Source organism: Microbacterium sp. BE35 (assembly GCF_031457705.1).
In the GTDB taxonomy this organism is placed as follows: domain Bacteria; phylum Actinomycetota; class Actinomycetes; order Actinomycetales; family Microbacteriaceae; genus Microbacterium; species Microbacterium trichothecenolyticum.
On sequence record NZ_JAVDXD010000002.1, the window covers coordinates 744247 to 801917 of the forward strand.

Annotated in this window: 45 protein-coding genes and 1 pseudogene (1 of these 46 running past the window's edge); 30 read left to right on the top strand and 16 right to left on the bottom strand. The window is 68.8% G+C overall.

Annotation, left to right across the window (positions count from 1 at the left end; genetic code table 11):
• Positions 1-267: 267 nt before the first annotated feature.
• Positions 268-1101: a purine-nucleoside phosphorylase gene (locus tag J2Y46_RS09460; protein ID WP_310241882.1), complete on the bottom strand. Its 834-nt coding sequence runs from the start codon at positions 1099-1101 to the stop codon at positions 268-270.
• A 102-nt stretch (positions 1102-1203) separates the two neighbouring features.
• Here J2Y46_RS09460 and J2Y46_RS09465 point away from each other — a divergent pair, with 102 nt between their 5' ends.
• Positions 1204-2661 carry an NAD(P)H-quinone dehydrogenase gene (locus J2Y46_RS09465; RefSeq protein WP_045300995.1) on the top strand — a complete coding sequence of 486 codons (1458 nt, stop codon included), beginning with the start codon at positions 1204-1206 and terminating at the stop codon, positions 2659-2661.
• Between the two features lie 364 nt (positions 2662-3025).
• Here J2Y46_RS09465 and J2Y46_RS09470 read toward each other — a convergent pair whose 3' ends face one another.
• From J2Y46_RS09470 to J2Y46_RS09480, 3 genes are all read right to left on the bottom strand, one after another.
• Positions 3026-3325 carry a hypothetical protein gene (locus tag J2Y46_RS09470; protein ID WP_045300997.1) on the bottom strand — a complete coding sequence of 100 codons (300 nt, stop codon included), beginning with the start codon at positions 3323-3325 and terminating at the stop codon, positions 3026-3028.
• A 177-nt stretch (positions 3326-3502) separates the two neighbouring features.
• Positions 3503-5269, bottom strand: coding sequence for a biotin carboxylase N-terminal domain-containing protein (locus J2Y46_RS09475; protein ID WP_045300999.1), 1767 nt, complete (start codon positions 5267-5269; stop codon positions 3503-3505).
• A gap of 154 nt (positions 5270-5423) precedes the next feature.
• Positions 5424-6107, bottom strand: a complete 684-nt coding sequence (locus J2Y46_RS09480; protein WP_045301001.1) for a nucleoside triphosphate pyrophosphatase — start codon at positions 6105-6107, stop codon at positions 5424-5426.
• Positions 6108-6254: 147 nt separating this feature from the next.
• On the opposite strand from J2Y46_RS09480, the gene J2Y46_RS09485 reads away from it, so the two are divergent.
• From J2Y46_RS09485 to J2Y46_RS09500, 4 genes are read left to right on the top strand one after another with little or no spacing between them, the layout of a single operon-like run.
• The gene (locus J2Y46_RS09485; protein ID WP_045301003.1) at positions 6255-7592 is read left to right on the top strand and encodes a class I SAM-dependent RNA methyltransferase; all 1338 of its coding nucleotides are present in this window, start codon (positions 6255-6257) and stop codon (positions 7590-7592) included.
• Between the two features lie 22 nt (positions 7593-7614).
• Positions 7615-8292: a response regulator transcription factor gene (locus tag J2Y46_RS09490; RefSeq protein WP_045301005.1), complete on the top strand. Its 678-nt coding sequence runs from the start codon at positions 7615-7617 to the stop codon at positions 8290-8292.
• Positions 8282-9532 (top strand): sensor histidine kinase, encoded by a 1251-nt coding sequence (locus J2Y46_RS09495; RefSeq protein ID WP_211255947.1) that lies wholly within the window; start codon positions 8282-8284, stop codon positions 9530-9532. Before J2Y46_RS09490 ends, J2Y46_RS09495 begins: the two co-directional genes overlap by 11 nt.
• Positions 9529-10647 (top strand): hypothetical protein, encoded by a 1119-nt coding sequence (locus J2Y46_RS09500; RefSeq protein ID WP_310241889.1) that lies wholly within the window; start codon positions 9529-9531, stop codon positions 10645-10647. Before J2Y46_RS09495 ends, J2Y46_RS09500 begins: the two co-directional genes overlap by 4 nt.
• Before the next feature lie 419 nt (positions 10648-11066).
• Here the strand turns inward: J2Y46_RS09500 and J2Y46_RS09505 are convergent, their stop codons facing one another.
• Together J2Y46_RS09505 and J2Y46_RS09510 are read right to left on the bottom strand one after the other, a co-directional pair.
• Positions 11067-11369, bottom strand: a complete 303-nt coding sequence (locus tag J2Y46_RS09505) for an acyl-CoA carboxylase subunit epsilon (RefSeq protein ID WP_310241891.1) — start codon at positions 11367-11369, stop codon at positions 11067-11069.
• The gene (locus J2Y46_RS09510) at positions 11366-12973 is read right to left on the bottom strand and encodes an acyl-CoA carboxylase subunit beta (protein WP_310241894.1); all 1608 of its coding nucleotides are present in this window, start codon (positions 12971-12973) and stop codon (positions 11366-11368) included. The genes J2Y46_RS09505 and J2Y46_RS09510 overlap by 4 nt, the downstream gene beginning before the upstream one ends.
• A 119-nt stretch (positions 12974-13092) precedes the next feature.
• Here J2Y46_RS09510 and J2Y46_RS09515 point away from each other — a divergent pair, with 119 nt between their 5' ends.
• The 7 genes from J2Y46_RS09515 to J2Y46_RS09545 all read left to right on the top strand — a co-directional run bounded on the left by J2Y46_RS09515 (position 13093) and on the right by J2Y46_RS09545 (position 21157).
• Positions 13093-13908, top strand: coding sequence for a biotin--[acetyl-CoA-carboxylase] ligase (locus J2Y46_RS09515; RefSeq protein WP_310241896.1), 816 nt, complete (start codon positions 13093-13095; stop codon positions 13906-13908).
• A gap of 54 nt (positions 13909-13962) precedes the next feature.
• Positions 13963-14547 carry a PH domain-containing protein gene (locus J2Y46_RS09520; RefSeq protein ID WP_045301012.1) on the top strand — a complete coding sequence of 195 codons (585 nt, stop codon included), beginning with the start codon at positions 13963-13965 and terminating at the stop codon, positions 14545-14547.
• Positions 14548-14613: 66 nt separating this feature from the next.
• Entirely contained in the window at positions 14614-15750 is a 1137-nt protein-coding gene (locus tag J2Y46_RS09525; RefSeq protein ID WP_045301013.1) for a 5-(carboxyamino)imidazole ribonucleotide synthase, read from the top strand.
• Positions 15751-15876: 126 nt separating this feature from the next.
• Positions 15877-16344 carry a 5-(carboxyamino)imidazole ribonucleotide mutase gene (gene purE, locus J2Y46_RS09530; RefSeq protein WP_310242344.1) on the top strand — a complete coding sequence of 156 codons (468 nt, stop codon included), beginning with the start codon at positions 15877-15879 and terminating at the stop codon, positions 16342-16344.
• Entirely contained in the window at positions 16341-17822 is a 1482-nt protein-coding gene (locus J2Y46_RS09535) for an LCP family protein (protein ID WP_310241899.1), read from the top strand. The genes purE and J2Y46_RS09535 overlap by 4 nt, the downstream gene beginning before the upstream one ends.
• 2 nt (positions 17823-17824) lie before the next feature.
• Positions 17825-18955: a glycosyltransferase gene (locus J2Y46_RS09540; protein ID WP_310241900.1), complete on the top strand. Its 1131-nt coding sequence runs from the start codon at positions 17825-17827 to the stop codon at positions 18953-18955.
• 183 nt (positions 18956-19138) lie between these two features.
• Complete coding sequence (locus tag J2Y46_RS09545) at positions 19139-21157, top strand: S-layer homology domain-containing protein (protein WP_310241902.1); 2019 nt, start codon at positions 19139-19141, stop codon at positions 21155-21157.
• Between the two features lie 659 nt (positions 21158-21816).
• Here the strand turns inward: J2Y46_RS09545 and J2Y46_RS09555 are convergent.
• The 4 genes and pseudogenes from J2Y46_RS09555 to J2Y46_RS09570 form a co-directional block, all read right to left on the bottom strand.
• A pseudogene (locus J2Y46_RS09555) lies at positions 21817-22557 on the bottom strand (ABC transporter ATP-binding protein); the annotation flags it as partial.
• Positions 22541-23407, bottom strand: a complete 867-nt coding sequence (locus J2Y46_RS09560; protein ID WP_310241904.1) for an ABC transporter permease — start codon at positions 23405-23407, stop codon at positions 22541-22543. The pseudogene J2Y46_RS09555 and the gene J2Y46_RS09560, both read right to left, overlap by 17 nt.
• A gap of 108 nt (positions 23408-23515) precedes the next feature.
• Complete coding sequence (locus J2Y46_RS09565) at positions 23516-25519, bottom strand: glycosyltransferase (RefSeq protein ID WP_310241906.1); 2004 nt, start codon at positions 25517-25519, stop codon at positions 23516-23518.
• A 140-nt stretch (positions 25520-25659) separates the two neighbouring features.
• On the bottom strand, positions 25660-27615 hold the full coding sequence (locus tag J2Y46_RS09570) for a DUF6541 family protein (RefSeq protein ID WP_310241908.1): 1956 nt from the start codon (positions 27613-27615) through the stop codon (positions 25660-25662).
• Between the two features lie 263 nt (positions 27616-27878).
• On the opposite strand from J2Y46_RS09570, the gene J2Y46_RS09575 reads away from it, so the two are divergent.
• The 6 genes from J2Y46_RS09575 to J2Y46_RS09600 are packed head-to-tail and all read left to right on the top strand — an operon-like array spanning position 27879 to position 34521.
• Positions 27879-30008 (top strand): acyltransferase family protein, encoded by a 2130-nt coding sequence (locus J2Y46_RS09575; protein WP_310241910.1) that lies wholly within the window; start codon positions 27879-27881, stop codon positions 30006-30008.
• Between the two features lie 28 nt (positions 30009-30036).
• Positions 30037-31173 carry a UDP-galactopyranose mutase gene (glf, locus tag J2Y46_RS09580; RefSeq protein ID WP_310241912.1) on the top strand — a complete coding sequence of 379 codons (1137 nt, stop codon included), beginning with the start codon at positions 30037-30039 and terminating at the stop codon, positions 31171-31173.
• A gap of 53 nt (positions 31174-31226) precedes the next feature.
• Positions 31227-31961 carry a glycosyltransferase family 2 protein gene (locus J2Y46_RS09585; protein WP_310241914.1) on the top strand — a complete coding sequence of 245 codons (735 nt, stop codon included), beginning with the start codon at positions 31227-31229 and terminating at the stop codon, positions 31959-31961.
• Positions 31958-32344 (top strand): DUF2304 domain-containing protein, encoded by a 387-nt coding sequence (locus tag J2Y46_RS09590; protein WP_310241916.1) that lies wholly within the window; start codon positions 31958-31960, stop codon positions 32342-32344. The genes J2Y46_RS09585 and J2Y46_RS09590 overlap by 4 nt, the downstream gene beginning before the upstream one ends.
• Positions 32345-32350: 6 nt before the next feature.
• Complete coding sequence (locus J2Y46_RS09595) at positions 32351-33445, top strand: glycosyltransferase family A protein (RefSeq protein WP_310241919.1); 1095 nt, start codon at positions 32351-32353, stop codon at positions 33443-33445.
• The gene (locus tag J2Y46_RS09600; protein WP_310241921.1) at positions 33442-34521 is read left to right on the top strand and encodes a UDP-N-acetylglucosamine 2-epimerase; all 1080 of its coding nucleotides are present in this window, start codon (positions 33442-33444) and stop codon (positions 34519-34521) included. The genes J2Y46_RS09595 and J2Y46_RS09600 overlap by 4 nt, the downstream gene beginning before the upstream one ends.
• Positions 34522-34552: 31 nt before the next feature.
• Here the strand turns inward: J2Y46_RS09600 and J2Y46_RS09605 are convergent, their stop codons facing one another.
• The gene (locus J2Y46_RS09605; RefSeq protein ID WP_310241923.1) at positions 34553-35428 is read right to left on the bottom strand and encodes an alpha-1,2-fucosyltransferase; all 876 of its coding nucleotides are present in this window, start codon (positions 35426-35428) and stop codon (positions 34553-34555) included.
• Positions 35412-36716 (bottom strand): oligosaccharide flippase family protein, encoded by a 1305-nt coding sequence (locus tag J2Y46_RS09610; protein ID WP_310241925.1) that lies wholly within the window; start codon positions 36714-36716, stop codon positions 35412-35414. The genes J2Y46_RS09605 and J2Y46_RS09610 overlap by 17 nt, the downstream gene beginning before the upstream one ends.
• Before the next feature lie 197 nt (positions 36717-36913).
• Between J2Y46_RS09610 and J2Y46_RS09615 the strand changes: the two genes are divergently transcribed.
• The 6 genes from J2Y46_RS09615 to J2Y46_RS09640 all read left to right on the top strand — a co-directional run bounded on the left by J2Y46_RS09615 (position 36914) and on the right by J2Y46_RS09640 (position 42982).
• On the top strand, positions 36914-37837 hold the full coding sequence (locus J2Y46_RS09615) for an NAD-dependent epimerase/dehydratase family protein (RefSeq protein ID WP_310241927.1): 924 nt from the start codon (positions 36914-36916) through the stop codon (positions 37835-37837).
• A gap of 24 nt (positions 37838-37861) precedes the next feature.
• Entirely contained in the window at positions 37862-39034 is a 1173-nt protein-coding gene (locus tag J2Y46_RS09620) for a DegT/DnrJ/EryC1/StrS family aminotransferase (protein ID WP_310241929.1), read from the top strand.
• Between the two features lie 29 nt (positions 39035-39063).
• Positions 39064-40095, top strand: a complete 1032-nt coding sequence (gene gmd / locus J2Y46_RS09625) for a GDP-mannose 4,6-dehydratase (protein ID WP_310241931.1) — start codon at positions 39064-39066, stop codon at positions 40093-40095.
• 132 nt (positions 40096-40227) lie between these two features.
• Positions 40228-41034, top strand: a complete 807-nt coding sequence (locus tag J2Y46_RS09630) for an ABC transporter permease (protein WP_310241934.1) — start codon at positions 40228-40230, stop codon at positions 41032-41034.
• A complete protein-coding gene (locus tag J2Y46_RS09635; RefSeq protein ID WP_310241936.1) occupies positions 41034-41780 on the top strand; it encodes an ABC transporter ATP-binding protein in 747 nt (248 codons plus the stop codon). Before J2Y46_RS09630 ends, J2Y46_RS09635 begins: the two co-directional genes overlap by 1 nt.
• 68 nt (positions 41781-41848) lie before the next feature.
• The gene (locus J2Y46_RS09640) at positions 41849-42982 is read left to right on the top strand and encodes a polysaccharide pyruvyl transferase family protein (protein ID WP_310241937.1); all 1134 of its coding nucleotides are present in this window, start codon (positions 41849-41851) and stop codon (positions 42980-42982) included.
• 3 nt (positions 42983-42985) lie between these two features.
• Here J2Y46_RS09640 and J2Y46_RS09645 read toward each other — a convergent pair whose 3' ends face one another.
• Both J2Y46_RS09645 and J2Y46_RS09650 read right to left on the bottom strand, forming a co-directional pair.
• Positions 42986-47959 carry a fibronectin type III domain-containing protein gene (locus tag J2Y46_RS09645; RefSeq protein ID WP_310241938.1) on the bottom strand — a complete coding sequence of 1658 codons (4974 nt, stop codon included), beginning with the start codon at positions 47957-47959 and terminating at the stop codon, positions 42986-42988.
• A gap of 159 nt (positions 47960-48118) precedes the next feature.
• Entirely contained in the window at positions 48119-49105 is a 987-nt protein-coding gene (locus J2Y46_RS09650; protein WP_310241941.1) for a glycosyltransferase family 2 protein, read from the bottom strand.
• 125 nt (positions 49106-49230) lie between these two features.
• On the opposite strand from J2Y46_RS09650, the gene rfbA reads away from it, so the two are divergent.
• Genes rfbA through J2Y46_RS09665 form a run of 3 tightly spaced genes read left to right on the top strand, consistent with a single transcriptional unit; the run spans position 49231 to position 52504 of the window.
• Entirely contained in the window at positions 49231-50100 is an 870-nt protein-coding gene (rfbA, locus tag J2Y46_RS09655; protein WP_310241943.1) for a glucose-1-phosphate thymidylyltransferase RfbA, read from the top strand.
• Entirely contained in the window at positions 50100-51098 is a 999-nt protein-coding gene (rfbB, locus tag J2Y46_RS09660) for a dTDP-glucose 4,6-dehydratase (RefSeq protein WP_310241944.1), read from the top strand. Before rfbA ends, rfbB begins: the two co-directional genes overlap by 1 nt.
• Positions 51098-52504, top strand: coding sequence for a bifunctional dTDP-4-dehydrorhamnose 3,5-epimerase family protein/NAD(P)-dependent oxidoreductase (locus J2Y46_RS09665; RefSeq protein ID WP_310241946.1), 1407 nt, complete (start codon positions 51098-51100; stop codon positions 52502-52504). Before rfbB ends, J2Y46_RS09665 begins: the two co-directional genes overlap by 1 nt.
• Positions 52505-52539: 35 nt before the next feature.
• Here J2Y46_RS09665 and J2Y46_RS09670 read toward each other — a convergent pair whose 3' ends face one another.
• Positions 52540-53886 (bottom strand): O-antigen ligase family protein, encoded by a 1347-nt coding sequence (locus tag J2Y46_RS09670; RefSeq protein WP_310241948.1) that lies wholly within the window; start codon positions 53884-53886, stop codon positions 52540-52542.
• Positions 53883-55349, bottom strand: coding sequence for an O-antigen ligase family protein (locus J2Y46_RS09675; RefSeq protein WP_310241950.1), 1467 nt, complete (start codon positions 55347-55349; stop codon positions 53883-53885). Before J2Y46_RS09675 ends, J2Y46_RS09670 begins: the two co-directional genes overlap by 4 nt.
• A gap of 82 nt (positions 55350-55431) precedes the next feature.
• Between J2Y46_RS09675 and manA the strand changes: the two genes are divergently transcribed.
• The 3 genes from manA to J2Y46_RS09690 all read left to right on the top strand — a co-directional run.
• Positions 55432-56580: a mannose-6-phosphate isomerase, class I gene (gene manA, locus J2Y46_RS09680; RefSeq protein ID WP_310241952.1), complete on the top strand. Its 1149-nt coding sequence runs from the start codon at positions 55432-55434 to the stop codon at positions 56578-56580.
• Positions 56581-56775: 195 nt separating this feature from the next.
• Positions 56776-57102 carry a WhiB family transcriptional regulator gene (locus J2Y46_RS09685; protein WP_084695695.1) on the top strand — a complete coding sequence of 109 codons (327 nt, stop codon included), beginning with the start codon at positions 56776-56778 and terminating at the stop codon, positions 57100-57102.
• A gap of 86 nt (positions 57103-57188) precedes the next feature.
• Positions 57189-57671, top strand: partial view of a glycosyltransferase gene (locus tag J2Y46_RS09690; protein WP_310241957.1) — the start only. It continues 2394 nt past the right edge of the window; the window shows 483 of its 2877 coding nt (coding positions 1-483); it begins with the start codon at positions 57189-57191; the stop codon falls past the right edge of the window.

Below are 57671 nucleotides of genomic sequence, written 5' to 3' on the forward strand. Positions count from 1 at the left end.
CACGGTTCATGCGGTTGCTGCCGGCGCCGAGGGCGCCGCGCAGTCCTGCGGTCCCGAAGGCGAGGCGGGCCGAGAAGCGGTCCTCGAGGTCCTCGATCGCGGCGGGGTTGCCCGATTCGGCGGCCTCGATCAGCGCGCGCAGCTCGGCGCGCGTCTCGCCGTCGGGGTCCTGTGCGAGCCACGCGTGTGCGCGCGCGAGGACGTCGGCCGCAGCATCCGCCCCCGTCGACACCTCGTCGGGAGCCGGCTCCTGCACCGCACCCCCGTTCACAGCGCCCCGATCACGCGCGCCAGCAGCGACGAGATGACGGGCTCGGCGTTGCGGCCGGCCTCGAGCACCTCCTCGTGACTGAGCGGGTGCTTCTGGATGCCCGCGGCCATGTTGGTGATGAGCGAGAAGCCGAGGATCTCCATGCCGGCCTGACGCGCGGCGATCGCCTCGAGCGCGGTGGACATGCCGACGATGTGCCCGCCGAACGACTTGACCATCTGCACTTCGGCCGGCGTCTCGTACTGCGGTCCGCGGAACTGCGTGTAGACGCCCTCGTCGAGGCTCGCGTCGATGGAGCGGGCGAGGTCGCGCAGTCGCAGCGAGTAGAGGTCGGTGAGGTCGATGAAGGTCGCGCCCTCGAGCGGCGTGTCGCCTGTCATGTTGATGTGGTCGCTGATGAGCACCGGGCGTCCCGGGTGCCAGGTGTGCTTGATGCCGCCGGCGCCGTTCGTGAGCACCATCGTGCGCGCACCGGCCGCGGCTGCGGTGCGCACGCTGTGCACCACCCGGCGCACGCCGTGCCCCTCGTAGTAGTGGGTGCGGGCGCCGATCACGAGCACGCGGCGGCCCTTCGGCGTGACGACGCTGCGAAGGGTTCCGACATGGCCGGTGAGAGCCGGGGCGCTGAAGCCGGTCACCGCGGTGGCGGGGAACGTCGAGGTCGTCTCTCCGAGGAGCTCCGCGGCCTTTCCCCAGCCGCTGCCGAGCGTGAGCGCGATGTCGTGACGCTCGACGCCGGTGATGCGGGCGATGTCCTCCGCGGCGGCGGCGGCGGCCGCGAACGGGTCGGCCGTGGGGTCGTCGAGAGGATTGCCGGTGGTGTCTGACATGGGACCACTTTAGGAACGGACGGCGACGAGGGCCAGCGAAGCCGCATCCGGGCGCATCCGGGAGTGTCGCGGTGTCGTCCGCGAGGCGCGCGGCAGGGGAGAATGGAATTCATGTCGATCAGCTTCGAGACCACCCAGACCGTCGCCATCCTCGGCGGCGGACCCGGAGGCTACGAAGCGGCGCTGGCCGCCGCCCAGCTCGGAGCCGAGGTGACGGTGGTCGAGCGCGCCGGCATCGGCGGCTCGGCGGTCATCACCGACGTCGTCCCGTCGAAGTCGCTCATCGCGACCGCCGACGCGGCTGTCGCGATCGCGGGCGCCGGCGACCTCGGTGTGCAGCTGTTCGCCAAGGGCAAGGACGGCAAGCCGCTCAAGCCCGAGATCGCGATCAACCTCTCCGCCGTCAACAAGCGCCTGCTGACCCTCGCCCGCCAGCAGTCCGACGACATGCGCGCCTCGCTCGCAGAGGCGGGCGTCCGCATCATCTCGGGCCACGGTCGCCTGGAGGGCGACAACGCCGTCGTCGTGTCGACCGGCCCCGGCGGCACGGACTTCGACCGCATCGAGGCCGACACCCTCGTCGTCTCGGTGGGGGCGTCTCCCCGCGAGCTCGCCAGCGCGAAGCCCGACGGCGAGCGCATCCTCACGTGGACCCAGCTCTACAACATGACCGCGCTTCCCGAGCACCTCATCGTGGTCGGCTCCGGCGTCACCGGCGCCGAGTTCGCCGGTGCCTACATGAACCTCGGCGCGAAGGTCACCCTGGTGTCGAGCCGCGACCAGGTGCTTCCCGGCGAGGACAAGGATGCCGCCGCCGTGCTCGAGCGCGTCTTCAAGCGCGGTGGCATGAAGCTGCTGTCGAAGTCGCGGGCCGACAAGGTCGAGAACACCGGCGACGGCGTGGTGGTGACGCTCTCGGACGGCCGCACCGTCGAGGGCAGCCACTGCCTCATGGCGGTCGGCTCGATCCCGAACACGAAGGGCATCGGTCTCGAGCAGGCCGGCGTCCAGATGACCGAGTCCGGCCACATCCAGGTCAACCGCGTCGCGCGCACCTCGGTGCCGAACATCTACGCCGCGGGCGACTGCACCACGTTCGTGCCGCTCGCCTCCGTCGCTTCCATGCAGGGCCGCACCGCGGTGTTCCACGCGCTCGGCGATGTCGTCATCCCGCTCGAGCGCCGACGCATCACGTCGAACATCTTCACCGCGCCCGAGATCGCCACCGTCGGCTGGCAGGAGAACGACATCGAGGACGGCCACATCAACGGCGTCGTCCACAAGCTGCCCCTGGCGGCCAACCCGCGCGCCAAGATGATGGGGATCAAGGACGGCTTCGTCAAGATCATCGCCCGCGAGGGCAGCGGCACGGTCATCGGCGGCGTCATCGTCGGCCCGCGCGCCTCCGAGCTGATCTACCCGATCGCCATCGCCGTCGAGCGCCGCCTGACGGTCGACCAGGTCTCCCGCGTCTTCGCGGTCTACCCGTCGCTGTCGGGCAGCATCACGGATGCCGCGCGCGCGATGCACGTCGTCGACCACAACGTCTACGGCGGCTGACGCCCTCGTTCGGATCGAGTGCTCTCACCGAGCGCACACGATGTTCGCGCGCATGTCGTGTGCGCTCGGCGAGATCACGTGATGTGAACGGGATGCCGCGGCCTGCAGCATCCATCATCCGGCGTCGGCGGCGCGTGGAGGGGCCGTGGACCGCGATCCCGGCGTCATCCGAGGCCGGTGTTGCTGCGCCAAGGTTCGCGGAGGCCGCGCCGAGGCATTCCTCACTCGCTCTTCCTTCCGTTCAACAGGTCAACCGGGACTCAGCACGACCTGCGAGGCGCTTCCTCTCCTGCGGAAGCCCGGTTGACCTGTGGAGGGCGGGGGCGACGGATGCCTCGGCGCCAGCGTGCCGGACAAACCCGGGTCAGCCGAGACCGGTGTTGCCGCGCCAGAGGTCCGCGGCGCGGTTCGCGGCGGCGTCGACCAGCGCCCGCAGCTGCGGACGGTCGGGCATCGCGAAGGAGACGTAGGCACCGCGTCCGCCCGCGACCGGGCGGCCGTAGGCCTTCACCGCGACCGAGAGGTCAGGCAGCAGGCGGACGGTCAGCGTCTGCAGTTCGAACTCCTCGCCGCGGCGGAAGTCCCGCCAACGCAGCTGCGGCGGGATCACGACGTTGATCGCGAGTGCCGACACCTCCGGAGCATCGCCGTCTGGAGCATTCATCCCGCCATCCTGACACCCTCGCCGCCGCCGCGGGCCGAGGCATCCGTTCGCCCGTTCCGTGATGCCGAGACACGGGTCGATCACGGCGACACGCCGGTGATGGATGCTGCGCGCGGGGTGTCGCGCGACGGACCCGTGTTTCGGCGCGCCCGACGACGCGAGACGACGGAACCGGGATCAGGAGATGGTGAGGAGCTGGTGCCCGGCCGACACGGTCGTGCCGGGGTCGGCGTTGATGGCGCCGATGACGCCGTCCTTGTGGGCCTGGATGGGCTGCTCCATCTTCATCGCCTCGAGGACGATGACGAGGTCGCCCTTGACGACCTGCTGACCCTCCTCGACGGCGACCTTCACGACGGTGGCCTGCATCGGCGACTTCACCGCGTCGCCTGAAGCGCCGGCGACGACCGAGGGGGCGTGCGAGCGGCGCGACGGCGGCACGGCCGCCGGGCGTCCGGCGACACCGACGGGCGCCACGACACGGTCGGGAAGGCTCACCTCGAGGCGCCTGCCGGCGACCTCGACGACGACCGTGTGGCGCGCCTCAGCGGGGGTCGGCTCGCTGAGCTCGCCGTCCCACGGGGCGATGTCGTTGACGAACTCGGTCTCGATCCACCGCGTGAAGACGCCGAAGCGGCCGTCCTCCGCGATGAACGCGGGGTCGCGGACGACGGCGCGGTGAAACGGCAGCACGGTCGGCAGGCCCGAGACCTCGAACTCGTCGAGCGCGCGGCGCGAGCGCTCCAGCGCCTCGGCGCGGTCGCGGCCGGTGACGATGATCTTCGCGAGCAGGGAGTCGAACGCACCCGACACGCTGTCGCCGGCGGTGACGCCGGAGTCGAGACGGATGCCGGGGCCGCCGAACGTCTTGAACACGTGGATCGGTCCGGGCTGGGGGAGGAAGCCGCGGCCGGGATCCTCGCCGTTGATGCGGAACTCGATCGAGTGGCCCTCGGGCTTCGGGTCGTCGTAGCCGAGCTCCTCGCCCTCCGCGAGGCGGAACTGCTCGCGCACGAGGTCGATGCCGGTGACCTCCTCGGAGACCGGGTGCTCGACCTGCAGGCGCGTGTTCACCTCGAGGAACGAGATCGTGCCGTCGGCGCCGATCAGGAACTCGCACGTGCCTGCGCCGACGTAGCCGACCTCCTTGAGGATGGCCTTCGACGACTCGTACAGAGTCTTGTTCTGCTCCTCGCTGAGGAACGGCGCGGGAGCCTCCTCGACGAGCTTCTGGTGCCGGCGCTGCAGCGAGCAGTCGCGCGTCGAGATGACGACGACGTTGCCGGCCGCATCGGCGAGGCACTGCGTCTCGACGTGACGCGGCTTGTCGAGGTACTTCTCGACGAAGCACTCGCCGCGGCCGAAGGCGGTGATCGCCTCACGGGTCGCCGACTCGAACAGCTCGGGCACCTCGTCGATCGTGCGGGCGACCTTGAGGCCGCGTCCGCCGCCGCCGTACGCGGCCTTGATCGCGATGGGCAGACCCACCTCTTCGGCGAACGCGACGACCTCGTCGGCGCCGGCCACGGGGCCGGGGGTGCCGGGGGCGAGCGGCGCGCCCACCTTCTCGGCGACCGCGCGGGCGGTGACCTTGTCGCCGAGGGCCTCGATCGCCTCGGGCGACGGGCCGATCCATACCAGTCCCGCCGCGATGACCGCACGGGCGAATTCGGCGTTCTCGGCGAGGAAGCCGTAGCCGGGGTGCACCGCATCGGCGCCGGAGCGGCGGGCGACGGAGAGGATCTTGTCGATCGACAGGTACGTCTCGGCGCTCGTGGCCCCCTCGAGCGCATATGCCTCGTCGGCGAGGCGGGCGTGCATGGCGTCACGGTCCTGATCGGCGTAGACGGCGACCGACGCCTTCCCGGCGTCGCGGGCGGCGCGGATGACGCGAACGGCGATCTCGCCGCGGTTGGCAATGAGAACCTTGGCGATCTGAGGCATGGATGCCAGCCTACCGACGGCATCCCGAGGGCTTTTGAGCGGTTCATACAAGAACCGACGAGAAACGTGGGATTCCTACTACAATGGTCACGCCCTCACTTCGCCCGTGCTCCACAACGACGAGGGGCGCCGAGGCGCCGTCCGGCCGCGCGCTCTAGGGCGCTTCGCCCTCCACGAGCCCCAGCGACGGGTCGGAGCTGTTCCACAGCGACGTCCACTCCACGTCCAGCTCGCGCACGAGCCGCCGCAGGGTCGACACCGACATGCCGACGACCGTCGACGGATCGCCCTCGACGCGCTCGATGAACGCACCGCCGAGGCTGTCGACCGTGAACGCGCCCGCCACGTGCAGGGGCTCGCCGGTCGCCACGTACGCGTCGATCTCGGCATCCGTCACATCCGCGACGAAGGAGACGGATGCCTCGGCCGTCCCGTGCACCTCGCGCGGGGGTTCGCCCGGCTCGATGCGCACCACGGCGTGGCCCGAGTGCAGCACTCCGGTGCGCCCGCGCATCGCACGCCAGCGCGCGGCGGCGTTCTCGGGCGTGTAGGGCTTGCCGAGCACCTCGCCGTCGAGCTCGAACATCGAGTCGCCGCCGATCACGATGCCGTCGAACTCCGGGATGTCGTCGCGCAGCCGCGCCGCGACGTCCGCCGCCTTGCGCCGCGCGAGCAGCAGGACGTGCTCGTCGGGCGCGAGCGTGCGGGCTTCGGCGGCCTCGACCGCCGCGATGACGGCCTCTTCGTCGACGTCCGGCGCGACGGTGAGCGGACGGATGCCGAATTGTCCGAGCAGCATGAGCCGGGCGGGCGAGGTCGAGGCGAGGCAGACGCGCATGGTCCCACCGTACGCGGCCGGCCCGTGCGCAATTCAGGATGGATGCCGTAACCCCCGGCCGCGCGCCGCGGATTCCCGCGGATGCGCACGCGGGCGGGGATCAACCATCCTGAGTCCTGGACCGCGGAGCGGCCTTAAGCTCGTCGGGTGAGTGAAACCGGCGACCTCCTCGATCTCGACATCACGGGCGTCGCCCATGGCGGCGTCTTCGTCGCCCGGCACGAAGGTCGCGTCGTGTTCGTGCCCGACACCATCCCGGGGGAGCGCGTGCGCGTGCGGCTCACCGACACGGCCAAGAAGTCGTTCTGGCGCGGCGAGACGCTCGAGGTGCTCGAGGCGTCGCCGCACCGGCAGCTTCACGTCTGGCGCCAAGCCGACGTCGACGTCCCGCCGGAGCAGCGGCCCGGCGGCGCCGACTTCGGCCACATCGCGCTCGAGCACCAGCGCGCTCTCAAGCTCGAGGTGCTGCTCGACGCGCTACACCGGTTCGGCGGCATCGCCGAGCCGGTCGCCACGATGAGCGGCGTCGCGGCGATCCCCTCACCGGACGGCGCCGAGGCCGACGGCGAGTCGGTCGACGGCACCGGGTGGCGCACGCGGGTGAGCCTGCACGTCGACGCGGACGGCAACGTCGGCCAGTACGCCGCCCGCAGTCACCGCGTAGTCCCGCTCGAGGACCTGCCCCTCGCCACGCCGTCGGTCGAGCGCGCCGCGCTCGCTCTCGCCGGCAGCGAGCCCGGACGCATCGATCTCGTCCAGCCCGCCGATGGTCGCGTTCGCGTCCTTCCACGGCCGGAGCGGAAGCCGCACGCCGCGGTCCGCCGCGGCCGCGGTGCCCGACAGGCCACCCCCGGCTCCCGCAAGGCGCCCTCTCCCGAAGTCGTCCTCGAGAGCGTCGGCGGCCGCGACTTCCGCGTCGATGCCGGCGGCTTCTGGCAGGTGCACCGCCTCGCGGCGCACACCCTCACCACGACCGTCGCCGCTGCGCTCGGCGCGCTGCCCGCCGCCGTCGACCCCGACGCCTGGCACCTGGACCTCTACGGCGGCGTCGGCCTCTTCGCCGCGACGCTCGGCGACCTGGGCGGGTCCTCGACCCGTGTGACGAGCATCGAATCCGATGCGCGCGCGACCGAACACGCGGGGGAGAACCTCGTCGAGTGGGTCGGCGCTCGCGCCGAGACCGGGCGCGTCGACCGGTGGCTCGCGCGGCTCGCGGCCGAGGCATCCGTCCCAGAACGCGAGCGGCTGTCGCGAGGCGTCGTGCTGCTCGACCCGCCCCGCTCGGGAGCCGGCCGCGATGTCGTCGACCACCTGACCTCCCTCGCCCCCTCCACGGTCGTCTACGTCGCGTGCGACCCGGTCGCCCTCGCGCGCGACATCGCGACCTTCCGCGCCGGCGGGTACGAGGTCGCAAGTGTCGATGGCCTGGATCTTTTTCCGAATTCGCATCACGTCGAAGCCGTGGCGGTGCTCACGCGCGGGTGACGCTCGTCGCTAGGCTGGCGGAATGACGCGGGTGGCCCTCATCGACGATCACGAATCGGTCCGGCTCGGACTCGAGGCCGCGTGCGCCCGCGCCGAGATGATGAGCGTCGCGTTCTCGGGCAGCACCGTCACGGAGTACGTCGACTGGCGCGCGCTCTCGCGGCAGGCTCCCGCCGACGTCGTCGTGCTCGATCTGACGCTCGGCGACGGCACCACCGTCACCGAGAACGTGCGGCGACTCGTGCTCGACGGTTCGAGCGTCATCATCCACAGCGTCGCCGACCGGCCGGCGGCCGTGCGAGAGGCGCTCTCCGCCGGTGCCGCCGGCGTCGTGAGCAAATCCTCGCCCATCGGCGACGTGATCGCGGCGGTGCGCACGGTCGCGCGCGGCGAGCCGCTCAACAACGTCGAGTGGGCCAGCGCCGTCGAGGGCGATCGCGCCTTCGCCGACGCGCAGCTGTCGGCGCGCGAGCGCGACGTGCTGCGACTGTACGCCGCGGGGCTGCCGCTCAAGGTCGTCGCCGATCGCCTCGGGGTCGCGTACTCGACGGCGAAGGAGAACATCACGCGCATCCGCGTCAAGTACGTCGAGGTCGGCCGGCCGGCACCGACGAAGATCGATCTGCTGCACCGCGCCGTCGAGGACGGGATCCTCGTCGAGCCTGCGGCGGACCCGGGAGACGCCACGCGTGGCCGCTGACGCACAGACCGGCGTGCTCGACACGGCGTGGGGGCAGATCGCGCACTCGCCGCAGTCGACCGCCGGGATCGGGTCGTTCACGCGGTCCCGCGTCGAGCGGATCATCTCCCTTGTCGCCGGCGGGTTCGGCTCGCTGATCCTCGGACTCCAGTCGTTCCTGAGCGCGCTGGGTCCCGCCCCGGAACGCCCGGGCTGGCACCTGCCGCTCATGGTCGTCGTGTTCGGCGCGCTCGGCGTGATGGTGCTCGCGTGCGTGGTCGGCCGCGGTGTGCGCCCGGCGGCGGGCGTGTTCGCGATCGTGTACGTCCTCGTCCTTCTCACCTGGCCGATCGCCACGGCCGGTGTCGAACCTCCGACATCGGACGAGCCGTGGATCTGGTACCTGCTCAACCTCGCGACGCTGGCGGCCGTGCTCGCTTTCCCGTTCCCGCTGCAGATCGCGTTCACGATCGCCCTGCCCCTGCTGTTCGGCGTCGTCCGGATGATCCAGGTCGGCTTCGAGCCCGTGTACTGGCCCGTCGTGATCCTCGATGTGAGCTTCGCGCTCATCCTGGGCGGCATCATCCTGACGCTGGGGTGGCTGTTCCGTTCGGTGGCGGTGAATGTGGACAAGACCCGCGCGCAGGCCGTCTCCTCGTACGCGAAGGCGGCCGCCGCAGACGCCGCTGAGCAGGAGCGCGTCGCGGTGGCGGCGCTCATGCATGACAGCGTGCTGGCCGCGCTGATCGCCGCGGAGCGGGCGACGACGCCCCGGGAGCGCACGCTCGCGGCGACCATGGCGCGCGAGGCCCTCACCAGGCTCGCCAACACCGAGCAGGACGAGCACGAGGGGCCCGACGAGCCGTGGGCGCCGGCGGTGCTGTCCGCGGAGATCGCCCAGGCCGCTCGCGAGCTGGGGGTCGACGTCGATGTGCAGACGGAGATCGACCCGGACGCCGCGTCCATCCCCGGACGCGTGGCTCGCGCCATCACGCTCGCGGCGACGCAGGCCATCGCCAACGCGATCCAGCACGCCGGCGGCGCTGGGCTGGGCGTCGTGCTGCGTGCTGCGTCGGGGACGGTCCGCGCCGAGGTCCACGACGCGGGCGAGGGCTTCGACCTGGATGCGGTACCCGATGACCGCCTGGGCATCCGCGCGTCGATCATCGCGCGAGTAGCCGCGGTGGGCGGCCGCGCCGAGCTGGAGTCCGGACCCCACGGCACCGTCGTGCGGCTCACCTGGCGGGAGCCGTCGTCATGATCAGCGTCAAGAACGTCCTCACTGTGCTCGGCGTCGCCTTCACCGCCTACTTCGCTGCACGAGGTCTGCTGTGGACCGGGCGGCCCATCCCGCAGCCGCTCATCATCGTCATCTCCGTCGGGATCTACCTCGCGGTGACCTGGCTGTGCATCTTCTGGCAGCCGGCGTCGCAGCGCTCGAGTCCGGTCCCTCGCGCCGCCGATTCGGCCGACAACGAGTCGCTCGAGAGTCTCGAGGCGCAGGCGGCGCCGCACGCCGCCGGGGAAGGCATCCGCGGCCCGCTGCCGTTGCCGGTGACGGCCCAGGTCCTCGCACTGGCCTGCGCGGTGATCGTGCCGAACGCCATCCCGATCGCGGTGGGCGAGACGGCTCGCACTGCCTCCTTCGCGACGTGGTACCTCGGGGGGATCGGCGCACTCATGACCATCGTCATGGTGCGGCGGCGTCCCTGGACGGCGTGGGCGGGGATCGTCCTGCTCACGATCGCGTCGTTCCTCTGGATGGGCCCGCTCAATGCGCTCGCCCTCGGGCTCGTCGGCTCGATCGTCTGGGTGACGTGCGCCCAGCTGCTGGTGTTCTCGATGGACCGTGCCGCGCGCGACACCTCGCGGCTCACGCGGCTGCAGCGCGCCGCAACCGGGTGGCAGACCTCGCAGGTGGTCCGCCAGCGCGAGCGGCGCGTTCAGGTGCAGCGGGCGCTTGCCGTGGCGGGCCCCGTGCTCACGCGCACGGTCGCCCATGCGGGTGTGCTCACCGAGGACGATCGCCTCGAGGCGCGTATCGCCGAGGGCCGCCTGCGCGACGAGATGCGCGGTCCGCGGCTGCTCGACGACGAGGTGCGTGCGGAGCTCGAGCGGGCACGCCGCCGCGGCGCCAACGTCACCGTCCTCGACGAGGGCGGACTCGACGACGTCGACGACGAGACCCTCGGCATCATCCGCGCGCAGCTCGCCGAGACCCTGCGCTCGGCGAGCTCGGACCGCCTCTACATCCGCACATCGCCGGACGAGCGCGTCGCGGTCACCGTCGTCGGCCGCTCGCCGTCGGTGGGCGGACCCAGCGACGAGGACTCCGTCGACCTGTGGCGCGAGATCCCGCACCCGGGCAGGGCCTGACCCTCACGTCTCGACAGGCGCGGTCCCCACGGCTCCTCCGCTCGGCGCAGGCGGGCCGGGCGGAGCCTCCGGCCGCCCCCGGCGGCCCGGCGGGCACGCCGAGTCGGCGTCGCTTCCGTGGCAGACTCGCTCCCCGCCGGAAAGGGGGAGGGGATTCCTGGCGGAGAGCGGGAAATGAAGGAGGCGAGGGGCGGCGAAGCCGCCCGCCCCTCGCCTGCGCGGATGGTTACCCGAAAACCATCCGCATGGCCGGATCCGGGGCATCCGCTAAGCGGTGTCGGATCGACCGAACGCAGAAGCGTTCCAGCGAGTCAAGTATCTCGGGGTTGCAAGGGGTGTGTCTGTAGGTATTTCGGGGGACAACACTGCGCATTGGGATGTCGTCGCGCTGCGTCGTCTCCGCGCGGTCGAAACCGCGGTCAGCCGAAACGGCCCCAGCCGAGGTCGCGATCGAGCGGCTGCCGCAGCGCGCGCTGCGAGAGCTGCCAGCCGGTGCGGCTCGCGCGGTCGTCGGCGACGGCCTCAGCGGCTTCACCGGTGTATGCCTCGCTCACGACGGCGATGAGCGCGGCGAGTTCCACCTCCGTCGGCGCGCCACGGCGAACCTCGATGGTCGGGCCCTGGGGTGCGGCCGGGCCCACGCGGCCGGAGGCTCCCCCCGGCGCGCCAGCGCCGAGCGGAGAAGACGAGGAGACGGTCGCCCCGCCGTCTGCGATGCTCACAGCGGTATGTTCCCGTGCTTCTTGGGCGGCAGGCTCGCGCGCTTGCCGCGGAGGGCGCGCAGGGCCTTCGCGATCGAGACGCGCGTCGCAGCCGGCTCGATGATGCCGTCGAGCTCGCCGCGCTCGGCGGCGAGGAACGGCGACGCCACGTTGTAGGTGTACTCGTTCGCGAGGCGCGTGCGCACGGCGGCGACATCCTCGCCGTTCTCCTCGGCCTTCTTGATCTCGCCGCGGTACAGGATGTTGACCGCGCCCTGGCCTCCCATGACGGCGATCTCGGCCGTCGGCCAGGCGAGGTTGATGTCGGCCCCGAGCTGCTTGGAGCCCATCACGATGTAGGCGCCGCCGTAGGCCTTGCGCAGGATCACCGTCACGAGCGGCACGGTCGCCTCGGCGTAGGCGTAGAGCAGCTTGGCACCGCGGCGGATGACGCCGGTCCACTCCTGGTCGGTGCCGGGGAGGTACCCGGGCACGTCGACGAGCGTGACGATCGGAATCGAGAACGCGTCGCAGAACCGCACGAAGCGGCTCGCCTTCTCGCCGGCCTCGATGTTGAGCGTGCCCGCCATCTGCGACGGCTGGTTGGCGATGATGCCGACCGAGCGGCCCTCGATGCGACCGAAGCCGATGACGATGTTCGGGGCGAACAGGGGCTGCACCTCGAGGAAGTCCTCGGCGTCGACGATGCCGCGGATCACCTGGTGGATGTCGTACGGCTGGTTCGGCGAGTCGGGGATGACCGCGTTCAGCGCGCGGTCGGCATCCGTCGTCTCGAATTCGAAGCCCGTCTCGTAGACCGGCAGCTCCGCCATGTTGTTGTCGGGCAGGAAGCTCAGCATCGAGCGTACGTAGTCGATCGCGTCGTCCTCGTCCTCGGCGAGGTAGTGCGCGACGCCCGAGCGGGTGTTGTGCGTGTGCGCGCCGCCGAGCTCCTCCATGCCGACGTCCTCGCCGGTGACGGTCTTGATGACGTCGGGGCCGGTGACGAACATCTGGCTGGTCTTGTCGACCATGACGACGAAGTCGGTGAGGGCAGGGGAGTAGACCGCGCCACCCGCGGCCGGGCCCATGATGATCGAGATCTGGGGGATGACGCCCGATGCGCGGGTGTTGAGGCGGAAGATCTCGCCGTACTTGCCGAGGGCGACCACGCCCTCCTGGATGCGCGCGCCGCCCGAGTCCAGGATTCCCACGATGGGGATGCCGCTGCGCAGGGCGAACTCCATGACCTTGATGATCTTCTCGCCGGCGACCTCGCCCAGCGAACCGCCGAAGGTCGAGAAGTCCTGCGAGTACACCGCGACGGTGCGGCCATGGATCGTGCCGACGCCGGTGACGACCGAGTCGCCGTAGGGGCGCGAGCGGTCCATGCCGAAGGCGGTGGTGCGGTGGCGCACGTACTCGTCGAGCTCGACGAAGCTGCCGGTGTCGAGGAGCATCTCGATGCGCTCCCGCGCCGTGCCCTTGCCCTTCGCGTGCTGCTTCTCCTTCGCGACCTCCTCGGGATCGAGGACAGCCTCCTGGAAGCGTGCGCGGAGGTCGGCGATCTTGCCGGCGGTCGTCGACAGGTCGGGCTGATCTGGCGCTTGAGTCACGGATTCCACCCTATCGGCGGGCTCGGTCGATCTGTTGGAGGGTTCGCACAAGGGGTTGCGGCATCCGCTGTTCGTCCTCAGAAGGAACCGGCGGGCGCGAGTCCGGCGAGGGGCGTAGCGTGAGGCACATGACGTTCTCGTCCGAGGGGTTCCCGCTCACCGCCGCCCGCAGTCCCCGCGTCCAGGTCGTCGAGACCACGGACTCGACCAATGCCGACGTCATCCGGCACGTCATCGACGCGCCGGATGAATGGCCGCACCTGTCGCTGCTGCTCACGAACGATCAGCGCGCCGGTCGCGGACGCCTCGACCGCACATGGGTCACGCCGCCCGGATCGGCGCTCGCGGTGTCGGTGGCGGTCGACGCCTCGGCCCTTCCGGTCGCGGCCGGCGGGTGGATCCCGCTCATCGCGGGCGCGGCGATGACACGCGCGATCGCGGCCCAACTGGTCGGCTCGGTGCACAGCGCCACGCTCAAGTGGCCGAACGACGTGCTCCTCGACGGATCGAAGATCTGCGGCATCCTCGCGGAGGTGGTGCCGGAGCATCCCGACGTCGTCGTGATCGGCTCCGGCGTGAACACGCGCATGGCGGCGGTCGACCTCCCCGTCGCGACGGCGACCTCCTTCGCCGCCGCCGGACTGGTGTGCGACGACGACCGCCTGCTCGCCGACTACCTCGGCGCGCTCGACGAGCAGCTGAAGGCTCTCGGCGCGGCCGGCGGCGACGCCGCTGCATCGGGCGTGCTCGGCGAAGTCGAGTCGCTCTGCAGCACGCTCGGAAGCGACGTCGCGGTGTCGCTGCCGAACGGCGAGACGCTGTGGGGCCGTGCGCAGCGGATCGATCCCGACGGGCGCCTGGTCGTCGTGCAGGATGCCGAGTTCGAGAGCGTCGTCTCGGCCGGAGACGTGGTGCACGTGCGGAGCCGCCCCGTCGCCGAATGACGGAAAACGGCGGGTGCGCACCGGACTGTCAGTCCCGCACCGCACAATGGGGACATGACGCAGCCGACGAGCTACGGCGGCAGGCCACTGACGCCCGCCCCCGGTGCGCCGACACCGGAGCTGCTCGTCGCGCGCTTCCGCGCGCACGCCCGGCGGCTCGCCTGGTCGGCTCTCGTGCTGATCGCCGTGGCCGCCGTGTGCGGCTACTTCTACGGCAACCTGCCCGCTCCTTTCGAGAACTGGATGCTGCTCGCCGGCGCCGCGCTCGTGGTGCTGCTGCTCGTGGTGCTGCCGTATCTGGCGTGGGCGGGCCACGTGTACACGATCACCACGCGGCGCGTGATGGAGCGTCGCGGGGTCTTCGCTGTCAAGCGCCGTGAACTGGCGCACGTCCGCGGCTACACCCTCAAGGTGCACCGCGGCCTGCTGCAACGCGTGTGGGGTGCGGGCACGATCACCCTCACCAACGGCGTCGACGAGCCGCTGCGGCTCGCGAACATCCCGAGCGCCGAGCTCGTGCACGAGGCGCTCGTCGACCAGGTCGAGGTCAACCAGATCCTCGCGCACCGCGACGCCCAGCCGCTTCCGCCCGGGCCGCAGCCCACCGTCCCCCCGAGGCCTCCGCTGCCGCAGGTCTGACCTCGGCGCGTTTTCGTCGTCTCGCGGGTGCGGGATGATGGAGGGAGGCCTACGAGAGGGAATGGCATGGCGCTGCGAGTCGGAGTCGTCGGGGGTGGGCAGCTGGCCCGCATGATGATCGCGCCGGCGGTCGAGCTCGGGGTGGAGATCCGGGTGCTCGCCGAAGACGAGGGGATGTCGGCATCCCTCGCCGCCACGGCCGTGGGCGACTACCGCGACGCCGACACCGTGCTCGCCTTCGCCCGCGATGTCGATGTCGTCACCTTCGACCACGAGCACGTGCCCCAGGACGTGCTGGCGACCCTCGTCGGCGAGGGGATCGCGGTGCATCCGGGGCCTGATGCCCTGAAGTTCGCGCAGGACAAGCTCGTCATGCGCGCGCGCCTGGAGGAGCTCGGGATGCCGCAGCCCGACTGGGCGGCCGTCACGAACGCCGACGAGCTACAGGCCTTCATTGACGACCACGGCGGCCGCGCCGTCGTCAAGACACCGCGCGGCGGCTACGACGGCAAGGGTGTGCGCGTCGTGTCGGCAGGGACCGAGGCCGACGACTGGTTCGCCACCCTCGCCGAGGACGCGCGTGGCGGTGCGCTTCTCGTCGAGGAGCTCGTCGACTTCACGCGCGAACTCGCGCAGCAGGTCGCTCGCCGGCCGTCGGGCGCGGTCCGCGCCTACCCGGTCGTCGAGACCGTGCAGCGCGACGGCGTGTGCGCCGAGGTGATCGCCCCCGCCCCGCACTCCAGCGACCGCCTGCAGCAGGTGGCCGCCGGGATCGGCGTCTCGATCGCCGAGGGCCTGGGCGTGACCGGGATGCTGGCCGTCGAACTCTTCGAGACGACCGACGAGCGTCTCCTCGTGAACGAGCTCGCCATGCGCCCGCACAACAGCGGCCACTGGAGCCAGGACGGTGCCGTCACGAGCCAGTTCGAACAGCACCTGCGCGCCGTGCTCGACCTGCCGCTCGGCGACACCGATCCGGTCGCCGGGTGGGCGGTGATGGTCAACATCCTGGGCGGGCCGGCCGAGGAATCGCTCGACGCGCGGTTCGCCGCGGCGATGGACGAGCACCCCCAGGCGAAGGTCCACACGTACGGCAAAGCGCCGCGCCCCGGTCGCAAGGTCGGGCACGTCAACGTCGTCGGCGACGAGCTCGATGACGTGGCGTACCAGGCTCGGGCCGCAGCATCCTTCTTCCTGGGCTGATGTCCACCGGTCGTTGAGCTTGTCGAAGGGCCCGCGCCGTTGCGGGGAGTTTCCAGCCTCGCCCCCTAGCCTTGACGAGTGACTGCGCCCCTTCATTCCTCCGAGGCGCCGCTCGTCGGCGTCGTCATGGGCTCCGACTCCGACTGGCGGGTCATGAGCGACGCCTCTCAGGCGCTCACCGACTTCGGCATCCCGCACGAGGTCGAGGTCGTCTCGGCGCACCGCACGGTCGACAAGCTCGTCCGCTACGGGCGTGAGGCGCGGGCGCGCGGACTGCGCGTCATCATCGCCGGCGCCGGAGGCGCTGCGCACCTCCCCGGCATGCTGGCATCTCTCACCGCCCTCCCGGTGGTCGGGGTTCCCGTGCAGCTGGCGACCCTGGACGGGATGGACTCGCTGCTGAGCATCGTGCAGATGCCGGCCGGCATCCCGGTCGCCACCGTCTCCATCAACGGCGCGAAGAACGCGGGGATCCTCGCCGCGCGTATCCTCGGCAGCGCCGACACTGACATCGCCGATCGCGTCGAGGCCTACGCCCGCGATCTGGAAGCACAGGTCGAGCAGAAGAACCGGCGGCTCAAGGACTCGCTGTGAGCGTCATGAGCGCGCCTCGCACCACATCCCGTCCGGTTCGCTCGGGCGTCGTCGAGGAGCGCCCGATGCGGAATCCGGATGCCTCGTCCCGTGCGGTGATGACGCGCCGCGGGTGGTGGCTGGTCGGGCTCAACTTCCTGATCCCGGGTTCCGCGCAAGTGCTCGCGGGCAACCGCAAGCTCGGCCGATTCGGCATCGCCGCGACGCTGGTGATGTGGGTGCTGCTCGTCATCGCGCTCCTGTTCGGCCTGCTGGCGCCGACGGCGGGCCTGAGCATCGTGACGAGCGCGTGGCTTCCCGACTGGCTCGGGCTGCTGCGCCCGCTGCCGCTGCTGATCGCGCAGGGAATGCTCCTCGCCTACGCGGTGCTGTGGATCGTGCTCACGATCGATACGCTGCGCCTGGTGCGGCTGGTCAAGACCGGCGGCATCGCGCGGTTCGCCATCGCACTGGTGGGCGTCGGGCTTCTCGTGGTCGCGAGCGGAACCGCCGTCTATGCCTCGAACGCCGTCGGCGCCGTGCGCAGCACGATCAGCTCGATCTTCGGGGCGAGTGGTCCGACGGTGCCGCCCGACGACGGCTACTACAACATCCTCCTGCTCGGCGCCGACAGCGGCGAGGGCCGCGACTCGATGAGGTTCGACAGCATCTCGGTGGTCTCCGTGAACGCCGCGACCGGTGCGACCACGATCACCGGCATCCCCCGTGACATGCCCAACTTCCCGTTCGCCGAGGGCCCGATGCAGGACGAGTACCCCAACGGCTTCGAAGGGCACGGCGACCCCACGTGCGGCTGGGGGAGCGGGATCAACCAGCTGACGAATGCCGTCGAGCAGTGTCGCGAAGACCGCGGGGCCGGGCTGTATCCGGATGCTGAGGCCCAGGGCTCGACGCCGGCCATCGAGGCCACGAAGGACGCGGCCGAGGGCATCCTCGGGATCAAGATCCCGTACTTCGTCTTCGTCGACATGCACGGCTTCGCGTCCTTGGTCGACGCGCTCGGCGGGGTCGACATCAACGTCGTCGAGCGGCTGCCGAAGGGCGGCCCGCCCGAGGGCGTCGATCCACACGACGTCGACGCATGGGCGACCGGCTGGATCGAGGCCGGCCAGCAGCACATGGACGGCGACACCGCGCAGTGGTACGCCCGTTCGCGTTACACGACCAGCGACTTCGACCGCATGAGGCGCCAGCGCGAGCTGCAGGAGGCGATCCTCGCCCAGTTCACGCCGCAGGTCGTGCTGACGCGTTTCCAGGACGTCGCGGCCGCCGGCGCCGACATCGTGGAGACGGACCTTCCCCAATCGCTGATCCCGGCGCTGGTCGACCTCGCGGTCAAGGCGAAGGAGGAGCCGGTGCAGACGCTCGAGCTGACGCCCGCCGGTGGCATCGACGAGTTCAGCCCCGACTGGGCGTACATCGCACAGCTGGTGCAGACGACCCTGCATCCGCCGACCCCGACGCCATCGGGGGAGTGACCGTGGTCGCAACTCTCCGCGTCGTGCTGGACCAGCTCGTCGCGCCCTCCGAGCCGGAACTCGCCGAGGCGTCGCGCGAACTCGCGCGGGCGCTCGTGCTCGGTGCGCCGTCGGGCTGCGAGGTCGAAGCCATCGCCCCGGCGGGCGGTTCGGATGGAGCTCTGGATGCCGTGCCGGGACTCGCGGGGGTGCGACGTACGGCGCTGCCTCGACGCGAGCTCGCCGCCGCGCTGCAGCTCGGGGTCGGCACCGGCATCGGCGGGGGCATGATCCATTCGCCGTCGCTGTTCGCGCCGCTCGTGCGCCACGATCGGGTGCACAACCACGATCAGGCCGTCGTCACGGTCTGGGACCTTCGGCCGTGGGAGTCGCCCTCGGAGCTGCCCCGAGCGGTGGTGGCCTGGCACAAGGCGATGCTGAAGCGCGCGGTGAAGCATGCGGACGCCCTGGTGGTGCCGACGCACTCGCTGGCAGCGCGACTGCTGGAGATCGCGCCGGGGCTGCGGGACCGGGTGCGCGTGATCGCCGGGGCGGCTCCGCTCGGGTTCGCCGTGCCGACGGATGAAGTCGGACGCCGTCGGGAGCTGGGCGTGCCGGAAGGCTATGTGCTGCTCGCGGGTGGTCCGCTGGGCTCGGAGGGAATGGATGCCGGACTCGCTGCGGTCGCAGCAGCCGGTCTCGATCTTCCTGTCGTCGTCATCGACGTCGAGGAGGGCCACGAGCCGGCGGTGGCGGACCTCGCGTCTGCGGCGGGGCTTCCGGAGCGGGCGCTGCACGTGCGGGGGGTTCTGGACACCTCCGACCGGGCCGCGGTGTTCGGCGCGGCGGTCGCGTTCGTGGCGCCCTCGCGCAGAGCGGCGTTCCCGTGGCGCGTGGTCGATGCCCTGACCCTCGGCGTGCCCGTGATCGCGGCTTCGTCAGCGGTGCACGACGAGGTCGTGTTCGACGGGGGAGTGCTTGTGCCCGCGCCCGGTGGCGAGGAGCTTGCGGAAGGGCTCGGTGCAGCGTTGGCGTCGGGACTGGGGTCAACCGCCGCCGCCGAGCGTCTCGGTGTGCTCGCGGGGGATCGCGGTCGCGCCTTCTCCTGGCGCGAGGCCGCCGACAAGGTGTGGATGCTTCACGCAGAACTGTGACACGCGTCTGGACGTGGCTGGCATCGGGCTTGGAGTCGGCTGGGAACCACGTGTCGCGGCGTGCCCATTCGGCGGGATGTTGTACCCATTCGTCACATCCGCCACACTGGTCCCATGGCGGGGGCTGAGAAGAGGCGTGCATTTGCATCCGCGCGCGGGGGACTGATAGGGATCCTGACGAGCATGGCGCTCATCATCGGCATCCTCGCGGGCGGCTCGGAGCCGGCTGTGGCCGAGGACATGACGCACACCATCGGGTCCCCGACAGGCGGGGCGGTCGAGTCGGGGATCGTCAAGACCGCCGATCTTTCGCACTTCCAGCCCGGAAACGTCGTCAGTGACGCGGTGTTCTTCAACAAGAACTCGATGAGCGAAGCCCAGATCCAGCAGTTTCTGGAGCAGAAGGTTCCGCGATGCGAGGCCGGGTACGTCTGTCTGAAGGACTGGTACGACACATCGCGCGCCACGTCCGCCGACGCCATGTGCGGCGCGTACTCGGGCGGCGCACGAGAGCGGGCCTCGACGATCATCTTCAAGGTCGCCCAGGCTTGTGGCATCAATCCTCAGGTGATCCTCGTCACTCTTCAGAAGGAGCAGGGGCTTGTAACCCACGTGTGGCCCAGTGACTGGCGTTACACGATCGCGATGGGGCAGGGATGCCCCGACACCGCCGCGTGCGACACGAGGTACTACGGGTTCTTCAACCAGGTCTACGGCGCCGCGTGGCAGCTCAAGCGGTACGCGAACCCGCCAGGGACGAGCCAATACTTCACGTGGTACGCGCCCGGCAGGACCTGGAACATCCTGTTCAACCCAAACCGGGGTTGCGGCTCATCACCGGTATTCGTGCAGAACCAGGCGACCGCCAATCTCTACTACTACACTCCTTACCAGCCGAACGCCGCGGCGCTGCGAGCCGGCTATGCCGAGGGCGACGGGTGCTCGAGCTACGGGAATCGCAACTTCTTCAACTACTTCACCGACTGGTTCGGGTCGACGCAGTACATTGCTACCGACACACCGTTCGTGGACGTCGCGACGTCGCCCTCGTCGCCGGTCTACAACGTGTTCGCGTCCGACATCGTGTGGCTGGCGGACACGAAAATCACGAACGGGTGGACTTTGTGGAACGGGGAACGTGAGTATCGCCCCGCTGAGTCGGTGTCCCGTGACGTGATGGCGGCCTTCCTCTACCGGCTCGCCGGCCAGCCGGCATTCACGCCTCCCGTCGCGTCGCCCTTCACCGACGTCCCCACCGACTACCTCTTTTACAGGGAGATCGCCTGGATGGCCTCGAAAGGCATCAGCGCCGGCTGGGAGGTAGGCGATCACTGGGAGTACCGCCCGGGGGAGGCGGTGACGCGCGAGGTGCTCGCGGCGTTCCTCTACCGCCTCGCGGACGAGCCATCGTTCGTCGCCCCGGCGACATCGCCCTTCGTCGACCTGTCCACGGATCACGTGTTCTACAAGCAGGTCGCCTGGCTTGCGTCGACGAAGATCAGCGTCGGCTGGCCCATCGACGCCACCCGGAGCGAGTTCCGCCCCTCGGCGCCGGTCACGCGGGACGTGATGGCGGCGTTCCTTCACCGCATGCACGGATATCTGAACGCCTTCGTCGACGTCTCGCCGATCGGCACGTCCTCGGACTACAGCGTCTTCGCGACGGACATCGCCTGGCTCGCCTCGACGGGGATCACGAATGGCTGGGCGCGCGCCGACGGCGCCCGGGAGTACCGGCCGGGTGCCGCGGTGACGCGTGATGTCATGGCAGCCTTCCTCTACCGGCTCGCCGGACAGCCTGCGTTCTCCGCACCTGCGATGTCGCCGTTCGTGGATGTCACACCCGATCACCCGTTCTACAAAGAGATCGCGTGGCTTGCATCGACGAAGATCAGCGTCGGCTGGGCGGTGGGCTCCACGTGGGAGTACAGACCCGGCGAAGCGGTGACCCGGGAGGTGATGGCGAGCTTCCTCTACCGATTCGCCGGATCGCCCGAGTTCACGCCCGCGACCACGTCGCCGTTCGTCGATGTCCCGCTGGACCACGTCTTCTACAAGGAGATCGGCTGGATGGCCGCCACGGGCATCAGCGTCGGCTGGCCGGCGGCGGGAGGCGCCAGCGAGTTCCGCCCGTCGGCGGCCGTGACGAGGGACGTCATGGCCGCGTTCCTCCACCGCCTGCACGCCCGCCTTCACCCGTAGGACCCACGACGCCGAGCGGGACCCGTCGCGTGCCAGCCAGCCGCCCGTGGGTGGACGCGAGTTCAGCGGCGTCAGTCCGACGCGTCGATGATCGAGCGGAAACGCGTCAGCATCACCACGAGCGCTTCGCGCGTGAGCGGAACCCGCGGACGGTACTCGGGGAGCCCATCGGACGTCTCCCACCCGCGTGCGATGCCCGATGCAGACATCCACCGGATCGCTGCAGCATCGCCATCGGAGTCATCGACGTCCGTGAACAGAGAGGTGGACGGCGCCTGAGGGCGTCCCGCGAGCGCATAGAGCACCGACGCGGTCTCGGCGCGGGTCGCGGGTGCGGCGATCGAGGCTTCGGTGATCGCCGCTGCGTCGTCCGTCGTGCCCGCGTAGGTCGCCACGCGGAGCCACTTCGCGGCCGCCAGCTCGTTCGAATCCTGCGCCGAATCCGTCGGTTGCGCTGTCGGGACGGGGCCGCGGCCGGAGGTGAACATCTGCAATGCCAGCGCGAGCGTCCCGCGCGTGACAGGGGCATCGGAACGGAACTCCCCGCGCCCGCTCGCGTCCGGGTACACGGGCAACACCCCAGCATCGCTGAGTTCGAGGATCTCGTCGAAGGATGCGTGATCGCGCGGGATGTCGACGAACGGCGACTGCGAGAGATCCCGCAGTGCCCGCACCGCCTCCAGCGACGGACCGTCGAAGACGACCTGCCCGTTCTTGAGCACGATCCCGCGCTCGCACAGGCGGGAGACCATGTTCAGGTCGTGGGAGACGACGACGAGGGTCTTGCCCTTCGCGTGGAGCTCGCGGATGCGTGCCAGGCACTTGCGCTGGAACGGCTCGTCTCCCACGGAGAGGATCTCGTCGATCAGGAGGATGTCGACCTCGGTGTGGATCGCCACCGCGAAGGCGAGCCGCAGGAACATCCCCGACGAGTAGTGCTTGACCTCGGTGTCGATGAACTGCTCGATCTCGCTGAAGGCGACGATGTCGTCGAAACGCTCCTCGGTCTCCTTCCGGCTCATTCCGAGGATCGCGGCATTGAGATAGATGTTCTCCCGCCCCGACAGGTCGGGGTGAAAGCCCGCTCCGACCTCGATCAGACCGGCGACGCGACCGCGCGTGAGCACTTCGCCGGAGTCCGGGCGCAAGACCCCGGAGATCATCTTCAGCGTCGTCGACTTCCCCGATCCGTTGAATCCGAGTAGGGCGACCGCCTCCCCCTGCCCGATCTCGAACGACACCCCGTCGAGCGCGGAGAAGCGCGAGGCCAGCGGTCGGCGGCGCACGGCCGCGACGAACGTCTCCTTGATGGAGTGGGTGTGCCGAAGGGTGAAGTCCTTCCGTACGTCGTTGACGATGATCCGCGGGAGATCGATCTCCCGCTCAGAGGTCCTGGGCAAAACGACCCTCCAGTCGGCGGAACGTGAGCTGGCCGAGCGCGAGGAGCACGGCGGACACCCCCAGTGCGATCGCGCTGAACTCCCAGAGCCCCGGGAGCGGTTCGGCGCCCGTGGGACTGAGAGGGAACCAGAGACCGTAGTGGAACAGCTCGACGGCGGGGGTGAGGGGGTTGAGCCGGTACAGCGTGAACAGCCAGTCGGGAACCTGACTGGCCACCATCTGCCACTGATACATCACCGGCGAGGCCCAGATGGACATCATCGCGATGATCTCGACGAAGCTCTGCGCGTCGCGAAACGTCACGTTGATCGCGCCGAACAGCAGTGCCAACCCGGTCGCGAGGATGGCCACGATCGCGATCGCCAGAATGAGCGCCGCGATCTGCAGCGCGGACGGCGCCCAGCCGAAGAAGAGGGCTATGACGATGATGACCACGATCTGCGGGACGGTGTTCACGGCGGCGACGAGCACGCTCGCGATGGGGAACATCTCGCGCGGCAGGTAGATCTTCTTGATCAGCGGGGCGTTGTCGACAAGCGAGCGGGTCCCGTTCGAGAACGCCTCATTGAAAAAGGTGACGATGGTGATGCCGGCGAGCAAGTAGATCGGGTAGAACTCGATGCTCTTGTTGAGCTGGAGGAAGACGCCGAGCGCGACGTAGAAGACGACGAACTGGACGAGGGGCTTCACGTACGACCAGGCCCATCCGAGCACCGATCCGCGGTAGCGGATGCCGACCTCCTTCCTCACGATCAGGGAGAGGAGGTACCGGCGACGGAATACGTCGAGGAGTCCGCGGTTCGTGCCGGGACGGTCGAACGTCGTCCCTGCTGCAGCGGCGTTGGCCATGGCGATAGGGTCCTTCGAGGGCGCGGCGCGGGCGCGCCGCGACGATTGTACAGAGGGGACCTGCAGCGCGGCGTCGTCCGCCGCGCTCCAGCCGAAGCGCACCGACCGTTAAGGACGAGGCTGCTCGCCGATCCCGAACGTGTGCTCCCACGCCTCCGGCGACGTGACATCCGCGAGCGCGCCCTGGTACTCCTTCGCGAGGTCGTCCCAGCGACGCACGAGTTCGAGGTGCAGCTGCCGGCTGCGGCGGAGAAGACGTCGGAACTCGCCGCGATCGCGGCGATACACCGACGCGCCCGTCCCGTCCGCCGTCGACACCAGCGCGGCATCCAGCCCGGCGAAGCGCCACCAGCGGACCTCGTCCGAGGCGACGCGGTCCTCGGGGAGATCCCAGTCGCTGGACGGCTTCACGTAGTTGCGGGCCGCCGAAGTGCCGGCGCGCAACAGCCACTTGGGCGCCGAGGCCGGTGCCGAAGGAGTGCGACCCTTGCGCGTCGGCTTACGTCGGGCGACGGCCGGGTAGGACGCGACGTCGCGTAGCACCTGCCCGTCGGGGTAGCTCGAGTGCAACCCCCGCATCTCGGCCGCCCGCTGCTCGAGCGTCTCGTGGAGGTGAGCGGGCCCGCTGAGCAGATCCTCCAGCGCCTGGACCCGCATGGCCACGGGCGAGTACTGCATGGTCAGGAGGTGCTTGACGTCCGCGAGGAAGCTCTCGCGAGGGAGCGCGCCGCCCTGACGATACGGCGAGTAGAGCAGTCCTACGAGCCAACGGTTGCGCTGGTGGTAGTAGGCCTGCCAGTCCAGCCGGTCGTCCTTCTCCGTCCAGGGCATGTGCCAGACGGCTGCGCCGGGCAGCGACACCGTGGGGATGCCCTGCTTCGACGCCCGAAGACCGTACTCCGCGTCATCCCACTTGATGAAGACCGGGAGCGAGAGACCGATGCGCTCGATCGCTGCCCGGGGGATCAGACACATCCACCAACCGTTGTACGCGACGTCTATCCGCCGGTGCAGCGTCGCGTCGGAGCGGAGCGCCTTGACGTTGAAGTCGAACGACTCGAGCGACTCGGCGACCGGGTGCCACATGGCACGGTAGAGGTTGACGCTCTCGCCGAAGCTGTGCAGCACCGACCGCTCGTAAAGGTTGAGCATATGACCGCCGACGATGGTGTCGGTACGGCAGAAGTCGGCGAAGGCGACGGCGCGGACGATGCCCTCGGTCTCGACCACGACATCGTCGTCGAGCAGCATGACGTAGTCCGCGGACGTCGCGCGCGTACCTTCGTACATTCCTCGGGCGAACCCGCCGGAGCCGCCGAGGTTCGGCTGGCGCAGCAAAGTGAACTTGTCACCCAGCGCGGCGGCCGCCTCACCGAATCCATCGGCCTCGCTCACGAGCTTCGAGCCCTGGTCGACGATCATGAGCCGGTCGAGCACCTCGAGCAGGTCGGGCGACTTGGCGAACAGTTCCATCTGCGTGACGCAGTCGTCGGGACGGTTGTAGGTGGTGATGGACACGGCGGCCGTGCCCTTGCGGCGTGCGTGGCGCTCGTCGACGCTCCACGCGGCCGACACGATCTTGGCCGACGCGCCACCGGTCTCCAGGTCGAACCACAGCCAGCCTCCGTCGCCGAAATCCTTCAGCGAGACGTCGAACTCGACGACACCGGTGACGTCCGGTTCGGTGGCGACGCGGCGGAACGACCCGCGGACCGTCGAGCGGAACACGTTGACGCCGGCCTCGCCCTCGATCTCCACCGTGAGCCGTACCGAGTCGACATCGGTCCACTGCCGCCAGTACGCGGCAGGGAAGGCATTGAAGTAGGTCGCGAACGACACCGTCGAGCGGGCTGCGACCGTGACGGAGTGGCGCTCGATGCGCGACAGCGACTTCCGCGCGGTCGCGAGCATCGTCGGCCCGAGCGTCTGCGGCTCCTTGCTCTTCCCGCCGACGCGCTCCCGCTCCTCGCGAGAGGGTGCATGAGACGCCTGCGGGTTCGACACCGCGGTCCGGGTGTCGGCGTACAGCGGCAGTGCCATCGGGTCGGCGTCGCCCGGGAACGTCAGACGGTGGACGATTCGGCGACCTTCGGACGCGGGGCTTTCAGACATGCACAACCTTCTGTGTTCGGAGACGGCGCTCTACCGCCGAGTCGGTCAGGGGAGTCGCGTCGACATCCTATCGACGCGACCTTGGGAGTCTCCTCCGGGCCTGCGGTCGCGAACGCGCGTGCGCCTTCGCAGCCGCCGGATCACTCGCCGTCGCAGCCGACCACCCGATAGAGCCGCGCCTCGCCGATCTGCTTCACGAGCTCGACCGACTCGGAGGAGTCGAGGTCCTCGAACCCCGGGTACTGGTAGTTCTCGCCGTTGATCTGCTGCGTGCCGAAGTCCAGGACGTAGTTCACTCCTGTGCGCTGCAGAGCGCCGCATACGGGGCTGCCCGGCGATGCATCATTGGTCTCGTTGTCGATGAGGGCGATGTCGTCGTTCATGGCGATGATAACGGACGGATGCAGCACCTCGATCCCTGCGATGGCGTAGGCCATCGCGGTGCCCGTTCCCGGATTCCCGGCGATCACCGCGTCGGAGGGAACCAGCTCGGGAAGCTCACGGAGCAGGGCGAACTCATCGGGCGTCAGCAGGGGCGACGATTCCGACGGGATGTAGACGTACCGCGCGCGCTCTATCGCGTTGGGGATGGAGATCAGCTGAGTCGCGGCGACGAGGCTGACGCAGCCCACCGCCACGAGCGCGGCGTACGCGGGCGTCCCCGACGTCGTGACCCGACGCGGCCCCCGGCGCACGAACCACCTCCACGCGGCCTCGACACCGAACGCCGCGATGGGCACGGCCATCAACGGGATCAAGGCGGCCAGACGGGGCGAGTTGTCGTACCACGCGGCCGCGATCGCGCGTCGCAGCCACAGCCACTGCATCGACGTCGTGATGATGAACATCACCATCAGGACCGCGAGGTAGCCGACGGCGATCCGCGAGCCGACGGTGCCGCGCCGCCAGGCGACGACGACACCCAGCAGCATCGCCGCGGCGAGGATCACGGGGACCTGAGCCCGCTCCATCGACAGCGTGAGCACCTCGCCCAGCGCCTGCCCCGGGGTCTGGGACGGCGGCCAGAGGTTGAGGTCGATCGCGGGGCGCAGCGCGCGCCACAGCGCGAATCCCGCCACGCCCGCCACGCCGAGCGCGACAGCGGCGATCGCGATGCGACGCCGGCCCGGGCGTCGTCGCGCCAACAGGACGAAGGCGACGATCGCCGCGATGCCCGCGAGCAGCAGCCACGCGATGAACGCGCTCGGGTGGACCAGCAGCAGGCCGGGAACGGCCGCCGCGAGCACCACCAGCCACGGGACGAACGTGGAGCCGGGAGTGCGCTCCGTCAGCCCGAACATGGCGAGCGTGCCGGCGATGATTGCCGGCAGCGTGCACACCGCGAGGAAGTACGGGAACAGCACGCCGTAGTCGATCATCAGGATGGGGAAGGCCGGGGCGGCTGCGGAGAGGATGCCCAGTGCGACGACGTACGTGCGGGTTCGACCGAAGATCTGGGTGCCCAGCAGCATCAGCGACGCGGGCCAGACCAGCGCCCCCGCCGCGATCATGACGGCGTTGGACGCGACGGCGAGCGAGGCGCCGGTCGAACCGGCGACCAGCGCGACCACGCCATGCCACAGCGCCGGATAGAAGGTGATCCGGTCCGACACGCCCTGGGTCAGCTGCGACACACTGAGCGGGGAGGCGTTCTGGGTGTCGAGGATGTAGCGGGCGGCGTTGAGGTGGAAGATGTTGTCGAACGTCTGCGAGATATTGCGCGGATCGCCCACGATCAGCACGAATTGTGCGGCGATGAGGCTCCCGCCGAGGACCAGCCCGACGGCGAGTGCGCCGCCCGCGCGGGGGCGGGTCGTCGGGCGGAGCCCGATCCACTTCCTGAGAGAGAGACGCAGCGCGAGCGCGATCAGGCACGCGACCGCAGCCACTGCCAGCAGCGCCCAGACGGACCAGGGGAGGCCCACAAGCGGGGCGATCAAGGAAGCGCCGGCGATCACGGGCACCGCGACCGGTCCGGCGAATGCCCATGCGTGCAGGCCCCGGAATCCGAGGATCCGGACGACGGCGTAGCCGGGGACGACGATGATCGCCCCAGCGACGAGGATCGCGCCGAGCGCGCCCAGCCATTCGCTCATCGCGTGTGACCCGCCGTCGCGACGACAGGGGACGTCTGTCGATCTCCGGTGACACGGTGGATCGACGTAAGCGCTGCGCTCATGTAGGGAGGTCCTCTGGGGCGGGGGAAGATCGGTGGAATGCTATCAGCCGGGTCCTGCGGGCATCCCGAGTGCGGTGCGGGGGCGCAGTTGTCAGGCGAGGCTCACGTATGCTGGTGGGCGGCATCCGTCCTTGATCTCCTCGGACGCCGTCCTCCCGCCCTGCCGCACACCTCCACGCCATGACCGCTCTCACTCCCCTTGCCGCCGAGCAGCGTCGGCAACCCCAGCGGTCGCAGCGGTTCCGTCCCGACATCCAGGCGCTGCGAGCACTCGCGATCGTCCTCGTCGTGGTCGACCACCTATGGCCGACGCGGCTGCCGGGTGGCTACGTCGGAGTCGACGTCTTCTTCGTGATCTCGGGCTTCCTCATCACGGCCCACTTGTTCTCAGAAGTGGCGGCGACCGGCCGCATCCGCCTCGGTCAGTTCTATGCCCGCCGCATCCGGCGGCTGCTGCCGGCGGCGCTCCTCGTGCTGGCGGTGTCGGGACTGCTCGTCGCCGTCTTCCTGCCGTCCGCGCAGTGGCAGCGCAACGCCGCGGAGGTGGCTGCCAGCGCAGGCTATGTGGAGAACTGGCTGCTCGCAGCCCTGTCGGTGAACTACTCGGCGGTCAACGACGCCGCGAGCGTGGCACAGCACTACTGGTCGCTCTCTGTGGAGGAGCAGTTCTACCTTGTCTGGCCCATCGTGCTGCTCGCGGGTCTGTGGGTCGTCGGGCGCGGCTCGTGGCCCACACCGAGCCGGCGCCGCGCCGCGTTCGGGGTGCTCTCGGTAATCGCCGTGCTCTCGCTCGCGGCCAGCGTGGCCTACACCGTGTCATCGCCCTCGCAGGCGTACTTCGCCACCTTCACCCGGGCGTGGGAGTTCGCGTTCGGCGGTCTGATCGCACTGAGCGCACATCGTTTCGCGCCGGGACGTGTGCTCGGTGCGATGCTCGCTGCGGTCGGCTTCGCAGCGATCCTCGCGGCGGCCGTGTGGTTCGGTCCGCAGACACCGTTTCCGGGATGGACCGCACTGCTGCCGGTGCTCGGCACTGTGGCGATCATCGTGGCGGGAACCCGGGGCGAGAAGGCCTGGCACACGCGCGTCAGCTCGAGCGCGCCGGTGCAGTGGGTCGGCGACGTCTCGTACTCGCTGTACCTGTGGCACTGGCCGCTGATCGTGGTCGCCCCGTTCGTCCTCGGCGGGGAGCTGGCGGCACCATCCAAGCTCGGCGTGCTGGCTGTCGCGCTGGTGCTGGCAGGCCTCACCAAGCGGTACGTCGAAGATCCCGGCCGACGGGCGCGGTGGTGGAGCGGGTCCGTGCGGCGGTCATTGCTAGGCATGGGCGCCGGGATGCTGGTCGTCTTCGTGATCGCGGCGGGGCTGTTCGCCGGCACCGCCGCGAGGGATTCCGCGGAGTCGCGGGACGCTCCGCTGCCGGCGGGATCCTGCGTCGGTCCGGCGGCGATCCGCGACGTGGACGGGTGCCCCGACGCGTTCGGGCCGGCGGTGTCGACGGAGATGACCACGAAGAACTCGCCCTTCTTCTCCGCTCCCGAGTGCGTGGAGACGTCCGAGCTCGTGTTCGGGGGGCGAAAGACCACTCGAAGCTGCGACTTCTCGGCCGGTCGATCGGACGCTGCGGATGTGTGGCTCGTCGGCGACTCGCACGCCGAGCACTGGCAGGGCGCCGTCTTCGAGATAGCAGCGGAGCATGGCTGGAGGCTGACGATCAGCCTGTTCGGCGGCTGTCCCGCCGCGGACGTCGCGTTCGTCGGGTTCCGCACACCCGCGTCGGAATCCGAGGCGGCGGACTGCCGTGCGTGGAGCCGCGCGGTCAGCGATCGCATCGTCGAGGATCGCCCCGACATCGTCCTGACCTCGATGGCCGCCCGCCTTCAGCTCGTCGACGACGGGTCCGGACGTTCGCAGACCGATCAGTTCGTCGCGGGACTGGAGACGGACTGGACCGCCTGGACCGCAGCAGGCGCGACGGTCATCCCGATCGGGGACCCGCCGTTGAACGGCGAGGTCCGCAGCGCCGACTGCGTCGTCCTGCATGCGGCCGACCCCATCGAATGCGCGCGTCCGCGTGCCGAGGCGCAACCCGCCGATCCTCTCCTGGCGGCCGCTGCGGCCATGGCGGGCGAGCACGTCGTGCCCATCGACCTCACCTCGGATTTCTGCGACGACGCGTCGTGCTACGCAGTGATCGGCGGCGAGCCCGTCTACTTCGACGCCGACCACCTGAACCTGCGCTATGTGCGCATGCTCGTCCCCCGACTGGACGGCGTCATCTCCGCTCATCTGCCCGCGCCGCGCGGCTGACCGATTCCCTACGAACGAAAGCAATCGCATGGACATTCTCATCGTCGGATCCGGATTCTTCGGTCTCACAATCGCCGAACGAGCTGCAGCCGCGGGGCGCAAGGTCACCGTGATCGACCGCCGCGCGCACATCGGCGGCAACGCGTACAGCGAGGACGAGCCGACGACGGGGATCGAGGTCCACCGCTACGGTGCGCACCTGTTCCACACCTCGAACCCGACGGTGTGGGAGTACGTCAATCGCTTCACGACCTTCACGAACTACGTGCACCGCGTGTACACGAACCACAAGAACGTCGTGTACCCCCTGCCCATCAACCTCGGCACCATCAACCAGTTCTTCCAGGCCGCGTACTCGCCCGACGAGGCGCGGGCGCTCGTGCACGAGCTGGCGGGGGAGTTCGACCAAAAGGCCGCGCAGAACCTCGAGGAGCGGGGGATCGGACTGATCGGACGCCCCCTCTACGAGGCCTTCATCCGCGACTACACGGGCAAGCAGTGGCAGACCGATCCCAAGGACCTCCCGGCCGAGGTGATCAGCCGCCTCCCGGTCCGCTACAACTACGACAACCGGTACTTCAACGACACCTGGGAGGGTCTCCCGACCGACGGCTACACCGCCTGGCTGGAGCGGATGGCCGACCACCCCAACATCGAGGTGCAACTCGACACCGACTTCTTCGACGAGACGCAGCCGCTCAGCAAGGCGGCGACCGTCGGGCACGTCCCCGTCGTGTACACCGGGCCGGTCGACCGGTACTTCGACTTCGCCGAGGGCGAGCTCTCGTGGCGGACGCTCGACTTCGAAGAGGAGGTGCTCGAGGTCGGCGATTTCCAGGGCACGTCGGTGATGAACTACGCGGACGTGGACGTCCCGTACACGCGAATCCACGAGTTCAAGCACTTCCACCCGGAGCGCGCCGACCGGTACCCGACCGACAAGACCGTCATCATGCGGGAGTTCTCCCGCTTCGCGTCGCGCGACGACGAGCCGTACTATCCCGTGAACACCCCAGAGGACCGTGCGGGCCTGCTCGCGTACCGTGAGCTCGCCAAGGGTGAGAAGGACGTCCTGTTCGGCGGGCGTCTCGGCACGTACCAGTACCTCGACATGCACATGGCGATCGGGGCGGCGCTGTCGATGTGGAACAACCAGCTCGCGTGAGCCCCGCGGACCGCTATCGGGCGCTCCTGGTGCCCGCAGGTAGGATCGAACGCATGTCATCTCCCTCGCGCGTGCTCATCGTGATGCCGGCGTTCAACGAGGAGGAAGCCATCGGCGCCGTCGTGCGGGAGGTGCGTGCGTCGCTCCCCGGCGTTCGCTGCGTGGTCGTCGACGACGGATCCAAGGATGCCACCATCTCGGTCGCCGAGGCAGCGGGTGCCGACGTGCTCCGGCTCCCCTTCAACCTGGGCGTCGGCGGCGCGATGAGGCTCGGCTTCAAGTTCGCCGTGGAGAACGGCTTCGATGCCGTCGTGCAGATCGACTCGGACGGACAGCACGATCCCTCGGCGGTCCCGGAGCTGCTGACGCACCTCGACACGGCGGACATCGTCATCGGCGCACGCTTCGCCGGCGTCGGCGACTATCAGGCCCACGGCGTCCGACGTTTCGCGATGCGGATCATCGCCGGCGTCCTCAGTCGCACGGCCAGGACCAAGCTGACCGACACGACGTCGGGATTCAAGGCCTGCGGGCCGCGGGCGATCGCCCTCTTCGCGGAGAACTACCCGGCGGAGTACCTCGGCGACACCATCGAGGCACTGGTGATCGCCGCCCGCGCAGGATGCCGGATCGTGCAGGTTCCCGTTGCCATGCGGGTTCGTGCGGGCGGGCGCCCTTCGCACAACCCCGTCAAGGCCGCGGTGTACCTCATGCGGGCCTTCCTGGCGCTCGGGTTCGCCTACCTGCGACCGGCCCCCGTGATGATCGAGCGTGGAGCGCCCGCATGACCCCGACCAGCTACATCCTGGGCATCGCCGCCGCGATCGTCACGCTGATCGTGGTCGTGGAGCTCTTGCGGCGGCGGCGACTGCGGGAGCGGCACGCGGTGTGGTGGCTGCTGGCGGCGACCCTCGCCCTGATCGTCGGGATCTTCCCCGACGTGCTGGTGTGGGCGACCGCGGTCGCCGGCGTCGTGCTGCCGACGAACCTGGTGTTCTTCGTCAGCATCGCCATCCTCGTACTGGTGTGCATCCAGCACAGCGCCGAGCTCACCGATCTCGAAGCCGAGACCCGTGTTCTCGCGGAGCGTGCCGCCCTGCTCGAACTGCGGGTGACCGAACTCGAGCGCAGCAGGTCCCAGCCCGCCGTGGGCGAGACTGCCGAGGGCTGAGATCGTATGAGTCCTTCGGACAGCGGCGCGCAGGCGCCGACGCTCAGCGTGGTCATCCCGTCGTACAACTCGGCGAAGTGGCTCCCGTCGACCCTGGACGCACTCGCCCGCGCGGTGCGGGCGGCGGAGGTCGTCGTCGAGGTCATCGTCGTCGACGACGGCTCGACGGACGGCACCGCAGACGTCGTCACGTCTCTGGCCGAGACTTTCCCCGGTGCTCTGACTGTCATCGCGCAATCCAACCAAGGTCGATTCATCGCACGTTGGACCGGGATCACCCGGTCGACGGCGGACCTGGTGCTCCTCCTCGATTCCCGGGTCCTGGTCCACGTGGACGCCCTTCGGCATGCGCTCGGGGAGATCGCGCGACAGCCGGACCGGGTCGCCTGGAACGCGACCGTGATCACCGACGCTCGCGCGCCGCTGGTCGGTCTGTTCTGGGAGGTGCCGACCCATGTCTTCTGGGGGTCTTACCTCCGTTCGCCCCGGGCGATGGACCTCACAGCTGAGAACTTCGATCGCGTGCCCAAGGGAACCACCATGTTCCTGGCGCAACGGGACGCGCTCGTCGATGCGTTCGAGTTCGCTTGGCCGCAGGGCGACGCGCGGCTCGTCTCCGACGACACGAAGGTCCTCCGCCGCATCGCGCAGACGCGCTCCATCCGCCTCGATCCGGCGTTCGCAGCGACCTACCGCCCCCGCACGACCGTTCGCGGCTTCGTGAGGCACACGTACGACCGTGGAACGCTATTCGTGGACAGCTACGCCGGCACCACGGCGGCCCGCTCGGTGATCCTGCTCCTTCTCGCGATCGCACCGCTGCTGTTCGTCGGCGTGCTGATCGCTCTGCTGGTCGCCGGCCTAGGGGCAGTGGCGGGCTGGGTCGTCGTGGCGACCGTCGTGCTGATCCTTTTGCCCGCATCAGTCGCCGCCGTCAACGGATGCCGGGGGCGCGCGGTATGGGCATACGTGGCGTGTCTTCCGCTCTTCGTCGTCCCGTTCTGGCTCGGTCTGGTCCGCGGCGTCGTGATCCACCGGAGATCCTTTGCGCAGTCGCGCCAACCGCACGAGGGCGCAGCGCCCGGAACGGAGCCTCGATGATCGTCTTCATCTACGGAACGACCGCCGAAGCCATAAAGCTCGCCCCGATCGCCCGGCGCTTGGATGCGCGCGGCATCCCCTACGAGCATTGGGTGACGCAGCAGCACACGGATGCGCTGAGGGTCGCGATGCCTCAGCTCGGCTTTCGCGCACCGGACCGCGTCATCGCCGACGGGTGGCGAGGCAAGCCGCTGAAGACCCCGCTGCAGATGGTGGGCTGGATGTTCGACGTGGGCATCTGGACGCTGAGAAATCTCCGCTCCATCCGCAAGAGCCTGCCCCGCAACAGCGTCGTCATCGTGCACGGCGACACCGTCACGACGGTCCTCGGGACGTTCATCGGACGTCTCGCCGGCGCCCCCGTGGCACACGTCGAGGCGGGGCTGCGGTCAGGCGACTGGCGGCATCCGTTCCCCGAAGAACTCGACCGCCGCATCGTCGGCCGCCTCGCGCAGATCCACTACGCACCTGCCGAGGAGGCCGCAGCCAATCTCGCGGGCCGCGCGAACGTGGTCATGACCCACGGCAACACCGTGGTCGATGCCGTGCGGGACGCCGCCGCCGGCCGCATCGTCGTCGCCGACGAGGAATACGGGCTGGTGCTGCTGCACCGATTCGAGTTCATCTCCAACCCGCAGCTCGTGCGGGACACCCTCGTGGCGCTGGACCAGGAGAGCCCGTTGCCGATGAAGGTCGTCGTCGACTCCTACTCGCGCGACACGATGGAGCGGACGATCGCCTCCTTCGGACTTCAGAAGTTCTCGATCATGGCGAAGCAGGAGCACAGCGAGTTCGTGGACACCCTCCGTGCCGCCGCGTTCATCGTCACGGATTCGGGCGGGGTGCAGGAGGAGGCTGCCGTGTTCGGTCTCCCCACGCTCGTCCACCGGATGGCGACCGAGCGATCGGAAGGCATCGGCACGACCGCGATGCTGTCGCTGTGGGACCTGAACCGCGTGCGCGAGTTCCTCCGGTCGACGGATGCGCATCGAGGATCGAAGACCGCCGACCCGCGATCCCCGTCCGACATCGTAGTGGACGACCTGGTCGATCGCGGTCTCGCACAACCGGCTTAAGGCGTCGCCGGCGCCTGAAGCCGGTTGTGCGTCAGCGGGCGTCGAGCGTGACCCAGTCCGGGTGCAGCAGATCGGCCTTGGCCGTGCCGCTGAGCGTCCACGGTCGCGGTGCCACCACGAGCGCCTCCGACCGGTCCTGCATCATCTCGGCTGCCCACCAGCTGAAGCTAGAGTTGCTCATGATCATCGCCTTGCCGGCCGCCATCGCCTTCAGGGTCGCCCATGTGCCCAGCGCCGCATCGTCCTCCACGAACTCGAACTCGCCGGGCGCGGTGGCGAGTTCCGATTTGACGAGGTCCACCGAATCCGAGAAGACGCGGACGGGCAGATCGATGCCCTCACGACGCAGCAGCCGGATCGCGCGTATCGCGTAGTCGACGGATGCGATGAACTGCCGATCCGTTGGCACCGCGAGGTAGTCGCCCCGGCGCAGATGGAGCGTGATCGCGGGGCGCTCGCCCATCTCGCGAATCCGGGCCGTCTCCGACTCGGTGTCCGCTGTCGACCACATCGCCTGGAGAAGATCCGCGTGCACGCGTTCGAAGTAGCGGGGCGACTGGAAGTAGCCGAGCAGGGTCGTTCCAGGACGGATGGCCTCGATGCTCGGCATGTACGCATCTGCGGTGCGCTCGATGAACACCCGGCCCACCTTGGTCGGCACGGGGAGTACGCGCTCGCTGTTGATGCGCACGGACCGCCAGCTCTCTCGGGGAGCCAGCTCGATCGCGGGCACGCTGACGGCCTCGAGCCCATAGCGATGTGTTCCAGCGACCGCGAAGTGTGAGCGATCCAGGTAGAGGGGGCAGTCCAGCCGACGGGCCTGGTCCCATGCGGCGGCCAGGATGAACAACTGGTTGCCTAGACCTCCCGCGATGTATCCGCTGACTCCGTCAGTCCGCCGACTCATTCGATGTCCTCTCCTTGCCTTCGATCCTGACGGACCTCCTCGACCTCAGCCAATCGAAGAGCAGGAACGCCACGAGTACGATCACGCCGAGCAGACCGAATGCGGTGAGCATGGCTGCGATGTCGGGGAGTACCGCCGTGAACACCAGCCACTGGACGGCTACCGATATTACCAACAGCACGGCGGCGCCCCGCGACGAGATGGCGGTGATGCGGATCAGCATGCCTTGAGCCATGATCCACGGCAGGTACGCGACGGCGACCGGCACGAGGATGGCCGCGCCATCTTCGTAGGCGGAACCGTACAGCAGCGACATGATCGGGGCTCCGGCGAGAGCGAACAGCGCGATCATGGCGATGCCTCCCACTGCCGACAGTCCCAGCGTCGCCATGACACCGGCGCGCGTGAGCCCGGGCTCGTCGATGTTGCGGACGAACCGCGGCAGCAGGTACAGCGACAGCGTGGACGGCAGCAGGAACGCCGCCTTGACGAGCACGGCGACGGAAGCGTACGTGCCGGCGACGGTGGCAGACGCCGTACTGCGCAGGAAGAACACGTCTGCGCTCGTCAACCAGGCGAACGAGATCGTCAGCACGACGACGGTGAGTCCCGCTCTGCTGAACACCCCACGCGGGGGTCTCGGGATGTGGCGAGCCGTGATGAGCGCGCCGACCACCGCGGCAGCAGTCGCCGCGGTGACACCGCCGACGACGCCGCCGAGCCCCCAGCCGACCGCCATGGCGGCGACGACGAACAGGACTCGTGCCACCAGCGACGCGGTCGACCACCACACCGCGCCCGACGCGTTCCCGGTCCCCTGGATCAGTCCCAGCGAGTCGGCGAAGAGAAAGCTGAGCGGCACGCACACCGCGGCGGCGAGGACGACGGGAACCGTCGTGTCGAGGGAGGCGGCCAGCACCGGGGACAGCACGGCAACGATCGCGCCGCCGGTCAGACCGATGGCGAGCGCCTCGACGGGCCACCGGCTGCGGCGGCTCTCGGGCACCGCGGCCGCCAGGGCTGAGGCCGTCTCGACGGTCACCGAGTTCTGAACGGATGAGCTGCCGATCGCGGCGACGTTGACGATCGCGAAGAAGGCGGACAGGAGACCGAAGTCGGCCGGCCCGAGGTAGCGGGCGGTGAGGATCTGGAAGGCGAACGAAGCGAGCGCGCCGATGATGCTCGCGAGTCCGACGAGGGCCAACGCGGAGCCGTGCGTGCGGACATGCCTCCCGAGGCCCGAGAGCCGGCGCTTCGGTGTTCCGTCGCCGGCGCGGGAATGCGTCATTCGGTGGAGTTCTCTGCTGTTGGGGGCTCGCACGGCGGTTCGCGAGCAAGCATGGCGCGGCGCCGAGGGCCGCGGGAATCCTTACAGCCTACCAACCCGGTCGCCGAGCAGCGGGCGTCGAACGAGCATGAACTACACTCGACGGGGGCAATTCTGCGGCCGGGTCCACGTGCCGCGTCCCTATCTGGAGTCAGAAAATGCGTGTTCTTCTCACCGGTGGCAACGGCATGCTCGCGAAGGCGATTGCCGCCGCATGGTCCGAGCAGGACCGTCCGGACGACCTGATCGCCGTCACGCGCGCGGAGGCCGACTTGCGCGATCAGGCCGCAGTCCGACGCATGGTTGATGACCTGCGGCCCGACATGGTCATCCACACAGCGGCCCGGGTGGGAGGGATCGCTGCGAACATCGCGGATCCGACCGGGTTCCTGATGGACAACCTGCTCATCGACTCCAACCTGCTGTCGGCCGCGACGTCCACCGGCGTCGAGAAGTTCATCTACTTCGGCAGCTCCTGCATGTATCCCCGCGACTACCGCCAGCCGCTCGTGGAGTCGGATGTGCTCGCGGCGCCGCTGGAGCCGACCAACGAAGGCTATGCGCTCTCGAAGATCACGGCCGCACGCTACTGCGAGTACACCGCCAGACAGCACGGGCTCGACTACCGCGTCGTGATCCCGTCGAATCTGTACGGGCCGAACGACGACTTCACTCCGGGCAGGAGCCATCTCGTGGCCGCGACCATCGCGAAGGCCCACGCCGCGAAGGAGAGCGGCGCGGACTCCATCGACGTGTGGGGCGACGGAACAGCCCGCCGTGAGTTCACCTATGTCGGAGATCTGGCCTCCTGGGTCGTGGCGAGCCTCGACGCGATTCACGACTGGCCGACTCTGCTCAACGTCGGCCAGGGTGACGACCACTCGGTACTCGAGTACTACCAGGCGGCGCTGGAGACCGTGGGCTACTCGTGCGAGCTCGCCACCGATCCGTCCAAGCCGGCGGGTATGCACCAGAAGCTGATGGACTCCTCGCTTGCCAAGACGTTCGGCTGGGAGCCCCGGACGTCGCTCGCCGAGGGCATGCGATACTCCTACGACGCTTACCGCTCCTCCCTCGTCTGAATACGAAAGCACGGTCTGACACTGATGGATTCGATCCGTTACCCACTCGCCACCACGACCTGGGACGACGCCGAGTACAGCGCTCTGCAGAGCGTCATCGAGAGCGGGCGGTTCACGATGGGACCGCAGGTGCGAGCCTTCGAGGAAGAGTTCGCCGCCGCAGTCGGAACGAAGCACGCCGTGATGGTCAACTCCGGCAGCAGCGCCAACCTGATCGCGATGGCGGCGGCCGTCCTGAACCCGGACATCGACCTCAATCCGGGCGACGAGGTGATCGTCCCCGCCGTGTCGTGGGCCACGACCTACTACCCCGTCCATCAGCTCGGCCTGACGCTGCGCTTCGTCGATGTCGATCTCGACACCCTGAACATCGATCCTGAGCTCGCCGCCGCGGCGATCACGCCGCGGACCAAGGCGATCCTCGCGGTGAACCTGCTGGGCAACCCCGCCGATCTGGTCGGCCTGGCAGCCCTCGCCGAACAGCACGGTCTCGTGCTCCTCGAGGACAACTGCGAGTCCCTCGGTGCCGTGCTGGAAGGCCGTCAAGCCGGAACCTTCGGGCTCGCGGGCACCTACAGCTCGTTCTTCTCTCACCACATTTCCACGATGGAGGGTGGGCTGGTCACGACCGACGACGAGTACACGTATCAGGCGTCGGTGTCGCTCCGCGCGCACGGGTGGACTCGCGAACTGCCCGCAGACAACCTCATCCACCCCAAGACGGGTGAGACGTTCGACGATCTGTTCCGCTTCGTCCTGCCCGGGTACAACGTCCGCCCGCTCGAGATGTCGGGCGCGCTCGGCCGGCACCAGCTCCAGAAGCTGCCGGGCCTGGTCGCCGGACGCCGCGACAACGCCGCTCGATTCGTCGAGATCTTCGGCGGCCGCTCAGACGTCCGCATCCAGCGGGAGAACGGTGAGAGCAGCTGGTTCGGCTTCTCGTTCATCCTCGAGGAGCGCCTGGCGGGTCGTCGGGCGGATGTCGTGAAGGCCCTGGCCGCAGCGGGCATCGAGTCCCGCCCAATCGTCGCAGGCAACTTCGTCCGCAACCCCGTGATGCAGCACCTCCGCTCAGAGGTGCCGGCATCCCTCCCGGCTGCGGACCGGATCCACGTCGACGGCCTGTTCGTCGGCAATCACCACTATCCGATCCCGGCGGAGCTCGACCTGCTCGCGACCATGATCGACGGCGTCTGACGCTGCAGAGACAGGGAAGGCACACACGCATGACCGAGACCGCTCCGAAGCGCGCGCTCATCACCGGAATCACCGGGCAGGACGGGAGCTATCTCGCCGAGCTCCTGCTGTCCAAGGGGTACGAGGTGCACGGCCTCATCCGGAGAGCATCCACCTTCAACACCCTGCGCATCGACCACCTGTTCGAGGATCCGCACGACCCGCAGCACCGCCTCACCCTCCACTACGGCGATCTGACCGATGGTTCGCGCCTAGTAACGCTCCTCAGCGCGATCCAGCCGCACGAGGTGTACAACCTGGCGGCGCAGTCCCACGTGCGCGTGAGCTTCGACGAGCCCGAGTACACGGCCGACACCACGGGACTGGGCAGTGTCCGGCTGCTAGAGGCGGTCCGCGTCGCCGGCATCGACTGCCGCTTCTACCAGGCGAGCAGCTCCGAGATGTTCGGTGCGACGCCGCCGCCCCAGAACGAATCGACGCCCTTCTACCCGCGCTCGCCCTACGGTGCGGCGAAGGTCTACTCGTACTGGATCACCAAGAACTACCGTGAGGCCTTCGGTCTCTTCGCCGTGAACGGGATCCTGTTCAACCACGAGTCCCCCCGCCGCGGCGAGACGTTCGTGACGCGCAAAATCACTCGGGCCGTGGCTCGGATCGCGGCCGGGCAGCAGAGCGAGCTGTACATGGGCAACCTGGACGCGGTCCGCGACTGGGGCTATGCGCCCGAATACGTCGAGGCGATGTGGCGGATGCTGCAGCACGACACCCCGCAGGATTACGTCGTGGCGACGAACACCGCCTACACGGTCCGTGACTTCCTGGAGTTCTCGTTCTCGCGCGTGGGTCTGGAGTGGGAGAAGTACGTGCGGTTCGACGAGCGCTACCTGCGCCCGACCGAGGTCGATGCACTGATCGGCGACTACGGGCACGCCGAGCGGGAGCTCGGCTGGCGTCCGCAGATCGCGGCCCCGAAGCTCGCCGAGATCATGGTCGACCACGATGTCGCCGCACTCGCGAGCGGTACCGGGCACACCGTCGACACCGTGAACTGGGGCGCATGACCACCACGGCGGACACCCCGCGCGGGACGTAGCACGACGCGCCGTCCCGCGCTGGCGCATCGATCGATGTCACTGTGTGCACGCGCCGTCGAGCGACATGTGGTGACCGGATTCCCGCCTAAGATCGTGAACGTGAGCACTGCCGCCGTCGGCGCCCCCGGATCGCCCCGGCGCTACCTCCACTCGCTATGGCTGCTGTCGGCGCGAGATCTGAAGGTCCGCTACTCGACGAGTGCCCTCGGGTATCTGTGGTCGATCCTCGACCCGCTCGTCATGAGCGCGATCTACTGGTTCGTGTTCACGCAGGTGTTCCAGCGCACGGTAGGGCACGAGCCCTACATCGTCTTCCTCATCACGGCCCTGCTCCCGTGGGTGTGGTTCAACTCCTCCGTCTCGGATTTCACCCGTGCGTTCAACAAGGACGCCCGCCTGGTGCGGTCCACGGCGATTCCGCGTTCCATCTGGGTCAACCGCATCGTGCTGAGCAAGGGTGTCGAGTTCCTGTGCTCGCTGCCCGTCCTCGCGCTGTTCGTGGTGCTGTCGGAGTTCGGGGAGTTTCCGGCGAAGCTCAACTGGGGTCTGCTCTGGATCCCGGTGGCCATCGTGCTGCAGGCGGTCCTTCTGGTGGGGCTCGGACTCCTCGTGGCCCCGCTGTGTGTGCTCTGGGCGGATCTGGAGCGCACCACGAAGCTCGTCCTGCGGGCGCTGTTCTACGCCTCCCCGGTGATCTACGGCGTGGAGGACCTGCCGGGCGCGTTCGAGACGCTCGCCGCATTCAACCCGCTGTCGGGCATCTTCGCGCTGTACCGCGTCGGATTCTTCGCCGAGGAGTGGGATCCGTGGGTGATCGGCGTGGGCGCGGTGGTGTCGTTCCTGTTCCTCGCTCTCGGGGTCTTCGTCTTCCGGCGACTCGAGCGCCCCGTGCTGAAGGAGCTGTGATGACGGCATCCGATCTCGCGATCGAGGTGCAGGGCCTCGGCGTGCGCTTCCGCCGCAATCGACGCGGGCGCCGCAGCATCAAGGACCTCTTCTCCGACTCGACCCGCCGGTCCAAGCCCGGGGAGTTCTGGGCGTTGCGCGACGTCAGCTTCGACGTCGCTACCGGCGAGTCGATCGGCGTCGTCGGGCGCAACGGCCAGGGTAAGTCGACGCTCCTGAAGCTGGTCGCCGGCGTGCTCCTGGGCGACGAGGGGTCGGTATCGGTCAACGGCGGGGTCGCCCCGCTCATCGAGATCACCGGCGGCTTCGTGGGAGACCTCACCGTCCGCGAGAACGTACGCCTCACGTCGGGGCTGCACGGCATGTCCAAGGCCGAGGTCGCGCGCAGGTTCGACGGGATCATCGACTTCGCCGAGCTCGAGGAGTTCGTGGACACCCCCTACAAGCACCTCTCGAACGGGATGAAGGTGCGGCTGGCCTTCGCCGTGGTGTCCCAGTTGGAGGAGCCGATCCTGTTGGTCGACGAGGTGCTCGCCGTCGGCGACAAGGCCTTCCGCGAGAAGTGCTACACCCGGATCGACGAGCTCCTCGCCGACGGGCGCACGCTGTTCTTCGTCTCGCACAGCGAGCGTGACCTGCGGCGCTTCTGCACACGAGGGCTGTATCTCGACAAGCACCGGCTGGCGATGGATGCCACGATCGACGAGGTGCTCGACCGGTACAACGCCGACTATCCCACCGGCTGAGCGCGCGTCGGTCCATTAGTGTGGATGTGCTTCGCAACCCGAGCGGAGCGAGAAATGAGTAAACAAGGATGTTCGAACGTCGCCGCCGCGTCGATGACCGCCCGTTCTATCTGGTGTCGGCGGCGGGGCTGCCGAACTACGGCGACGAGTTCATCACACGTGCCTGGCTGGACTGGCTGGCCAAACGCCACCCGAACGTGCCGGTGTGGCTGGACTGCGTCGAGCCGGGCCGGGCGAACCATCTCTTCGCGGATGCCCATCCGCTTCTGAAGACGACGAACACGCTCTGGCACCTCGCTCTGAGCGCGCAGGAGATGTCGTTCGCGGACGGGATCGAGCATGCGCGGCGTCGTGTCCTGGATCTCGGGTCTCCCCGGTACGATCTCGGATTGCTCCAGTTGCGCGAGGCCCAGTCGGTGCACCTCCTGGGCGGCGGTTACCTCAACTCGGTCTGGGAGCATCAGCTTCTCTTCCTGCCCGCGCTGGTGGCGCTCAAGGAGCGCTTCAGGGTGCCGGTGTACGCCACCGGGCAGGGCCTCACGCCACTGAGCGAGAATGCCCGCGGTGCCGTGGCAGGGTGGCTGCGCCGATTCGACCTGTTCGAGACTCGGGACGCCCCGAGTGCGAAGCTGCCCGGCGCAGTCGCCGGCATCGACGACGCCTTCCTCGCATTCGCCAATCAGCGGCGGGTGTACAGCCAGGCCCCGACCCCTGACGTGATGCTCGTCCTGCAGGGCGACTTCTTGACCGAGGATGCCATCGAGCCTCTGGTCGACGCGGTCGAGCAGTTCGTCCGGAGTCAGCGGACCACGTCCGTCGGCATGGTCGAGTCCATTCCGCCGGACGATTCCTGGATGCTGGCTCGGGTGCGGGAACGGGGCGTGGACGTCGACTTCTATCCCTTCATCCGGCTGTGGGAGGAGGGCTTTCCCGCTAAGGCGTCTCAGACCTGGCTGAGCACGCGCTTCCACTTCCATCTGCTGGCCGCCGCCGCGGGCGCCAAGGGCGCCGTGATCGAGCTGCGTCCCGACTACTACGGCGTCAAGCACGCATCGTTGCGCGAGCTCGGGACCGGATGGTCCTACGCGGGCGACGCTGCCGCGCCGGGCTCTCTCATTCCCACGGGCAACCCAGCATTCGCCACCGGTCGGGAGCGGCTCGCCGAGAAGAAGGTCGCGGTCGCCCGCTCGATCTACGGCTGAGGATCAGCCCCCCGGGGGGCGGCAGGTGTTCGCATCGACTGGCGTCGTTCCGCCGGTCTGCATGCGGTAGATGAAGGCCGCCATCTCAGAGCGGAGCACGTTCTGCCCCGGCCGGTAGTCACGGCATCCGGATCCGACATCCCACCCGGTCGAGATGCCCTCGGCCGCTAGCCACAGGATCTCCTTGTAGAACACGGTGCCGGGCTGGACGTCGCGGAACGGGCTGGCACCGGAAGGCGTGTAGGCGGGGCTCTCCTGGAATCGATACAGGAAGGCGGCCATCACCTCGCGCGACGTCGCCCACTCCGCGCGAAACTCCGTTCCCCGTGGAGTCTCCCAGCCCCGTGAGATCCCTGAGCCCGCTAGCCAGGCGATCTCCTTGTAGAACACATGCCCGGTGGGCACGTCCACGAATGGAGATGACGACGGCGCGGTGAATGCCGGCTGGCCGGCGAGCCGATAGAGGAAAGCCGCCATCTCGCCGCGCAGGATCTGATTCTGCGGACGGAACTCATACACGGCCGGCCGCACCTCCCAGCCACGGCTGATGCCGTTCTGCGCCATCCAAGCGATCTCATTCTGGAAGACGTGACCGGCGGTGTCGGTGAACGTGATCGGTCGCAGCGGGATGACCGGCGCGGTGGGCGCCGATTGCGGGGAGGTGAGATTCCCCGCATTCGTGGCGGTGACAGTGAACGTGTAAGGCGTTCCCGCCTGCAGCCCTCCGATCACCGCGGAGAGTCCCGTCGTCGTCTTGATCGCGCCGCTGGGGAACACCCGCACCGTGTAGGAGGCGATCGTTTCGCCACCGTCTGACTCGGGTGCCTGCCAGGACACGGTCGCCGACCCATTGCCCGCAACTGCTGTGATCAAACGCGGAGCCGTCGGCGCCACGGGGAGAGGGCCGTCGTCTCGGGGGTGGATGGTGCCGTCGATGGCGGTGCGGTGCTGCCCGGGGACGAGGATGATGGGGTCGGCTGCGGCGAGCGTCGGCTTGTTGTTCCACCACTTTTCGGTGGTGTCGACGCCCGTGGTGGCATAGTCGGTCTCGAAGCCGACGGTGTAGGTGCCGTCAGGGATGGCCAGAGCGTAGGACGTGTTGCCGTTCCGGGTGGTGTCGAAATGAATCTCTGGGATGCGGACCCAGCTTCCGTCGAGGTTCTCGTAGACCAGGGCGCTGCCGAGGACGTCGCCGCTGCCGGTGAATCCTTCGGCGCGGAGGTGTCCGCTGATCCCGGCGTCGGCAGCCCGCGCAGTGACGGTCCCGGTGACGGAGTCGCCGGGGGTGACCTTCACACTGGTGCCGGTTGCGAAGCGGAGGAACTGCGCGGATGTGAGGGTGGAGGTGCTGGTCTGTTCGTCCCAGGTCGAGGTGGTCACCGCGACGCGGTAGTCGCCGGGGGTGAGGTTGCTCATGGACACGGGATAGTGGCCGTCCTGTGGCAGCGGGTCGCCGTAGCTGGTGAGGACGTTGCCGTCGAGGTCGGTGATCGAGATCCCGATGCCGTCTCCGGTGCCGAGTAGGGCGGAGACATCCAGGTCCATGTCGATTCCGCCGCCATGTTGGAGGTCCGCGTCGATGCCGGTCGCGTCGCCGGAAGCGGTGGACACGAGCGTCGCGCCCGCGCTGCTGACGGAGTCGTCGTAGTATTCCGAGGCGATGTCGGTGGACGTCCAGTCGGTGCCGTCGAAGTAGCCCGAGGCGGAGAACTGCACGATGAACTCGCCGGCGGGCAGACCGGAATACGTGTAGGCGCCGGTCGCGGCGTCGACCTTGGCATGAAGTCCGTTGCTGAAGTACTCACCACTGAGGGTCATCACCGAGATGCTGACTGCTTCCATCCACTCGGTGGGTGCGTCGGCGGGGAGGGTGATGGTGCCGGAGATGCTGTGGCCGGACTCGAGCGTCGCGTCGATGCCCGCCTTGTCGCCCCCGCTCACGTCCACCGGTGTTGCGCTGGACAGGGTGTAGGCGTTGTCGTAGTACTCGTCGACGAGGTTCGGGAGTTCGGTTCCGGGCATGCTGGTCATGACCCGGAACGCGACCTGATACGAGCCCGGTGCGAGCCCGGTGATCGTGTATCTCCCGGTCTCCGGGTCAGGGGTTGCGCCGATGCCGCCGATCATGCTGCCGTTGACCGCGGAGGCGGAGACCGTGATGGCGCTGAGCCATTCGGTGGGTGCTCCGGCGGGCAGCGTCACGGTTCCGGTGATGCTGCGCCCCGGTCGCAGGGTGGCGTCGATGCCCGACCGGTCGCCGGTCGACACGTCGACCGCTGTCGCCGTGGACCAGTCGGTGGCGGTGTCGTAGTACTCCGACACCAGGTTCGGCTTCACCGATGCGGTGCCGTCCCAGTAGGTGCCGACGTTGAACTGGACCTGATACGCGCCGGACGGCAGACCGGTGATCGTGTACTCACCGGTCACCGGGTCGATCTGCGTGTAGCCGGAACCACCGGTCGGCGACGACGCGTTCACGGAGATCGCGCTCAACGACGCCGGATCGACGCCCTCGGGAAGCGTGACGCGGCCGCTGATCGTGCGGCCGACAGCCAGCTGCGCATCGATGCTCGACGCGCTGGCCGCGGATACGTCGAGAACCGTCGCCGAGTTCCAGTCGGTGGTGTCGCCGTAGTACTCGCCCACCAGGTTGGGCTTGGTGTAGCCCGACCCGTTCCAGAACTGATTCACCGAGAACTGGATCCGGTACGAGCCCGGCGCAAGATCCGTCAAAGAGTACGCACCGGTCACCGGATCCACCGACACCGACTGATAGCCCAGTCCCGATACCGGCTGCGCCGACACCCGCACCGCACCCAGCCACTCCACCGGCGCCCCCGCAGGCAACGACACCACACCCGACACCGAACGCACCCCGTCAGGATCGACTCCATCGGGGTGGATGGTGCCGTCGATGGCGGTGCGGTGCTGCCCGGGGACGAGGATGATGGGGTCGGCTGCGGCGAGCGTCGGCTTGTTGTTCCACCACTTTTCGGTGGTGTCGACGCCCGTGGTGGCATAGTCGGTCTCGAAGCCGACGGTGTAGGTGCCGTCAGGGATGGCCAGAGCGTAGGACGTGTTGCCGTTCCGGGTGGTGTCGAAATGAATCTCTGGGATGCGGACCCAGCTTCCGTCGAGGTTCTCGTAGACCAGGGCGCTGCCGAGGACGTCGCCGCTGCCGGTGAATCCTTCGGCGCGGAGGTGTCCGCTGATCCCGGCGTCGGCAGCCCGCGCAGTGACGGTCCCGGTGACGGAGTCGCCGGGGGTGACCTTCACACTGGTGCCGGTTGCGAAGCGGAGGAACTGCGCGGATGTGAGGGTGGAGGTGCTGGTCTGTTCGTCCCAGGTCGAGGTGGTCACCGCGACGCGGTAGTCGCCGGGGGTGAGGTTGCTCATGGACACGGGATAGTGGCCGTCCTGTGGCAGCGGGTCGCCGTAGCTGGTGAGGACGTTGCCGTCGAGGTCGGTGATCGAGATCCCGATGCCGTCTCCGGTGCCGAGTAGGGCGGAGACATCCAGGTCCATGTCGATTCCGCCGCCATGTTGGAGGTCCGCGTCGATGCCGGTCGCGTCGCCGGAAGCGGTGGACACGAGCGTCGCGCCCGCGCTGCTGACGGAGTCGTCGTAGTATTCCGAGGCGATGTCGGTGGACGTCCAGTCGGTGCCGTCGAAGTAGCCCGAGGCGGAGAACTGCACGATGAACTCGCCGGCGGGCAGACCGGAATACGTGTAGGCGCCGGTCGCGGCGTCGACCTTGGCATGAAGTCCGTTGCTGAAGTACTCACCACTGAGGGTCATCACCGAGATGCTGACTGCTTCCATCCACTCGGTGGGTGCGTCGGCGGGGAGGGTGATGGTGCCGGAGATGCTGTGGCCGGACTCGAGCGTCGCGTCGATGCCCGCCTTGTCGCCCCCGCTCACGTCCACCGGTGTTGCGCTGGACAGGGTGTAGGCGTTGTCGTAGTACTCGTCGACGAGGTTCGGGAGTTCGGTTCCGGGCATGCTGGTCATGACCCGGAACGCGACCTGATACGAGCCCGGTGCGAGCCCGGTGATCGTGTATCTCCCGGTCTCCGGGTCAGGGGTTGCGCCGATGCCGCCGATCATGCTGCCGTTGACCGCGGAGGCGGAGACCGTGATGGCGCTGAGCCATTCGGTGGGTGCTCCGGCGGGCAGCGTCACGGTTCCGGTGATGCTGCGCCCCGGTCGCAGGGTGGCGTCGATGCCCGACCGGTCGCCGGTCGACACGTCGACCGCTGTCGCCGTGGACCAGTCGGTGGCGGTGTCGTAGTACTCCGACACCAGGTTCGGCTTCACCGATGCGGTGCCGTCCCAGTAGGTGCCGACGTTGAACTGGACCTGATACGCGCCGGACGGCAGACCGGTGATCGTGTACTCACCGGTCACCGGGTCGATCTGCGTGTAGCCGGAACCACCGGTCGGCGACGACGCGTTCACGGAGATCGCGCTCAACGACGCCGGATCGACGCCCTCGGGAAGCGTGACGCGGCCGCTGATCGTGCGGCCGACAGCCAGCTGCGCATCGATGCTCGACGCGCTGGCCGCGGATACGTCGAGAACCGTCGCCGAGTTCCAGTCGGTGGTGTCGCCGTAGTACTCGCCCACCAGGTTGGGCTTGGTGTAGCCCGACCCGTTCCAGAACTGATTCACCGAGAACTGGATCCGGTACGAGCCCGGCGCAAGATCCGTCAAAGAGTACGCACCGGTCACCGGATCCACCGACACCGACTGATAGCCCAGTCCCGATACCGGCTGCGCCGACACCCGCACCGCACCCAGCCACTCCACCGGCGCCCCCGCAGGCAACGACACCACACCCGACACCGAACGCACCCCGTCGTCGGCCGTCGCCGGGCGGACCGCCGGTCCTGCGAGTGCGATGACCAAGGCCAGGGCAAGGCCGAAGATCAGGAACGTGCGCTTCCGGATGCCGGATGCCGTCGACGCAGCTGACATGCAGACTCCCCATAAAGTCGATCGCGCTATGGGAAGAACTCCCCAATCAGGGATTGATCCTAGCGGGTGCGGCACGGCGATGGTCCACAACACCAGTCCCCTGTGGACGAGGCTGAGGATATGTTGAGGCGAACTCTCCGCTCGGCCCGGAGGCGGTGCTCAGCTCCTGCTCGTCGCCGCCTCCAGCGGCGGCATCGGCTCCCAGGAGGCGTCCTTCGCGATCTTGCGTCCGTCCCGCAGACCCCGGAAGAGGTTCGACGTCCCGCGGAACGTGCGCTCGACGAACACCAGCCGGATGAGCTCCTTGCCGAACGTCAGCGCCGTCCCGAGTCCGAACAGCAACGGGTTGTAGACGTCGAGCGAGCGATAGTACTTCTTGATGTACGCGCGGTTGCGCATGATGTAGTACCGGTACGCGTTGCTCGACGCGTTCATGTGGCGGATGCCCATGTCCCACTGCTTGATCTCGCGCGTGCGGCGCAGCACGAACTCGTCGACGATCACCGACTGGGTCTTGCGCGAGGCGAGCCAGCCGTACATCTGGTCATCCCAGTAGATGAAGAACCGTGGGTCGGGCAGGCCGATCTGCTGCACGATGTCGCGATGGATGAACATGCCCTCGAAGCATCCGGAGTTCATCGGCTTGTAGCCCGACTCGTCGAACTCGGCCGGAGCGAACGGGATTGGAATGCCGAGGGGCTCGGCCACGCGATACTGCCAGTAGAACGCGCTGCCGTCGTAGTCGTAGCGGCGGCCCTGGATGCTCTTGAAGCGCGGCGCCCACTTGCCCATCTTCGCGAGGCCGTCGGGGAGGACCTCGACGTCGTCGTCCATGAGCCAGATCCACTCGGAGCCGAGTTCGTAGGCGACGCGCATGCCTTCGCTGAAGCCGCCGGAACCGCCCGTGTTCGTGTCCAGCCGGCGGTACACGAGCGCGGAGGGCTCGAGGCTCTCGCGGAAGGACTCGACGACGTCCGTCGTGTCGTCGGTGGACGCGTTGTCGATGATGACGATGTGGCCGGGCTTCGGATCCATGGTGGCAAGGCTCGTCAGCAGACGCGACAGGAGGCCGGACCGGTTGTAGGTCACAACGGCGATCGTCGCGGAAGCGGGGTCGAACTGCGCAGCGGACGGAACGTGGGTCACGGGGATGATCTCCGGAAAACGGTGGCTGGCGCCGAGACGTCGGGCCGGAGAGAAGCCTACCCTGCCGTCACATACACGTCCCTGGACGCAACCGCACCGTAACCGACATGTGGAACGATGGCCGCGTGAAGGGAATCGTTCTCGCCGGAGGCTCGGGCACGCGGCTGCACCCGATCACGCTCGGTGTCTCGAAGCAGCTGATCCCCGTCTACGACAAGCCGATGGTGTACTACCCGCTGTCGACCCTGATGCTGGCCGGCATCCGCGACATCCTGGTCATCACCACGCCGCACGATGCCGCGCATTTCGCCCGGCTCCTCGGCGACGGGTCCCAGTTCGGGATCTCGCTCACTTTCGCGCAGCAGCCTTCGCCCGACGGTCTGGCGCAGGCGTTCACCATCGGCGCCGACTTCATCGGCGATGACAAGGTCGCGCTCGTCCTCGGCGACAACCTGCTCTATGGTCCTGGACTCGGCACCCAGCTGGCGAGGTTCGCGGATATCGAGGGCGGCGCGGTCTTCGCCTACTGGGTAGCCGACCCCGGAGCGTACGGGGTGGTCGAGTTCGACAGTGCCGGCCGAGCCGTCTCGCTGGAGGAGAAGCCGGCGGCGCCCAAGAGCAACTACGCGGTGCCCGGCCTCTACTTCTACGACAACGACGTGGTCGACGTGGCGCGTTCCCTCCGCCCCAGCGCCCGTGGCGAGTACGAGATCACCGATGTCAATCGCTCGTATCTCGATCGCGGCGCTCTCGCGGTCGAGGTCCTGCCGCGGGGAACCGCGTGGCTCGACACCGGAACCTTCGATCAGATGACGGATGCCGCGGACTACGTCCGCACCATGGAGCGACGCACCGGGATGAAGATCGGCGTGCCCGAGGAGGTCGCCTGGCGTCAAGGGTTCCTCTCGGAGGATGAGCTCCGTGTGCGCGCCGAGGCGCTGGTGAAGTCTGGCTACGGTGCGTATCTCATCGAACTGTTGGAAAGAGGACGTTGATGCGCCGAATACTCGTCACCGGGGGTGCCGGTTTCATCGGCTCCAACTTCGTTCATCATGTCCTCGCGCACACGGACGATCACGTCACCGTCCTGGACAAGCTGACTTACGCCGGCAACCTGGCGTCCCTCGAGGGGCTCCCTGTCGATCGGCTCGACTTCGTCCACGGCGACATCGCCGACGCTGTCCTCGTTGACGATCTGTTCTCCCGCGTCGACGCGGTCGTGCACTATGCTGCCGAGTCGCACAACGACAACTCATTGCACGATCCCCGACCTTTCGTCGACACGAACATCGTTGGCACCTACACTCTGCTCGAGGCAGCGAGGAAGCACGATCGCCGCTTGCACCACATCTCGACCGACGAAGTGTACGGCGATCTCGAACTAGACGACCCGGCGCGATTCACGGAGCAGACTCCCTACAACCCGTCTTCGCCTTACTCTTCAACCAAAGCGGGCTCCGATCTACTTGTGCGGGCATGGGTGCGTTCGTTCGGTCTCCGCGCCACGATCTCCAATTGCTCGAACAACTACGGTCCCTACCAGCACATCGAGAAGTTCATCCCGCGGCAGATCACGAGCGTGATCCGCGGCATCCGTCCGAAGCTCTACGGCGCGGGCGAGAACGTGCGCGACTGGATCCATGCCGACGATCACTCGTCGGCGGTTCTCACCATTCTCGACCACGGCGTCGTCGGCGAGACCTATCTCATTGGTGCCGACGGCGAGCGGAGCAACAAGGACGTCGTCGAGCTCATCCTCGGCCTCATGGGCCGGCCGACCGACGAATACGAACACGTCACCGACCGCGCTGGACATGACATGCGTTACGCGATCGACTCGACGAAGCTGCGAACGGAGCTCGACTGGGCGCCGTCGTTTGGGAACTTCGAGGAGGGGCTTGCATCGACGATCGCGTGGTATCGTGACCACGAGGCCTGGTGGGCTGCGTCCAAGGATGGCGTCGAGGCGTTCTACGCATCGAAGGGCCAGTGATGACCGTATTCGGCAGGCCATTGACGCTTACGTCGACCACGATTCCCGACCTCGTCGTCGTCGACCTTCCCGTGCACGGTGACTCGCGCGGCTGGTTCAAAGAGAACTGGCAGCGCGAAAAGATGACCGCGCTCGGGTTGCCGGACTTCGGTCCTGTGCAGAACAATATCTCGTTCAACGACGCGGTCGGTACAACGCGTGGGATCCATGCCGAGCCCTGGGACAAGTGGGTGTCGGTTGCCACCGGGCGCATCTTCGGCGCCTGGGTGGACCTGCGTGAAGGTCCCACATTCGGCACGGTCTATACGGCTGAACTCGACCCTTCGCGTGCGATCTTCGTCCCCCGGGGCGTGGGTAATTCGTATCAGACGCTAGAGCCCGACACTGCGTATACGTACCTCGTGAACGACCACTGGTCGCCCGAGGCCCGATACTCCTTCCTCAACCTCGCGGACGAGACCGTTGCGATTGACTGGCCGATCCCGCTCGAGGAGGCCGAGGTCTCCGCGAAGGACCTGGAGCACCCGAGAATGGCCGATGTCACACCCGTTCGGCCGCGAGGAGTGCTCGTCGTTGGAGCGGACGGCCAGCTCGGTCGGGCTCTGCGGGTTGCACTCGCCGATGTGAATCATGTCGAATTCGCCGCCCGCAGCAACCTCGATGTCACCGCGCCCGAGCTGGTCGGCGCACGCCGATGGCGCGACTATGGCGCGATCATCAACGCGGCCGCATACACAGCCGTAGATCGCGCAGAGACCGAGGAGGGCCGCCGCGACGCCTGGTCCGCCAACGTCACAGGAGTGGTGAACCTGGCCCGCGTCGCCGCAGCCAACGGAATCACCCTCGTACACGTGTCGAGCGACTACGTCTTCGACGGCACACTTGACCGCCCTTACCGCGAAGACGACCCGGTCTGCCCGCTCGGCGTCTACGGTCAGACCAAGGCGGCCGGCGACTCAGTCGTGAGTACGCTGGCGCGCCATTACATCGTACGGACGTCCTGGGTGATCGGCGCCGGCGGCAACTTCGTTCGCACGATGGCTTCACTTGCCGAGCGCGGCGTCGATCCGCGTGTCGTCGACGACCAGATCGGACGGCTCACCCCCGCGGTCGAACTGGCAAGAGGTATCCGCCATCTTCTGGACACGGAGGCCTCGTTTGGCACCTACAACCTCAGCGGGAGCGGCGAGCCCGTGACTTGGGCTGAGGTCGCAAGGCGCGTGTTCGCGGCCGCCGGTCACGACCCGACGCGGGTGACCGGCGTCTCCAGCGAGGAGTACTTCGCCGGCTCGCCTGTGCCCGTCTCGCCGCGGCCGCGCAACAGCGTGCTGGATCTGAGCAAGATCGAAGCGACCGGCTTCCTGGCGGCCGACGCCCTGGCCGATCTGGAGCGATCTGCTGGCTGACCGCTGGCTCCGGGAGGCTCGACGGGCTTCGCGGATCAGGCGGTTTCTCCCTGGGCGTGCGGCAGCCCCGAACCCTCGGCGCTGCCCACGGCCGGAGCATCCGTCCCGCGGTCCAGCGTCTCGCGCCACGAACGCGACTGGCCCGCGCGGACCGCGCACAGGACGAGCATGAGCCACCCGAGCCCGGTCAGGGTGAAGCTCTCGAACATCGAGTCCACGAGAAGTGCGACGAGCATCAACGGCGTCCACGCGTACACCACGGACCGCCGCTCACCCGCGACCAGCCACGACCGTCCCAGGGCAAGCGCCCCCAATGCGAGGAACAGCACCAGCCCGACCCAGCCGAGCTGCAGCGCCACATCGAAGTACGCGTTCAATCCCGTGGCGTGGTCCTTGTCGAGCCAGAAGTTGATGGCGTTGAAGGGGTACTCGCCCTGATCCCAGACGCCGAACCAGCCGAAGCCCTGCACGGGCCTCTGGCGAAGGATGTCGACCATGAAGTTCCACAGCTCGACGCGCATCGAGAAGTCGGTTCCGGCGCCGAGCAGCGCGATGATCGGATGCCGCGCCGTATAGCCCACGAACACCCCCACCACGACAAGGGCGCCGAGGCCGAGCTGCAGGCCCGCGCGGCGCTCGGGGCGGGCGTGACGCACGAGGGCGAGGGCGCCGACGGCGAGTCCGACGCCCAGGGCGAGCACGACGACGGTGGGGGAGTCGCTCAGGGCTGCGAGGCCGCCAGCGAGCACCACGGACGCCACCGAGACGCCGGGGGGCACCGACTGCGTGCGGTACTCGATGAGGAAGGTGATGAGCGCCATCACGGCGACGAAGCCGAGCAGGTTGCGCGTGCCGAAGATGCCCTGCACCGGCCCGAGCTCTGCGATGTTGCCCTGGATGCCGAGGAACGTGAACGGGATGTCGAGCAGGATGCCGGAGAGCACCTCGAGCGCGAGCGAGACGCCGAGGAGCACCCGCAGCACATCGCCGAGAGCGCGCACGGTCTGCAGCGTGTCACGGACGTGGCCGATGACGACCGCGAGGAACGCGAGCGCCGCCATCGACACCCAGTTCCAGAACGAGGTCGTCGCATCGCTCGACCAGAAGATGCTGGCGAACGCCCAGGCGATGAACGTCAGGACCGTCGTCGGCACGAGCCTCAGCAGTGAGATCTCGCGGCGGCGCGAGATCATCACGGCGAGGCCGAGCACGCAGAGGCCGGTGACGATGGTGACGTAGGTGACGCGGCCGGCGATCCGCTCGATCGCGTACGCGGAGAAGACGGTGGCGAAGACGACGAGGGTGAACGCGCGGGCGAAGGATGCCGAGGCGAGCAGCGTTCCCAGCCATCCGGGCGCTGCGGCATGCGGCGAGTCGGTCACGCGCCGCGCCCTGACGGCCGGTCGTCCGCCGTGGCCGCTGCAGTCCCCGGCTCGCGTCCACCGGGCTCATCACGCGCAACGGCCTCGCCGCGCTCGATCGCGACCGTCTGCTCGGCGGGCCCGACGCCGACATGGGGCGACTGCTTGATCTTGGAGCCGAGCATGACGAGGAAGAGCCAGCCCCACAGCAGCAGCGGGCTCGACTCGGCCAGTCCCTGAACCAGGAGGATGGCGCCCACCAGCGTGGGCAGCAGGGTCAGCGGCGAGTAGGGGCGATCGGCGCGGAGGTCCCACCGCGGCCGGTCGATCGCGAAGAACCATGCGCGCCACACGAACGCGAGGTAGAGGAGCGCGAGCAGCGCGACGCCGATGATGCCGAGCTGCATCGACACGTCGACCCACATGTTGTGGGCCTGCATGACCGTCTGGCCGTGGTCGATGATCCAGCCGTCGAACGCCGGGTCGGTCGGCACCCAGGGGGTCGCGAAGCCCCAGCCGGTCCACGGGCGCTCGGCGGCTCGCGCGAGCACCTTCTCCCAGATGCCCTCGCGGCCCGTCAGATCGGAGTTGCGGCCGAGCGCGGTGAAGATCGTGCCGCGCAGCAACCAGAGGGCCAGCAGCCCGCCGAGGCCGACGACGACATAGGCGACGTAGTACTTGGTGCGCTCGCCGGGTCTGGTCGCGGTGCGCATCAGCAGCACCGTGACGAGCACGACGACGACGGCGGCGGCGGTGAGGTAGGCGGTCGCCGAGCCGGCGCGCACGAAGAGGAACGCTGAGAGCCCGATCCAGATCCAGAGGAATGTCCGCCGTGGCGCACCGGAGAACAGCCGGATGGCGAACACGATGATCGCGAGGAGGGCCACGGGGGCCAGGAGGTTGGCGTTGCCCATGATCCCCTGGATGCGCTTGTCCCACTCGAAGAGGTTGTTGCGCGACCAGTACTCGATCGGGTCGTCGGCCTGGTCGACGACGAAGCCCGGCAGGATCGGCGCGCGTACGAACACCCAAACCCAGAGCTCGAACAGCAACGAGAGCGCCATGACCCACTTGAGCGCCGACGCCGCCGCACGCACGAGCTCGCGCCACGTGAGCACGCTCCCGATGAACAGCGCCTGGAGCGTGGTGATCCACAGCAGCAGCAGAGTGAGCGCGGTCGTCGCTGGCCAGGCCGACCACGTCAGCGACAGCGTCGCCCACGCGACGTAGGCGACGACGAACCAGGGGAGTCGTCGCCACTGCACCGGCGGACGGAGCACGATCCAGAGCACGGCCGACAGCACGCCGCCGGCGATGGTGATCACCGTCGTGGTGAGTTCGCCGAAGGCGTTCACCCACGCGGTGCCCGACAGTGACATGAAGAGCACGAGGATGCACCAGCCGCGCAGCATGAGGTGGCCGGTCTTCTCGCGGACCGGCGGTTCCGGCGGCGCCGACGCCGGATGCTTCGAATGGACGGCCATCGCTCTCAGGGTACCCCGGGCGGCATATGCGATCAGCGAGCTCCGGGGTGGGATCCCGACCCCGCCTGGCTAGGCTGTTCGGGTGCTGATCCCGCTCGCGAACGACCCCCGCGATTACGCCTGGGGCTCGACCTCCCTGCTCGCCGATCTCGAAGGGCGCGAGGCGTCCGGCCGTCCCGAGGCGGAGGTGTGGTTCGGCGACCACCCCGGCGATCCGTCCGAGACCGCCGACGGCCGCACGCTCGACCGCTGGATCGCGGACGAGGGCGCGGCGTCGGGCGTCGGCGAGCCGCTGCCGTACCTGCTCAAGCTACTGGCCGCAGCATCCGCTCTGTCCATCCAGGCGCACCCGTCGAAGGCTCAGGCCGAGGAGGGCTTCGCGCGCGAGGAGGCTGCGGGGATCCCGCGCGACGCCCCCGACCGCACCTACCGCGACGCGAACCACAAGCCCGAGCTCATCGTCGCGCTGAGCGACACGTTCCGCGCGCTCGCGGGCCTCCGCGACCTCGACGCGACGCGCCGGCTCGTGGCCACGCTCGGACCGGGCGCGGCGCCGCTCGCCGATCGGCTGAAGGGCGCGGATGCTTCGCTCTCGGCCGTCATCGGCTGGCTGCTGTCCGACGGCGCCGCCGCCGCGCGCGACGTGATCGCCGCGGCCGTCACCGCCGAGTCCGACGAGTTCGCCGCCGAACTCGCGCTCGCGCGCACGCTGGAGGCCGCGTTCCCGGGCGACCCCGGAATCGTCGTCGCGCTCCTCATGAACCTCGTGACCCTGCAGCGCGGTGAGGGCCTCTTCGTGCCGGCGGGCGTCCTGCACGCCTACCTCGAGGGCCTCGGCGTCGAACTGATGGCGGCGAGCGACAACGTCCTGCGCGGCGGCCTCACCCCCAAGCACGTCGACGCTGCGGAGCTCGTGAGCGTGCTCGACCCGACGCCGGGCCTGCCGCCGGTGATCGTCCCCCGCGAGATCGCAGCGGGCGTGCGCCGGTACGACGTCCCGGTCGCAGACTTCGCGCTGCTCGCCGTCTCGCCGGACGAAGACGGCGTCGAGGTGGTACTCGAAGGTCCCGCGATCGCGGTCGCCACCGCAGGCTCTCCGGCGTTGCGGGCCCTCGCGAGCGAGGATGTCGCGACGCTCTCGCCGGGCGCCGCCGTACTCGTCACTGCGAACGAGGGCGGCCTGCGGGTGACGGGCGAGGGCGAGATCTTCGTCGCCCTGCCGGGGCACTGACGAGGGCCCCATCACCGCCTCATCGGTTTCTCATCGGACCGTTATGACAGAGCGACACGCCGTCGGCGCGTCGTGAAGGTTCAAGAGGCGGTTGAGCATTTACTATCTGCGACTTGACCTCGCCGAACTACACGGGTGTAATTAGCCGTACAACACGCACCAGCGTGGAGCAGGATCACGGGGGGTGAGAACGACATGACGGTTTCGCAATTCCGTTCCGGCGTTCCCGACGACTGGTTCGTCGATCCGGTTCAACTGGGGGTTCCGGGGGTACGCCGCAACATCGATGCGGAAGAAGACAACCCGCTCGCATGGCAGACCGACGCACTGTGTGCGCAGACCGATCCGGAGGCGTTCTTCCCTGAGAAGGGCGGCTCCACGCGTGATGCGAAGCGCATCTGCACGTCGTGCGACGTCCGGGGCGAATGCCTCGATTATGCGCTGCAGAACGACGAGCGGTTCGGCATCTGGGGCGGTCTCAGCGAGCGCGAGCGTCGCAAGCTGAAGCGTCGAGCGGGCTGACGCGCACGCCGGGCGGCCGGTCGATCCGGCCGACCCGGCGCGTGCGCCCGGCGTGAGCTGCGAGCGCGACCTAGGCTGACCAGGACATGCCCACCGCCACGTCGAACACCGTCGCCTCGAACCGCGTCCACGCCATCCTGGTGGTTCGTCCCGATGGTCGTACCCCGGCGGCATTCCATCTGAAGCGCACCCTCGCCGCACTTCGCGAGCAGACGCGCCCTGTCGACGTCCTCACGATCGTGGTGTGCGGCGGCGACGACCATCTCTTCGAGATCGCGGATGCCGCGGGCGCCGAGTTCGTCTTCCGGGCCGGCGCATCGACCGCCTACGCCGCGGCGACTGCGCTGGTCACGCCGCGTCTCGACGGCGACGCCGTGTGGCTTCTCGCGCAGGACACCGCGCCGGAGCCCGACGCGCTCGCCCGGCTTGCCGGCGCGCTCGAGCTCTCGCCGTCGGTCGCCTTCGTCGCGCCCAAGCTGGTGCGCTGGGACGACCGCACGGAGATCGCGTCGCTCGGGGTCGGGATGACGCGGTTCGGCCGCACGGTCGGGTTCGCGGACGATGAGCTC

Bases quoted from the DNA above. Each gene is read 5' to 3' on its own strand.
- J2Y46_RS09460 (WP_310241882.1), bottom strand. From the start codon at position 1,101: ATGTCAGACACCACCGGCAATCCTCTCGACGACCCCACGGCCGACCCG.
- J2Y46_RS09465 (WP_045300995.1), top strand. From the start codon at position 1,204: ATGGAATTCATGTCGATCAGCTTCGAGACCACCCAGACCGTCGCCATC.
- J2Y46_RS09470 (WP_045300997.1), bottom strand. From the start codon at position 3,325: ATGAATGCTCCAGACGGCGATGCTCCGGAGGTGTCGGCACTCGCGATC.
- J2Y46_RS09475 (WP_045300999.1), bottom strand. From the start codon at position 5,269: ATGCCTCAGATCGCCAAGGTTCTCATTGCCAACCGCGGCGAGATCGCC.
- J2Y46_RS09480 (WP_045301001.1), bottom strand. From the start codon at position 6,107: ATGCGCGTCTGCCTCGCCTCGACCTCGCCCGCCCGGCTCATGCTGCTC.
- J2Y46_RS09490 (WP_045301005.1), top strand. From the start codon at position 7,615: ATGACGCGGGTGGCCCTCATCGACGATCACGAATCGGTCCGGCTCGGA.
- J2Y46_RS09500 (WP_310241889.1), top strand. From the start codon at position 9,529: ATGATCAGCGTCAAGAACGTCCTCACTGTGCTCGGCGTCGCCTTCACC.
- J2Y46_RS09515 (WP_310241896.1), top strand. From the start codon at position 13,093: ATGACGTTCTCGTCCGAGGGGTTCCCGCTCACCGCCGCCCGCAGTCCC.
- J2Y46_RS09520 (WP_045301012.1), top strand. From the start codon at position 13,963: ATGACGCAGCCGACGAGCTACGGCGGCAGGCCACTGACGCCCGCCCCC.
- J2Y46_RS09525 (WP_045301013.1), top strand. From the start codon at position 14,614: ATGGCGCTGCGAGTCGGAGTCGTCGGGGGTGGGCAGCTGGCCCGCATG.
- purE (WP_310242344.1), top strand. From the start codon at position 15,877: ATGGGCTCCGACTCCGACTGGCGGGTCATGAGCGACGCCTCTCAGGCG.
- J2Y46_RS09545 (WP_310241902.1), top strand. From the start codon at position 19,139: ATGGCGCTCATCATCGGCATCCTCGCGGGCGGCTCGGAGCCGGCTGTG.
- J2Y46_RS09560 (WP_310241904.1), bottom strand. From the start codon at position 23,407: ATGGCCAACGCCGCTGCAGCAGGGACGACGTTCGACCGTCCCGGCACG.
- J2Y46_RS09565 (WP_310241906.1), bottom strand. From the start codon at position 25,519: ATGTCTGAAAGCCCCGCGTCCGAAGGTCGCCGAATCGTCCACCGTCTG.
- J2Y46_RS09570 (WP_310241908.1), bottom strand. From the start codon at position 27,615: ATGAGCGAATGGCTGGGCGCGCTCGGCGCGATCCTCGTCGCTGGGGCG.
- J2Y46_RS09575 (WP_310241910.1), top strand. From the start codon at position 27,879: ATGACCGCTCTCACTCCCCTTGCCGCCGAGCAGCGTCGGCAACCCCAG.
- glf (WP_310241912.1), top strand. From the start codon at position 30,037: ATGGACATTCTCATCGTCGGATCCGGATTCTTCGGTCTCACAATCGCC.
- J2Y46_RS09585 (WP_310241914.1), top strand. From the start codon at position 31,227: ATGTCATCTCCCTCGCGCGTGCTCATCGTGATGCCGGCGTTCAACGAG.
- J2Y46_RS09590 (WP_310241916.1), top strand. From the start codon at position 31,958: ATGACCCCGACCAGCTACATCCTGGGCATCGCCGCCGCGATCGTCACG.
- J2Y46_RS09595 (WP_310241919.1), top strand. From the start codon at position 32,351: ATGAGTCCTTCGGACAGCGGCGCGCAGGCGCCGACGCTCAGCGTGGTC.
- J2Y46_RS09600 (WP_310241921.1), top strand. From the start codon at position 33,442: ATGATCGTCTTCATCTACGGAACGACCGCCGAAGCCATAAAGCTCGCC.
- J2Y46_RS09605 (WP_310241923.1), bottom strand. From the start codon at position 35,428: ATGAGTCGGCGGACTGACGGAGTCAGCGGATACATCGCGGGAGGTCTA.
- J2Y46_RS09610 (WP_310241925.1), bottom strand. From the start codon at position 36,716: ATGACGCATTCCCGCGCCGGCGACGGAACACCGAAGCGCCGGCTCTCG.
- J2Y46_RS09615 (WP_310241927.1), top strand. From the start codon at position 36,914: ATGCGTGTTCTTCTCACCGGTGGCAACGGCATGCTCGCGAAGGCGATT.
- J2Y46_RS09620 (WP_310241929.1), top strand. From the start codon at position 37,862: ATGGATTCGATCCGTTACCCACTCGCCACCACGACCTGGGACGACGCC.
- gmd (WP_310241931.1), top strand. From the start codon at position 39,064: ATGACCGAGACCGCTCCGAAGCGCGCGCTCATCACCGGAATCACCGGG.
- J2Y46_RS09635 (WP_310241936.1), top strand. From the start codon at position 41,034: ATGACGGCATCCGATCTCGCGATCGAGGTGCAGGGCCTCGGCGTGCGC.
- J2Y46_RS09640 (WP_310241937.1), top strand. From the start codon at position 41,849: ATGTTCGAACGTCGCCGCCGCGTCGATGACCGCCCGTTCTATCTGGTG.
- J2Y46_RS09645 (WP_310241938.1), bottom strand. From the start codon at position 47,959: ATGTCAGCTGCGTCGACGGCATCCGGCATCCGGAAGCGCACGTTCCTG.
- rfbB (WP_310241944.1), top strand. From the start codon at position 50,100: ATGCGCCGAATACTCGTCACCGGGGGTGCCGGTTTCATCGGCTCCAAC.
- J2Y46_RS09665 (WP_310241946.1), top strand. From the start codon at position 51,098: ATGACCGTATTCGGCAGGCCATTGACGCTTACGTCGACCACGATTCCC.
- J2Y46_RS09675 (WP_310241950.1), bottom strand. From the start codon at position 55,349: ATGGCCGTCCATTCGAAGCATCCGGCGTCGGCGCCGCCGGAACCGCCG.
- J2Y46_RS09685 (WP_084695695.1), top strand. From the start codon at position 56,776: ATGACGGTTTCGCAATTCCGTTCCGGCGTTCCCGACGACTGGTTCGTC.